This is a genomic window from Sporosarcina saromensis (assembly GCF_033253735.1).
GTDB lineage: Bacteria > Bacillota > Bacilli > Bacillales_A > Planococcaceae > Sporosarcina > Sporosarcina saromensis.
Map to the genome: position 1 here is coordinate 57,055 of NZ_JAUBDI010000004.1, position 57,671 is coordinate 114,725.

A 57,671-nucleotide genomic window follows, 5' to 3' on the forward strand; every position below is an offset into this window, starting at 1 on the left:
GTGTACGAGGTCAAATTGGAAGAGATGATTGAAGAAAGTGAGATCGGCAAAAGGTTAGGAGAAGTGGAGACGAAACCACATGAGATGACCGGTGATCATTACGGGAATGCTTCAAACTATTTTCCAATTGGAACGAACTATTATGAAATAAAAGGAATTTCTACATCCACAGCAATTGCTGTAGAGAATAATGAGCAATGGGTGGAGGCTGTTTATGCACATAAAGCTCCATTTCATATTAAAAATATCTTATCTAATGTGTTTTTGATCATCACTGTTGCTGCTCTCTTAATGATGGGAATGGTCTATTATGTTTATCGCAAGAATCGTTCTACTCGTCATGTATAGTGCCGTGTGAAGCCAAGAATCTCACCTTGGTTTTCACACGGCTTTTGTATTTGACCTTTACTAAACTACTTCACTCGAAAATTTACAATACTGTCTTCTTTCATTTCAAAAAATACTAGCTCCTTTCTTTGTGAGCTTTACACGATGAGAGCATCCTTTTTCTTCTGAGACCACGAATTTACTCATGTTTGTCCTCGAACTTGTATATGTTGGTATAAGAGAATTTTACGTACTGACTACACTGTGAAAGGGGAGAACGATGAAAGTTAAATTCAGTCTTGTGACGCAGATTTTTACTGCATTTGTTTTAGCGATTATTTTAGGTACATTTTTTGGCAGTTCCATCGATTTCTTAAAGCCTTTTGGCGAGCTGTTTTTACGATTAATTAAATTCATCATTGCACCGCTTATTTTATCGACGTTAGTCGTTGGAGTGGCAAGTACGACAGACCCGAAACAATTGGGAAGAATCGGGTTTAAAACAGTCGTTTACTATTTTGCGACGACTGCTGTGGCAATTGTCATCGGACTTGCAGTTGCATTTGCAATTTCACCAGGAGAAGGGGTATCAGTTTCTTCTGACGGTCTTGTTGCACCTGAAGCGGCAACGAAAGAACCACAGAGCCCAATAACCACACTGTTGCATATTGTCCCTGATAATCCATTCACTTCATTGGCAAATGGGAGTATCCTGCAGATTATTTTCTTTGCTTTATTTCTCGGAATTGGGATTACGTTAGTTGGTGAAAAAGCGCAGCCCGTGTTCAAGTTTTTTGAAGGGTTTGCAGAAGTGATGTATAAAATTACTGCGATTGTCATGAAAGTTGCGCCGATTGGCATTTTAGGCTTACTTGCTCCTGTTGTCGGTCAATATGGCCCATCTGTGTTATTGCCACTTCTAAAAGTGATTGTTGCAGTGTATGTAGCTTGTTTGTTGCATGCTGTCATTGTGTATTCAACAGCTGTGAAAACATTTGGCAAGATGAGTCCTAAAAAGTTCTTTAAAGGCATTTCACCTGCTGCATTAGTTGCATTTAGTACGGCAAGCAGCGCAGGTACCCTACCTGTTACGATTAAGAACACAAATGAAAACCTTGGCGTACCGAAAAAGATTTCGAGCTTCGTCTTGCCGTTAGGTGCAACCATAAATATGGATGGAACAGCCATCTATCAAGGGGTTGCAGTCATATTCATTGCACAGTTTTATAACTTAGAATTATCATTTCTGCAATTGTTGACGGTTGTCCTCATTACCATTTTAGCTTCCATTGGCACTGCAGGTGTTCCTGGCGCAGGGATGATTATGCTCGCGATGGTGCTCACTTCTGTCAATATGCCACTTGAAGGCATTGCGCTTATAGCAGGTATTGACCGGGTGCTGGATATGATGAGAACGTCTGTAAATGTTGTAGGGGATGCATCGGCAGCTGTTGTTGTAGCTGGTACTGAAACTGAAACTGAAACTGTGGAAGAAAAGCAAAGCGTAACGTCATAACGGTAGTATTTTGTTTAGAATTTCCTATGGATTAGTAATTTCATTTAAAAGAGTGTAGACAAAGCCATAAATCGACTTTGTCTACACGTTGACTGGAAGAAGATTACTTCATCCGCTAAAGAAGGAACTGTACATAATGAAAAACGTGTTCATTCCATATAAACGGGGGTTGTCCTATACAACATATGGTCGCATCTACAAATAGCCGAAAGAATGAGATGCTGAAAAGGGCAACGATGATTCTAATCGGCAGTTCATTTATTGCAATTGGTGTAAATGTATTCCTGCTCCCGAACAGTTTGATGGAAGGCGGAGCACTTGGCATTAGCTTATTACTTCATTATTTACAAGACGTAGAAGTGGGAAAGACTTTCTTGGCAATTAGCGTACCGATCTTCCTCGTCGCTTGGTTTTTGTATCGCCCTTTTTTCTACAATGGATTACATGGAATGCTTTGTTCTTCCTTATTCATCGATTTGTTTCATCCGTTGACAGTACTTGGAGGTTCAATATTTGTTGACCCAATTATTGAAGCTGCTATTGGTGGCTTCATTATAGGAACGGGTGTCGGTCTGATGTTATCAATGGATGTGAGCATTGGTGGCACTGATTTACTTGCGCAAATGATTGCGAATAAGATTTCCATCAATCCAGCGTTCATGATTTTTTTCTTCGACAGTTTTATTGTTGTGACAGGAAGTTATTTATTGAGCGGTATTTCCTTACTCCATTCAATCGTTACGGTACTCTGTGTCGGTTTAGCAGCAAGCTTTATTGCATCAAGGAAAGTTCGCGTTAAAAAATTTTAATCTTTTAGCTAAAGTACTGCTGAAGCAGGAACCTGATCAGCGAAGGATTCTAAAATGATATCGTATTTGTGTAATGAAACAATGCACCCTTGCTAGTCGAATAGTCCTGATTTGGTCATAACTGTGTGAATTCGATCGATAACTTCAAATTAAACTGACAGCTCACCCACAAATTGGAACATCCTCGACCAATTAGTGCGACGCATGAACAAACTAAGTTCTTTTACTGGAGCTTAGTTTTTTTGGTTTTGGACTGTTTAAAACCAGTAAAAGAATCGATTACGGTTGAAATGATGGATAGAAATCCAATGCCGAAAATAATCAGATTCACCTGATTTGATATATCTTCAGGGGATCGGCCAAAAACTTGCGACAACATGTCTGCTAAAAACGGATGAATGACCAATGGATTCAATAGTAGAATGATGATTAGTGCAATCCAGAAGACATTAATGACTAGATTGCCGAATGCAAGCTTTCGGGTCCAATGGATGGATGAAGCTTTGTAAGAGGAAAGGACAATTTCCAATGTCAATAAAAAAAGTGTGATGGGGAACAGAGTCATTACAGGAATTGAGTCAAAGAGCATCATAGCAATGTCCACCCTTTCGTAATCTGTACAATTGTTTTACCCGGAAATTTTGCGTCATAAAACGAAAACGATAAGAAAGCAAAATTTCTGAGATATCCCCATTGTGCCTACTAATTACGCTATACTATACATATTGTGAAATTTTATTGAAAAGCGTGGGGATTCAATTGGCGTTAACCAAAGAAAAACAAGGCTTTACCAATCCAGTCTATCCAATCATGTTTGCTATCGGTGGTTGTCATTTGCTAAATGATACACTTCAAGCCGTTATTCCTGCGATGTTTCCTGTTTTGGAGGCGGAAAGAGGGCTAACGTTTACGCAGCTTGGGTTCATCTTTTTTGCCTTAAATATGGTTGCTTCCGTTCTCCAGCCAGTCGTCGGTTACTTCAGTGATAAGCGTCCGATGCCCTATGCGTTGCCGATCGGAATGACTTTTTCACTTGTCGGTATGGCAGGTTTGGCGATTGCGCCAAGTTATTGGCTTATCTTACTTTCCGTCATCATTTTAGGGTTCGGGTCAGCCGTCTTCCATCCTGAGGGATCCCGGGTTTCATTTTTGGCTGCTGGCAATAAAAGAGGACTATCTCAGTCGATCTACCAAGTAGGAGGAAATACCGGACAAGCATTAGCTCCGTTAATAAGCGCATTTGTGCTTGTTCCTCTAGGGCAGAAAGGGGCTGCTGTCTTCATTATCGTTGCTGCAGTCGGAATTGTACTGTTATCTCGAATATCTGCCTGGTATAAACAACAGCTTGAACTGGAAAAGCAAAACAATCGAAAAAAAGTATTACTCTCTAGCATTGGAGAATTGACAAAAAGACAGATTACAATCGCATTGACACTGATCTTGACCATCATCTTTGCGCGTTCATTTTACGTTACAAACGTAACGAGCTTTTACATATTTTATTTGTTGGATGAATACGGATTGAAAATTGCACAAGGTCAATTATTAATCTTTTTATTTATGGCACTAGGAGCTGCAGGGACTTTTTTTGGTGGGCCAATGGCGGATCGGATTGGAAGGAAGAATGTAATCGTTCTATCGCTACTCGTTCCATTACCCCTATGCCTTCTCTTGCCGTATGTATCCCTATGGGCAGTCGGTCCGCTGTTAGCTGCAATTGGATTTTTTATTATGCTCAGTTTCTCCGTGACGGTTATCTACGCACAAGAACTTGTTCCAAGTAAAATTGGAACGATGGCCGGACTCACTGTCGGATTAGCTTTCGGTATGGGTGCGATAGGTGCTGTTGTTATAGGTAGACTGATGGACGTCATCGGGATCTTCCCGACAATGGTGATTGCTTCATTCCTTCCTTTCATTGGTCTCGTCGGACTCATGTTGCCGAAAGACCAAAAAATAACTGTCACCAAGCCATCATCATAAAATCGTTAGTTGGTAGAATGAAATGAATGAATCTAGCTCCGTTTTTATCTCAATCATAAGTTATTATTTCGACAAATCGTGTGAAATTAAGGCTCGTACAGCCTAGTTCACACGGTTTTTTTAGATAGATTGGCTTATGCACCTTTACAACAAAATCCAAACGGTGTACACTCTTTTAGTTACTTAAGTAAATAAAGGAGTGGGAAATGTTGAATCCGATCATTCATGAGCTATTTCAAAAGTATCGACTGTTAACGAAAGAAGTAAATAGTGTACTGAAGAAACATGACTTGTTCGCAGCACAGTGGAGTGTCATTTATTGCATTGATTTACATACTGAAATGACGTTGACGCAAATTTGGAAGTATTTAAATGTCGAAGCCCCGACGATTACACGAACTGTGAATCGATTGGAAGAGATGGGATGGTTAGTAACTCGAGAAGGGAAGGACCGCCGTGAGAAAATTGTACGTCTTTCCGAAGAAGCGATCCAAAAGCTTCCTCATATTAAGGAGACAATTATCCAATTCGAAAGTGATTGCTTAAATCGACTGACTCGGGAAGAGGAAAATCAGCTCATCTTGTTGTTGCGTAAAATAGACGGGAAAGAGGTCCTCGTTCGTGACAAGTAAACCACCAATTTGGACAAAAGCATTTCTTAGTCTATTTTTAACAAATCTTTCAGTTTTCATCGTATTTTATGGCCTCGTATCGGCGCTACCGTTATATGCAACAGGTGCCCTTCAACGCACTGATGAAGAAGCCGGGTTGCTCATGACAATTTTCCTGCTGTCCGCAATTATTGTACGTCCATTTACCGGAAAATTACTTGATATGGTTGGAAAAAGGAAATTGTTGTTGTGGGGTTTGTTCTTCTATTTAGTTAGTACGATCCTCTATGTTTTTATAACTCCATTTGAAGGATTACTCTTCTTGCGGTTTTTCCAAGGCATTTGGTTCAGTATTATTACAACGGCAGCTGTATCAATTACGTCATCTATCGTTCCGCCATCTAGACGAGGGGCTGGGCTTGGCTATTTTGTTATGTCTTCGAACTTAGCAGTTGTTGTTGGTCCTTTTATCGCGCTATACATTATACAAGCGTACTCTTTTCATATCCTCTTTGTCACAATGAGTGTGCTTATGGTACTTGGAAGTATTCTATCTTTATTTACACCTCAGACAGAAAAGGACTCATCGGGTGCGGCATTTAAACGTTTGACATGGAGTGATTTGTTTGAAAGAAAGGCACTGCCGATTGCAACTGTGGGCAGTATCGTTTCATTCGCCTATGCAAGTGTGTTGTCCTATTTATCGATCTATGCACAAGGCAAAGACTTGTTGCACCTTGCAAGCACATTTTTTGCTGTGTATGCTGCTGTTATGCTAGGTACAAGACCGTTTACCGGTAAATTATTTGATGAAAAAGGACCTAATTCGATTTTAATACCCGGGTTTCTATCGTTCGGTATTGGACTATTCATCCTTGCATTTGTCAACTCGCCAGGGGTATTTTTACTGGCTGGAGCATTTGTCGGTTTTGGATATGGAGCATTGGTGCCAAGTTTACAAACACTTGCGATTCAATCGACATCGGAACGAAGAAGCGGGTATGCAACGGCTACGTTTTTTACTTTCTTTGATACTGGTTTGGCGATTGGTTCCTATGTGTTAGGCGTTTTGGCGATCCACTTTGGCTACCAGAAGATGTATTTACTATCCTCACTGCTTATTTTTGTTGTGCTTATTTTTTATCGAGCAGTCAATAAAAAGAGCGATTCTTTATTGTAGAAATTATAAACTCCTTAGTAGTTTCTATTGTTTATATGTTATTCAATAAAAAAATAGGGTATAAGGGTGGTAACTTACTAATTAGGAGTCGATTACGTTTTGGATAGGACATTTTTAAGGAATCCGGTATTTTTAATTTCATCAATTGTCATCTTGCTATTAGTTGTGCTAGGAGCATCCATACCCGGGCCGTTTGGCAACGTTGCAGATCGTTTATACACATTTACAACGACCAACTTTGGTTGGTTCTATTTGCTCACGGTATTTGTCATTATTGCATTCCTTGTTGCACTTGCGATCAGTAAATATGGAGCGATCCGTTTAGGTGGAGATTCGGAGCGACCGGAATATCCCTTCTTCACGTGGATCGGTATGTTGTTTTCTGCAGGGTTTGGCGTAGGTCTTGTCTTCTGGGGTGTAGCCGAACCGATGAGTCATTATTTCGCTTCACCCATTAACGGAGTGGAAGCACAGTCAGAAGATGCGGCCCGTGTAGCGATGGGGTATTCATTCTTCCATTGGGGGGTATCCCAATGGGCCATCTTTGGCATTGTTGGTCTTGTGATCGCTTTTCTTCAGTTCAGAAAGAAGAGGGATGGCCTTGTGTCAACAGCTTTGGAGCCACTCGTTGGATCAAACCGAATTGTGAAAAATGGGATTGATTCTTTTGCTGTCATTGCGACTGTAATGGGAATTGCAACGTCACTCGGAATGGGTGTGTTGCAGATGAGTGGAGGACTTGAACAAGTGTTTAATATGAAAAGCACGTTCTTCGTCCAAATGATGATCATCGTAGTCCTTTTCTTTTCCTATATGCTATCTGCATCAACCGGCTTGAAGAAGGGAATTGCGTATTTAGGGAATTTCAATTTAGGCATGGCGATTGTGTTGCTTGTATTCTTTTTTATCGTGGGCCCTAAAGTATTTATTTTAGAAAGTTTTACACTTGCAATTGGCGATTACATTAATAATTTCATTAAATACAGCTTGCGTTTGCAACCGTACAAAGGTGGAAACTGGGTGCAAGATTGGACAATTTTCTATTGGGCTTGGACGATTGCCTGGTCTCCTTTTGTCGGAGCGTTCGTTGCTCGGGTGTCCAAAGGCCGTACAATGCGGGAGTTCATTGCGGGAGTTATGGTCATTCCACCCGTATTTTCGTGTATGTGGATTGCTACACTCGGTGGAACAGCATTGTATAGCGATATGAACAACGGAACAAAGATTGCAGAAGCGGTGGATGCGGATGTAACGTCAGCAATTTTTGAGACGTTCAAGCATTTGCCGTTAACAGGACTGATGTCTGTTTTAGCGATTATTTTAATCTTTACATTCTTAATCACATCTGCAGACTCTGCAACGTATATTTTAGCAAGTATGACAACGCGGGGAAGTTTATTCCCACCACTAATTGTTAAAATGACTTGGGGATTCCTCATGTCAGCGATAGCGGCGGTCCTTTTGTACGCCGGTGGATTGGAAGCTTTACAATCAGCCTCGCTCGTATCGGCATTGCCATTTACACTATTCATTATTCTAATCATGTTTTCTCTCGGGAAATTATTAAGCAAGGAACCGATTACCGTACGGCCAAGAGATATTCGAAGGTTTGAGAATATCGAGAAAGCAGTCAAAAAGAAAGCGAGTAGAAAGAAGAAAGACTTGTAATCTGTCTTGTTGCCTAAATTGGATCAGTGCCAATAGAGAATGTGAAATACCGCATGGAGCCGGAGTCTTTAAGACTTTCAGCGACATGCGGTTTTTATTGTTTTTTGAACCTACCAGTTATCGAGTTGTAATTAATTCCTCAGCGTTATTCTTTGCTTTAATAGAGAATGTACGGTTTTCAGGGTATTGAAGACAATTCAGCTGGCCACCATACACTGCAGCCCCGTCAATGCCAATAATCCGATTTTCACCATAATAGACACCATTATTGCATTTATCATTATGTAAATTCTTTGTAGGCGTGTGGCCGAAAATGACTGTCTTTTCTCCACAATATCCATTGTGAAAAACATCGCGAATCCAGACGAGTTCATGTGGGTCAGTTTCGTCTATCGGCTTAGATGGATGAACGCCTGCGTGGACAAAAATGGTATCATCCCACTCGAAATAATAATCCAATGACTGAATGAATTGAAGGTGTTCATTCAATGTAGACGATTGAAGTGTCGGTTTGACAAAGTCATCATCTTTCACGATGAATACATCTTCAGAAAATCCATAACTCTCTAGTGTTTGTTTACCGCCATTCCGATCTGTCCAATGTTTCCAAGCTTTCTCTTCGTCTGTCGTTAACGCTTTAATCATCATTTCTTCATGATTGCCGCGTAAAACAATCGCACCTTCCTTTTTTAGAGCAATTACTTTCTCAAGGACTCCTTTAGAATCAGGTCCTCTGTCAATATAGTCGCCCAATAAGATGAGTTGGTCTACTTTTGGATCATAACCTACTTCTATTAACAATTCTTCTAATAAATCTAACTCTCCATGAATGTCACTAATGACCAATGTTCTTTTCAACAATTTCATCCTCTCTGTTCATCTACCATGATTCTTTCGTACATTCATGATACCATTAACTAAATTGTCTTACAAAACAAAGGAGGATGTCTATGTGCGGTCGCTTTACATTGTTTGCTCCTTATCACGACATTATTGAGCGTTTTTCAATTGAATCGGCTTTCGAGGAAAGTGAGTACATGCCTAGTTATAATATTGCCCCTTCTCAACAAGTCGCTGCGATTATTAACGACGGCTCTAAAAATCGGCTAGGATATTTACGGTGGGGGTTAATTCCTCCATGGGCGAAAGATGAAAAGATCGGGTATAAGATGATCAACGCGCGGGCAGAAACGATTGCTGAGAAACCGAGTTTTAAACAAGCATTTACAAAGCGTCGTTGTATCATCCCCGCCGATTCATTTTACGAATGGCAACGAAAAGATGGAGAAAAAATTCCGATGCGCATCAAACTGAAGTCCAATAGCATGTTTGGCATCGCAGGTCTTTGGGAGTCTTGGCAATCTCCGGACGGGAAAACGATTTACACGTGTACCGCGATTACTACTGAACCAAATAACCTTGTGAAACCGATTCATAATCGGATGCCTGTTATTCTAAAGAAGGAAGAAGAAGCGAAATGGTTGGATCCATCTATTACGGATATTCATTTCCTGGGGAATATGTTGCAATCGTTTGATGAAGACCAAATGGAGGCATATGAAATATCACCTGCTGTCAATTCACCCAAATACAATGACCCATCCCTAATCAAACCTGTTTGTTAACTGCTGTAGAAACTCCATTTTCAAGGTGTGAATTTCGGTTTTTATTTTGAAACGAAATGACAGTCTACTTCGTCTACTCTGTAAATGGGGAGGTTTTAAAATGGGTGGTTGGAAGCGATTATTTATTGCGTTGTGTTTGGTAGTTGTCTTCATTGTAGGTGGAAATTCATTAGAAGTGTCCGCTTGTTCATGTGTTATGCCGCCACCTCCTGAAGAAGCTTTACATGACGCAGAAGCTGTATTTAGTGGCGAAGTGATTAAAATTGTTGATAACAAAAATCTGCTGAATGGGTATGGGTTTACCGTGTACTTTGCAGTGGATGAAAGCTGGAAAGGCGTAGAGCAGTCAGAAGTTAGTGTAACGACAGGCTATCATGATGGGGATTGCGGTTTTCCTTTTGAAGTTGGTCAATCGTATCTCGTTTACGCTTCGTTAGGAGATATGAATAATAAGAGTACACTTTCGACGAGTATTTGCCAACGAACGACAAATCTTTCAAATGCGACAGAAGATATGAATGAACTGGGTAAAGGTCAAAAAATTGAAGGAAGCAATGCTAAAAAAGACGAACACAACGATGGACTACTTAATGGGAGTGCAACGAAGATTATTCTCGCCGGTATGCTCATTCTTGCTGCAGCATTGTATGTTGTCTGGAGAATAAAGAAGAACGCGCGCAGTTAAGAACTGCGCGCTTTTTACGTGAAAGACATCATCGTTTCCAGCGGGCTACCTGGTTGAATGTAAGGAGCAAGATCTAAGATAGGGATTGGGAAGAAAGGAAAACCGGATGCATAAGGAGAAATCTCGTATAATTGGAAGTAGATCACTAGCGTTACATCTGCAATATAGAAATCTTGGTTACTGCGTATTTCAGTGGCAGGAGGATCTAATAATTGAATGTCCCAATCTTTAATACGTTGTTGAATAATCGTATTGATTGCCTTCTCATAGCCGCTATTTGGTTTAAACAGTTCGCTCAACTCATAGTTCTTGCCGGTTTTCGTATCAAATGTCAGCGAACGGATTACTGTCAACCCATGCGCTCCGCCGGTGTCCGAGTAAACAATTAAATTTAAGCTTAGAACCCCTCGCTCATTCGTCTTAATTTCATAGTAAGCAATCAATTCCACTAAGTAATCTTCATAAAAATATTGATCCACAAGCATCTTATTTAGTGTATGAATGATCGTATGGTTGATTTTTTGTTGAACTGTATGATTGTTCATTTGGGTAACGACAGGATAGTTGACACGTATATTTGATGAGGTATGAGGCAGTTTTTTTGTCTGAATGCAAACTGGAAACTCGCGCATTATACACACTCCTTCCAAAGTCAGTTTTACACTTTATGAGAGGGCGTTTAGAAGTAGTACTGGCGACATGAATGGTGGATAAGAAAATCATAACGCTGAACGGACATAAAGGGCTTATACATATGTCTTGGATTTCGCAAATTTGAGCAATCTATGGTAGGATGTAAGTTCACAAAAGAAGAGGACGTGAAGATATAATGATCTCAATTACAATTCCGCAACCGGATGTTACAATTGAACAACGACAACAAAAAAGTAATGTAGAAGTTCCTATTAAACCAATTAACGGTTTTGTAGATCTTCATGAAATTCCACGTGATAAAGGCGGTCTTATTTTATTTTATAATAAACGGGATGAACTTTTACTTGCTGGGAAGGCTCGTAAATTACGCCAGCGTGTTAAGAAACACCTAGAAGATAACGTTTCACCATTAAAAAACCATCGTGATGAAGTTGTGAAAATCTCAGTGATCATTGTAGAAGATGCAATGGAAAGAGAAATTTACGAAACGTATATTATCAATACGATGCGTGCGAAGTACAATACGGAAAAAGTATTTTTTGAAAACAATTGAACTTAAACGTTAAACCGCCTTTCGCCAGCTTTCATATTGGCAAAAGGCGGTTTTTGTTGTTGCGTGAGTTGTTCGTGATTCTTAACACGTGTTGTACAAATAGAATATGAAGGCAAGTAGTTGTTTTTACGTAATTTGCAGTTTAGTATACAAAAGTTTCCTTCGTGCAACTTATTGTGTTATACTCGATATAGAAATGAAAAGTAAAACTCCATGAACCTTATGCCTCTCCTCAATAGAGGATTGAGTATATCCTACAGCGAAAAGGACATCTGATACAGGTGTCCTTTTTGTGTTCGCTTTGTGTGTGGTGTATCACAACGTAAAGCGCTCGCATCACAACGCAAAGCCGTCGCATCACAACGTAGCTCGTTCGCATCGCAACACTCGCGCCGTATCACAACATAAAGCGCTCGCATCACAACGTAAAGCCGTCGCATCGCAACGTAGCTCGTTCGCATCACAACACTCTCGCCGTATCACAACATAAAGCGCTCGCATCACAACGTAAAGCCGTCGCATCGCAACGTACCACGTTCGCATCACAATACTCGCGCCGTATCACAACATAAAGCGCTCGCATCCCAACACTCGCGCCGTATCACAAGCGCCATCTCCCAAAAACTACATATCCATACGCGCGAATCAAGCGCTATCAATTCTACACAATTGCTGTAAAATAAAAGGTAGAACAGTAACAGGGGGAGAGGCAGTTGAAATTTTTCCATACGGCTGATTGGCATTTAGGAAAGCTCGTACAAGGTATTTATATGACTGAAGAACAGCGACATGTGTTGCAGCAGTTTATTGAAGCAGTAAAAGAGGAGAAGCCTGATGTCGTCGTCATTGCAGGTGATTTGTATGATCGGGCGGTGCCGCCAACGGATGCAGTGAACTTACTGGATGATGTATTGAAGGAAATTGTCGTAGATTTAGAGACACCTGTTATAGCGGTTGCTGGAAATCATGATAGTCCTAGTCGGTTGGATTTTGGTAGTGAATTGATGCGAAAAAATGGTTATTACATTGAAGGGCGCATTAAACGTCCAATAAAGCCAATCGTGTTAAAAGATGCGCATGGCGAAGTACATTTCCATCTCGTTCCTTATGCTGACCCTTCAATCTGCAGGCAAATCTATGAAGATGACACGATTGTAGATTTTACGACTGCTATGCAACGAGTGATTGGTGAAATGACGTTCGATCAAGATGCCCGCCATGTATTTGTTGGACATGCGTTTGTAACGCCACATGGTGAAGAGGAAGAGAACACGAGTGATTCAGAACGTCCGTTGGCAATCGGGGGTGCGGAGTATGTATCTGCACATCTTTTTAAGCCGTTCCATTACACAGCTTTAGGGCATTTACACCAAGCGCATTATGTGTTGAATGAACAAATACGCTATGCTGGTTCACCCATGAAATATTCGATATCGGAAGAACATCATAAAAAAGGATTTTACATCGTTGAAATGGATGCGGATGGTAAAGTTTCAGTGGAGAAACGAGAGCTTTATCCATTGCACGACATGCGTACAGTGGAAGGACATATGGAAGAAATCTTAACGCTTCCTCCTAGTGATGACTTTGTTTTTGTAAAATTGCGAGATGAATCACCTGTTTTATTTCCAATGGAAAAAGTGAAGTCGATATTTCCTAATGCGATGCATATCGAACGGAAACTGATGCGCACAACGGCTGCGACTTTGCAACAACACGAACGTGGGATACAAGAAAAGCCGAATGACCAGACGTTATTCCGTTATTTTTATACACAAATGAACGATGTAGAACCTGATGAAGAAACTGAACGGATTTTCGCCGAAGTACTCCAAGAAGTGAAAGGTGGGAATGACGTATGAAGCCAATTCGATTGACAATGACCGCTTTTGGACCATACAAGGGGACAGAAACAATCGATTTTAGACAACTAGAAAACCATCGATTGTTTGTCGTGTCTGGGGCGACAGGTGCAGGTAAGACAACGATTTTTGACGGGATTTGTTTTGCACTTTATGGACAAGCAAGTGGGGAAGACCGGACAGATATCCGGTCGTTGCGTAGTGACTTTGCGGATGATGCCATTCAAACGGCAGTCGAATTAGTATTTACGATTCATCGACGTACCTATCGAATCATGCGTCAAATCCCATACATCAAAAAAGGAAACAAATCCGAGACATCCGCCAAATGTGAATTGTTTGAACTGACAGCAGAAGGTGAAACACCGATTGTGGATCGCCAAATCGTTTCAGAAATTAATCGGAAAGTTGAAGAACTACTTGGATTAACACAAATCCAATTTAGTCAAATTGTCATGCTGCCTCAAGGGGAATTTCGTAAGTTTCTAACGTCAGATACAGAAAACAAAGAAACGATTTTACGGAAAATCTTTAAGACTGACGATTATCGAGGCATAGTGGAAGTGTTGAAAAAAAGGAAAGATACGGCTACGTTGCAGTTGACAAATGAAAAAGCGAAAGCTGATCACTTTATTCAACAAATCACTGCAATCGTACCAACGAGAGAATCATTGCTATTTGAAGTGCTACGGAATGAATATATGCTAACGTCTCAAGTGCTTGCAGGGCTGGACGAAGAGATCTTGTATTATACAGAAAAAGCTGTGGAAGATGAAAAGCTATACACAGAGGCACACAATAAGCATGGAGCTTTGCTCGAAACGTATCATTCAGCAAAAAACACGAATGAACAGTTTGCTTTGCTCGAACAACGAAAGACGACGCTTGAAACATTAGAACAACAACAACCACACATTCAACTGAAAGAGAAACAACTTGCCGATGCAGACCGTGCGGCAATCATTCACGAAATCGAATCCTATTATATACAACAAGAGCAAGAAGTTTTGGCTAAGAGGCAAGAATTTGAAAAAACTACTGAACAAGTAGATGTTGCAATGGCACAATTAGCGGAAATCGAAAGAGTGTACAGTGAGGTTGAGCGTCAAGAACCTGAACGGAATGAGGCTTCAGAAAAGCTTATTCGACTGCGTCATCACTTGCCAGCCGTCACGCAATTAGCGGCAAAACAAGCACATGTCCACCAATTGCTTGGACATTTACGTGAGCTTCATTCAGATCATCATTATATTGCGGAAAAGGCCTCTACTTATCAAGAACAGCAAACACTTTTGAAAAAGCAAATTGCCGATGTTGAAGAAGCGATTGTGCCTTTCGATATGCTTGTCGAGCAACTGAACAAGTATGTAACAGACGTCAAAATTGTTGAAAAGCATGAACAATTACAAGCAGAATTAGCAAGTTGTACACAGACTGCAATGAATGCTTCAAGTGCTTTTCGTAAAGCGAAAGAAGAGTTTGAAGGGTTACAAAACAATTGGTTGAGCAATCAAGCTGCGCATCTAGCTCATGCTTTGCAAGAGGGGCAACCTTGTCCTGTATGTGGCAGTGTGGACCATCCTGAAAAACATGCACAGAGAGAAGGAGAAGCAGTTTCGCGAGAACAGCTCGAGAACAAGCGGGCACACTTAACAGAAGTAGAACGATCATTACGTGTGGCAGAGGCTAGACTGGAAACAATAAAAGAACAATCCACCGCACTGGAACAGGAAATGGCGGAAGAAAAAATTACTGACTCTGCAGAAGTAGTGAAAAGGAAGCAAGAGGAAATAGCTACAAAAGTACAAGTGTTAAAAGAGAAAAAAAGTGCCTGTACGCTCATGAAAGTACAGTTGTCTTCCTTTGAGAAGGAAGTGGCAGATTGGACAACAAAATTACATGCTATCGAAAAGCAATTAGCTGAACGGAAGTTGGAGTATGAACGAGAATCCGCTTTGTTGCAACGTGAAATAACGTCTATACCCGAAGAGGTCAGAAGCTTGCCTGCATTGGAAGCGGAAATTCAAAAAGTAGCCATGCATAAAGATAAATTGGAAGCTTCGTGGATAGCTATTCAGAAGAAAAAGGAAGAAGCGAAGGAAAAACTTGCGACGTCAAAAAATACTCAACAGTACGTTGAAAGAGCGGTCCATGAGTATGTACAAAAGAAGCAGCAAGCTGAAGCACGTTATAAAGACGCTTTACACCAATCGGATTTTAATTCTGAAGAGGCATACCGAAACGCAAAGTTGACGGAAGCGGAAAAGCGCATGTACAAAGAGGAAGTAAAACGGTTTAATGAGGACCTTCATGCAACAAAAACTGCAATTGTGGAGCTGGAAACGAGTCTCAAAGGCAAAGAGAAAATGGACACGTCCATACTGGCCGAACAAGTAGACCGCTTAAAAGATGCTTACGAACAAGCATTGACAGAGTGGAAGGGTTCAATAGAATATGGAAAAGCGCTCAATCAATTAAGAAGCAACTTGCATAACGCGTCTGAAGGGATTGAAGAATTAGAGCGTAAAGTGAGTAAACTGACGAGTCTCCATGATGTTATCAGGGGGCATAATCACTTGAAACTATCCTTTGAACGGTTTATTCAAATCGATTATTTGGAGCGAATCATCCAGTCCGCAAATAGTAGACTGCATAACCTGTCAAATGGCCAATTTGAGTTGATGCGTAGCGAAAGACAAGAAATACGAGGGAAACAAAGTGGCCTAGGGTTGGATGTATATGACGCATATACAGGGCAAAATCGAGACGTAAAGACAATGTCAGGGGGAGAAAAATTCAATGCCTCGCTTAGTCTTGCGTTAGGAATGGCGGATGTTATACAAAGTTTCCAAGGTGGAGTATCAATCGAAACAATGTTCATCGACGAGGGATTTGGAACGTTAGACGAAGAATCGCTTCACAAGGCAGTGGATACGTTGATCGATTTACAAAAATCAGGTCGGATGATCGGTGTCATCTCCCATGTTGAGGAATTGAAGAAGGCGTTGCCGGCAATACTAGAGGTTCGTAAATCGAACGAAGGACATAGTGAAACAAAATTTATATTAAAATGATGCGCTGATAGTCAGTTGATACGTTTTTTTAGTTATAAATCAGTCGCGTAAGACGAATCGTAGTTTACTCCGTCTTACGCGTCTGTTTCTTTTTTATACGGTGTGTGTCTTAATGGTTTATTTTGGTTAAAATTAAATAGATGAATAAATAAACGGTATATTGTATAGGAATGAACGGATAAGGCATCCAAAAGTCCATTTGTTAGTCATCTTTCGTTTGGATTTTTTATAAACTTGTATTTTATGAATTGATAATATATTTAAATAATAATTTGCTGTTGCAATTAGTGGTTTGTCCACGTATGATAAATGCCAGCGATATATTGCATATGCATCAAGATAAACTTACAAGAAGAAAGGATTCTATCATTCTATGCAAAATAAACTGTCTTTTTCATCTTTTCTTTTAATTGGCGTCATGTTATTTGCTCTGTTCTTTGGAGCAGGTAACTTAATCTTTCCGGCACAATTAGGACAATACGCAGGAACGAACCTTTGGCCGGCGGTTATTGGGTTTCTTATTACCGGTGTGGGTTTACCGTTCTTAGGTATTCTAGCTATGGGCTTTTCAGGTAGCCGCAACTTGCAGGATTTGGCGAGCAGGGTGCATCCTGTATACGCTGTGTTATTCACATCGTTGCTCTACTTGACGATTGGACCGTTTTTTGCGGCACCTCGTACAGGAGCGGTCGCGTTTGATATTGGAATTGCAACATTTATTCCTGAAAGTGCACAAGGAACGGCTCTTTTCATTTTTACACTTGTATTTTTTGGTGTAACCTTGTGGCTTTCATTAAATCCGGCTAAAATTGTTGATCGGGTCGGGAAAGTGATGTCTCCTGCAATCATAGTATTACTGCTTGTTTTATTAGTGATGGCATTTGTGAATCCGATTGGTTCATTCCAATCTCCAGAAGATGCGTATGCTTCCGGAGCATTCATGAAAGGTTTTACAGAAGGCTATAATACAATGGATGCCCTGGCTTCACTTGTATTTGGAATCATCGTCATAAATGCAATCCGAGCGCTGGGCGTGACGGACAAAGTACAGATTTTATCAGCAACAGCTAAAACGGGTGTTATTGCTGCTGGGTTCCTTGGCTTGTTGTATGTTGGTATCGCTTATTTAGGCGCGACAACGACTGAGAAGTTTGGATTGTTTGATACGGGTGGTCCTGTATTAAGTGGCGCAGCTGCCCATTACTTCGGTACGTTTGGTTCAATCATGTTGGCAATTATCATTATCTTGGCTTGTTTAACGACAAGTATTGGTTTAATGACAGCTTGTGGAGAGTATTTCACAACGATCATTCCTTCAATCAGTTATAAAATGTTTGTCACGATTTTCACGACATTCTGTTTCATCGTTGCGAATTTCGGATTGTCAAACATTATTACGTATTCGATTCCAGTATTAATGTTCCTTTATCCATTAGCAGTCGTTCTTATGTTATTGACGTTCACGTCACCGTTATTTAAGCATGCTCGACTTGTGTATATCAGTGCAACAGTTGTTGCTCTTGCAATTAGTACAATTGATGGTGTAAAGACATTATACGGAACGCTTGGCTATACAGTGGAGCAATGGCCGAACTGGTTAACGTCAATTGTATCGTTTTATACAAATGTATTACCTTATTATAGCGAAGGGCTAGGTTGGTTATTGCCCGTACTCGCTGTCATGGTTGTAACAGGGGTTATCGCAAGAGTCATGAAGTTAACGTAAGAAATAAAAAAATGCATGAAGGACAATGAGCCTTCATGCATTTTTTATCTTTACAGCTTCGAATTCAGGAAGTGCTCGATTGATTTTGTATTGTGGCATACTCCATAAAATTTTTAATCACTCTGTTTCCAATGAGCGAAATTCATCAATCGCTCTGAGCCAATTCTCGCGCATGACAGATGAAACCAAATCCGCCTTTCCTTCTTTCAAGAGCTCAATGATCTTTGAATGCTCATCAATCGATTTTTCCGTTAAGATGATGGAGTTCAAGAAGAAGAGCCGTCGCACATGTGTCTGCAACGAAGAGATGATTTGGTGTATATATGGATTGCATGCAATATCGACAATTATCTGATGAAACTCCTCGTCAATTTTTAAGGCAGAATAATAGTCTTTTGATCGAACAGCTTGCGCAAATCGTTCGTTTGTTTGGACAAGTTCTCGTAACGATTCTTCCTGTAAATGGGGAATTGCTAATTCTGCTGCTAGAGCCTGTAATACAGCTAATGGAGGCAGAAGATCATTAATGGAGTCTTTATTCACTTCCGTAACTTGTGTTGCTTTCCCAGGATACATTTTAACGAAACCTTGTACTTCCAATAATTGAAGCGATTCGCGAATGGGTGTCCTACTTACACCGAGTGCGTCTGCCAATTCTACATCATTCAGCTTTTCACCAGGTTGTAAGGTCCCATCAATAATCCATTGTTGAAGTTGATTGAATGCGCTTTCTTTTGCTGTTTTACGTGTGGTTTTTTGATGTTCCGAAGGTATCGGCATATACAGTCACCTTCCTGCTGCAATTTGTAGTTTAAGTATACAGGAAATAACTGTTTATGGAAAGTGGAGATATGCAATATATTGCATTTAAATTTTTCGTTTATAAATTAACGATATGTCATGCTCTTCTTCGGAGGCACCATAAGCAAGATCTTCGTGTGAAAATGTAAATCCTCTTGATTCATAAAAAGGGATGCCATACTTGTTCCCTTTGGCCACTGCAACTTTCTGTTCACTTGCACCATACAGATGCTTTTGAAGTTTTGTATAGAAATTCAACAGCCTTGTGCCCACACCTAAGCCTCTCTCCTTAGGATCTACATAGAAGACGTAAATTTCTCCTGTAGTTTCATCAATCATTCCTCCACCAATTGCACCAACGATTTTCCCGCGACTTTCAGCAATGACGTAGCCATGCCAGCTTCTGTCGGTTGTTGTAATTTCCTGTTTTATCCGTTCGACATTGTAATATTTCAATATGAGACGTTCAATATAAGCGCTTGAATAAAGATCCTCATAAGTGAACCATTGACACATTGAAAGCAAGTGGGATAAGTGTTTTGCTTCATGTATTTCTGCCTTTCTTATTGAAAGTTCCGTCAAATTAAAGCGCCTCCTCTTGTAATAATTGGCTAGGATTTGTAATGCGAATGGATATATTTTGTAACGTCGCTGTAATATAAGGCTGATAATCTATGGATAGACTAAAAAGTAAGGAGTAGAAAACTTGAAAAAACATATTGTGACGTTCATTTTTACAGTAGTTTTATTGATCGGTGGAACGACCGAAAGTTTTGCCGCTTCTTCATCGTACACAGTCAAAAAAGGTGACACCCTTTACAGCATCGCCAAAGCTTACAACATTTCGATAACAGACCTAAAAGCGTGGAACGGATTAACATCAAACACGATTTATCCAAAGCAAGCTCTAAAACTCACAAATGGTGGAACACAAGCTGCAAGTAAAACACCATCGAGATCCAATGAAAGTAATGTGGTAAAAGAATTAACGGTATCAGCAAGTGCATATACTGCCAATTGTAACGGTTGTTCTGGAATTACTGCAACTGGCATTAATCTAAAACGCAATCCAGATGCGAAAGTCATCGCGGTCGATCCATCAATAATTCCATTAGGGACAAAAGTTTACGTGGAAGGATATGGGTATGCGGTAGCAGGAGATATCGGCGGCGCGATTAAAGGAAATAAAATTGACGTCTTTTTCCCAACAAAAAGCGAAGCGTTCAAGTGGGGACGTAAAGACGTGAAAATAAAGATTCTAAAATAAGAACTGTTTAGCCAATCCCTTTAATGACAGAGGGGTTGGCTTTTACTATTTTTTCAACTTATCAACTATTCGTGGTAAACTAGTAGGAAACGGGTAAGTGGGGGAATGGCAATGGATAAACGCAGAATGATTATCGGTCTACTTATATTGCTTGTTGTACCAATATACATATGGATTGCTTACTTTGAAATTCCAGACAAGGCTAAAGTCGGTGAGGAGAAGCTTCAGCAAGATCCTTTAACACATGATTACGAAAAAATGCTGTCTTTTCGAACTACCCATATGGGAGATGCATCAAATACGAATGCATTCTTTGAAGCTTTGCCGTTGAACGAACATAAAGGGACGATTGAAATGGATTCGAATCGCTTTTATCTCCTCGTTCATTATCCGATAGCTACTTCTGATCTGGATGGTATTGCTGAACAGGCGGTAATTTATAATACAACTGCTGCATTTGTGTTAATTGGTAACCTTCAAGAAATAGAATTGAAATTCCAAGATCAATCATTTAAGGTGAGTCGGGATCGAGTGGAGAAGTGGTTTGGAGACGATTTTACAACGTTGAGCGAACCGTCGAACTTCAAAGAGAAGGTGCAACAACGATTAGATGATTCGTCGCTGAATGAGTGGCTAGCCGCTTATACGGAAGGAGAATGATAATGGATATTTATATTGTAACGGGTGCTTCAAAAGGGCTTGGGTTTGAATTGTGCCAGCAGTTAACAGAACGAGGACATGAAGTAATTGGCGTTGCTCGTACGAAAACATCGGGGATTGAGAAATTCATTGAGGCTGATTTAACCCAAACCGACAACTTAGAAGACACGATTCATCGAATTATTGAAGAATATGAACAGAAAGCGACCTCATTTACCTTGATTAATAACGCTGGAACTGTAGAGCCGATTGGTCTAATTGGAACGGTAACTGCTAGGCAGATGGAGCAAGCTATCGCGTTGAATTTGACAGCTCCGATGGTATTGTCAAATGCTTTCATTTCAAAGTTGAAGAGCTTCCGTGGTCAAAAGCGTATTGTTTCTATCTCGTCTGGAGCGGGAAGGAATGCGTATGAAGGTTGGGGTGTTTATTGTACGACTAAAGCAGGATTAGACCATTTCACAAGAGTCGCTGCAATCGAACAGCAATCTGCAACCTATCCTGTCGATGTGATGTCCATTGCTCCAGGTATTATCGACACCGGGATGCAAGAAACAATTCGTTCGAGTGATGCCTCGGATTTTCCATTGCTTGACCGCTTTGTTGATTATAAGGAACAAGGTAAGTTGAGTAGTGCAGAAGAGGTCGCGGGTAAATTGATTGCTTTGCTAGATCGCAAGGACTTCCGTTCTTTTTGTCCGATTGCGGATATTCGAGAAATCTAACGTAACCGAATCAGTATGTACTAAAACCGCGTGGAGACAAAATCTACATTGTCCCTACGCGGTTACTTAATTTTCCATTAGAATTACTTCATCAAATTCCCTGACTTTTTCTATGGCAATCAAGAATGGTGGGTTATTTCGTTGATTCAACAATTCGTATCGAATAACATGGACGTCCGCCTGCCGTAACGTTTTTACGTACTGGAGTAACGCATCTCGCTCTTGTGGTCCGCCTTCGTGTCCGTCATAGACAGATACAGTGATGATTCCACCTTTTTTTAACAGTGCAAGGAGTTTATGAATCGCTTCAATAGTGGATTCGGGTTTTGTAATGATGGTTGGATCGTCACTGTAAGGGAGGTACCCTAAGTTGAACATCGCTCCGCCGATAGGCTTTTGCACGTATCGGTCCACATGTGCATGGCTATCTAACACCAAATCCACTCGATTAGCCAAGCCAGCTAATCTTTCTTTCGTTGCGCGTAGAGCGGCTTGTTGGATGTCGAATGCAAATACCTTTCCTTCTTCACCAATTAACTCCGCTAAGAAAACGGTATCGTTTCCATTACCGGCCGTTGCATCGACAACGGTTTCTCCTGCAACTACGGTTTCGGCTAGCAACCTTTTCGCGAATGGTAAAACTCTATGTAATCGGATTTGACGCATGTATATGAACCTCTTTCTGTTTTTTTACTGATCAAATGAGCAACTTCATTGTAACATGCGGCAATGGGATGGCATCATCTGAATTGTGAAACTTATTCTGATTATCTTGTGAATGCGGGAAAAAAGGCATACACTCAAAATATTGACTGTAAATGGATTTTCCTCATTGTCTATTCATGAGACATAATGAAGAATCCCGAAGTCATAACGAAGATGATCGGAATGGAGGCGATTGCGATTGCCTAAAAAAGTTTGGCTGCTCGTCATAGGGATGTTAGTGAATGTTATTGGTAACTCATTTCTATGGCCGTTAAATACAATTTATATGCATGAATACCTTGATAAGTCATTGGCGGTTGCCGGTCTTGTCCTCATGGCGAATGCCGGGGCAGGCGTTGTCGGAAATCTGCTCGGTGGTTTTTTATTTGACAAAATAGGCGGATTTAAATCCATTATGGCAGGAATTGTACTGTCCATCATAGCTCTTGTTTATCTTGTCTATGATCATAGTTGGTATCCATACATCATCTTTTTGACGATTTTAGGATTTAGTGGCGGCATTATTTTTCCAAGTATGTTTGCCATGGTCGGTTCTGTTTGGCCGGAAGGTGGAAGAAAAGCATTCAATGCCATTTACCTTGCTCAAAATGTAGGTGTCGCCATTGGACCTGCACTAGCGGGATTAGTAGCATCTGTTCATATCGATTATATATTTTTTGCGAATCTGGTATTTTATATCGTGTTTTTAGCGATTGCGTATTTCGGCTATAAAAACCTTGATATTGCACCGGACCGTCATACGGATGTTATTCGGGAAGCGGGTCGAATCTAACATAAAGCGCCCTTTTACGCTTTGCTCATCCTTGTGTCAGGGTATTTGATTACATGGCTTGTGTATTCACAATGGGCCACAACTATTTCAACACATGCGTTGTCTCTTGGCATTTCACTAAGGGAATATAGTTTCATTTGGACGATAAACGGATTGCTGATTGTTTTAGGTCAGCCGCTGATTAAACCCCTTATTAAGCGGTTGGAGCACCAGTTGAAAATGCAAATGTTCATTGGCACAAGCATTTTTACCCTCTCTTTTATTGTTGTCAGTTTTGCGGAGACGTTTGAAATGTTCATCGTGTCAATGGTTATTCTGACATTTGGTGAAATGATTGTATGGCCAACGATTCCAACGCTTGCTAGCCAATTTGCCCCGAAAGGCAGAGACGGTTTTTATCAAGGAATTGTTAACTCGGCAGCCACAATTGGGCGGATGATTGGTCCGTGGGCAGGTGGTGTGCTTGTTGCAATGTATGACATGAAAATTATGCTACTCATACTGACGAGCTTCATGGCGTTTACCTTGCTGACAACCGTGTTGTATGATCGTCCATTGCGAAATTTCGAGCAGAAAGAGTAGCTAGAATAGGAGTTATCAAACCGGGAAATCGATATTGATTTCCCGGTTTTCAGTTTAGAAGATTGCGTCTTACGAAATAGTTTGATTAAATGAAGAGAGAACCATTTACTGAATTGAAGGGGGAACGCGAAATGAAACCGATCTATTCGACAGCGATGGAAGCGATTTCACAAATTGAAGACGGGGCAACATTAATGGTGGGGGGATTTGGTCTCGTCGGAATCCCTGAACAGCTCATCTTGGCGCTTGTTGAAAAAGGAGTAAAGGATTTAACAATCATTTCGAATAACTGTGGCGTAGATGACTGGGGATTAGGTCTTTTATTAAAAGAAAAACAGATTAAGAAAATGATAGGGTCTTATGTTGGTGAGAATAAAGAATTTGAACGCCAAGTGTTAGCTGGAGAAATTGAAGTAGAGCTGACGCCACAAGGAACGTTAGCGGAGAAAATCCGAGCAGGTGGTGCAGGAATTCCAGCATTTTACACGCCAGCAGGGGTTGGAACGACTGTAGCTGAAGGCAAAGAGATTCGTACATTCAACGGCAAGGAATATGTTCTCGAAGAAGCGTTAGTAGCAGACTTCTCTCTCGTTCGAGCGGCTAAAGCGGATAAAATCGGAAATCTCATTTATAACAAAACGGCTCAAAACTTTAATCCGATGATGGCAGCGGCAGGTCGTGTGACGATAGCAGAAGTGGAAGAACTTGTAGAAATCGGAGAACTTGATCCTGCAATGATCCATACACCAAGCATTTATGTACAAGGTCTGTTGCAGGCTAAACAAGAAAAGCGGATTGAGAGATTGACAACTCGATAAGGAAGGGGAATGTTCACGATGACGAAAATCAATTTCAGGGAACGGATTGCAAGACGTGCAGAAAAGGAAATTAAAGATGGCGATTATGTCAATCTTGGAATTGGGATGCCGACACTCGTTGCTAATTACATTTCAGACAACAAGACGGTTGTTCTGCAATCAGAGAACGGGTTACTTGGGATTGGGCCGTATCCGACGGAAGAAGAAGTCGATCCAGATTTAATTAATGCGGGGAAAGAAACCGTGACAACGATTCCGGGTTCCTCCTTTTTCAATAGTGCAGAGTCATTTGCAATGATTCGTGGAGGCCATGTAGACGTGGCAATTCTCGGAGGTATGGAAGTTTCTGAACAAGGTGACTTGGCGAATTGGATGATTCCAGGCAAGATGATTAAAGGGATGGGCGGTGCAATGGATCTCGTGCATGGCGCAAAGAAAATCATTGTCATCATGGATCATACAGCAAAAGACGGATCTCCAAAGATTAAGAAGGCGTGTACACTACCATTAACGGGTAAAGGTGTCGTGCATAAAATTATTACCGAGCGTGCGTTAATAGAAGTGACACCGGACGGCTTGGAATTGAAAGAAGTATTTGAAGGCTTTACGGTTCAAGATGTTATTGATTCTACCGAAGCGGAATTGATTGTCAAAGAATTAGCGTAATCCCTTGAAATGATTAGTTGTAATTCGGAACTTTATCGGGTACACTACAATAAAATGATATGAAATAGCGTTGGCGTTGAAGAGGAATAGTAATCGGCTTTAGTCATTCAAGAGAGCAGGCGGAAGGTGCAAGCCTGTATGACGCGACGATGAACTCGCCTATGAGCCTGTATCGGTGAAAGATCAGTAGCTGGTGCCGTTTTCCGCGTTAAGGAATCAAGTTGGGCGACATCGTCGTCAATTTGGGTGGCACCGCGGGAGTAACAATACCTCTCGTCCCTTATTTTTTTAAGGGACGGGAGTTTTTTTATTCCCAAAATGCCGTGCGCAAATCGTGTCAATGGGAAGGAATGAATTGAATGAGTTATAAACATGTACAGATTGAGAAGAAGTGGCAGGACTATTGGAAAGACCATAAAACGTATAAATTGGTCGATGATGAAACAAAACCGAAGTTTTATGCACTTGATATGTTCCCTTATCCTTCCGGTGCGGGATTGCACGTCGGTCATCCACTCGGGTATATTGCAACGGATATTCTAAGTTCATTTAAGCGAAAGCAAGGCTACAATGTGTTGCATCCAATGGGTTGGGATGCGTTTGGTTTGCCGGCTGAGCAGTATGCAATTGATACAGGGAATGATCCTGCTGAATTTACAGCGAAAAACATTGCAACATTCAAACGTCAAATGAATGATCTTGGCTTTTCCTATGATTGGGACCGTGAAGTGAACACGACGGATCCAAAATATTATAAATGGACACAGTGGATCTTCATCCAATTGTACAAAAAAGGCTTGGCGTACATCGACGAAGTGCCTGTTAACTGGTGCCCGGCGTTAGGAACAGTCCTAGCAAACGAAGAAGTGATTGACGGTGTTTCTGAACGTGGCGGACACCCGGTTGAACGTCGTCCGATGCGTCAATGGGTATTGCGTATAACGGAATATGCAGATCGCTTGCTAGAAGATTTGGATGACCTAGATTGGTCAGAAAGCTTGAAAGACATGCAACGCAATTGGATTGGCCGTTCCGAAGGTGCACAATTGACGTTTGCAATTGACGGAACAGATTTGTCATTTGAAGCATTTACAACGCGTCCCGATACGATTTTCGGTGCGACTTATGCAGTCTTAGCACCGGAGCATAAGCTTGTTGATAAAATTACGACGGCTGAACAGAAGGAAGCGGTCGCAGCGTATTTGGATAAAGTCAAAACGAAAAGCGATTTAGAACGAACAGATTTAGCAAAAGAGAAGACGGGTGTATTCACGGGCGCGTATGCCATTAATCCTGCGAGCGGTGAAAAAATGCCAATCTGGATTGCGGATTATGTCCTTGCTTCATACGGCACAGGTGCAATCATGGCGGTACCTGCGCATGACGAGAGGGACTATGAATTCGCGACTGAGTTCAACTTACCGATTGTTGAAGTTGTGGCGGGTGGCGACGTTTCCAAAGAACCGTATACAGGCGATGGGAAGCATATTAACTCTGAATTCCTTGACGGTCTGGATAAAGAAGAAGCAATTGCAAAAGCGATTGCATGGTTTGAAGAGCAAGGCAAAGGCGAAAAGAAAATCACGTACCGTCTACGTGATTGGTTGTTCTCGAGACAACGTTATTGGGGTGAACCAATTCCAATCATCCATTGGGAAGATGGTACAATGACACCTGTTGACGAGTCTGAATTGCCATTGATGTTACCGAAAACGGACAATATCAAACCGAGCGGAACAGGCGAATCACCACTTGCTAATATCGAAGAGTGGGTAAATGTCGTTGATCCGAAGACAGGAATGAAAGGGCGCCGTGAAACAAATACGATGCCGCAATGGGCAGGAAGCTGCTGGTATTACTTACGTTACATCGATCCGGATAACGAGGAAATGCTAATCGATCCGAAGCTTGCTGAACGTTGGCTACCGGTTGATATTTACGTCGGTGGTGCAGAACATGCGGTACTTCATTTGTTGTATGCACGTTTCTGGCATAAAGTGCTTTACGATATCGGTGTTGTGCCAACGAAAGAGCCATTCCAAAAACTCTTCAACCAAGGAATGATTTTAGGAGAAGGGCATGTGAAAATGTCCAAATCACTCGGCAATGTCATTAACCCTGATGATATCGTTCATTCACACGGTGCGGACACACTACGTCTGTACGAAATGTTCATGGGACCACTTGATGCGTCCAAAGAATGGTCGACAAACGGTCTTGAAGGTTCACGCAGATTCCTTGATCGGATCTGGCGTTTGTTCGTGAATGAAGATGGCACACTTAGCGCGAAAATCGGTGGCGAACCAGGTGGATCACTTGAAAAAATCTATCACCAAACCGTCAAGAAAGTAACGGAAGACTTTGAAGGAATGCGCAATAACACAGCGATTTCTCAAATGATGGTGTTTATTAATGAAGGCTATAAAGCTGATTCAATTCCGAAAGAATTTGTCGAAGGCTTCCTCATTATGATTTCGCCAATCACTCCGCATCTAGCAGAAGAACTTTGGGAGAAGTTAGGCCATACGGAATCAATTGCGTATGTCGCTTGGCCGACTTACGATGAATCAAAACTGACAGACGATACTGTGGAAATTGCCGTTCAAATCAATGGGAAAGTCCGTGCGAAAATTGAGGTTGCAAAAGATATTACAAAAGAGGATCTCGAAAAAGTTGCATTGGAAGATGAGCAAGTGAAGCAATGGATTGAAGGGAAAGAGCTGAAGAAAGTCATTGCGATTCCTGGAAGATTAGTGAACATTGTTGCTGTAGGATGAAATTGAATCCGTGGAAAGGGTATATGCCTTTTCCGCGGATTTTTTTGCTTGTGGAATTTGTTGGAGTAGTGTTAGAGAGTGTGTGATCGCGAAGTTTAGGAGAAGGGGTAGGTGTTGAGGTGTTGGATTGTCCATTTTTCAAGTGATAATGTTCCATTAACTGGATAAGTGGTGATAAAACGGTGATAAGCGGTGATAAATGGCCGACAAGCGGTGATAAATTGTCGCTGAGCGGTGATAACGGTCAGTCAAGCGGTGATAAAACACGTGTAAGCGGTGATAACGCATATTAAGATCGAGGATGAGCGTTTGATTTCACTTGGAAATGGAGTATCGGTGGTAAAGTTGCTTGAATCGGTGGTAAACGGTCTAGAGACGGTGGTAAATGGGTGAGAACCGGTGGTAAACTCGCCTGAATCGGTGGTAACGTGAAATGCCCTCTTTTTAGATTACTTCTTCCACTGAAAAATGGCGAATCGGTGATAAACTGGTCCGAATCGGTGATAACTGCCTGAGAATCGGTGATAAACGTTCGAGAACCGGTGATAACGGTCCAAGAATCGGTGGTAACCACCTTCGAACCGGTGATAACGCAAAATACCGTTCCGGTGAGTAATTGATTCCACTGAAAAATGATGAATCGGTGGTAAACTCATCTGAATCGGTGGTAACGTGAAATGCCCTCTCCTTAGATTGCTTCTTCCACTGAAAAATGACGAATCGGTGATAAACTGGTCCGAATCGGTGATAACTGCCTGAGAATCGGTGATAAACGTTCGAGAAACGGTGATAACGGTCCGAGAATCGGTGATAACCACCTTCAAATCGGTGATAACGATTTCCGTGAATAATAGAATGCCGGTTTATTCGTCTAAGCATCTCATAAAAACTCATTTATCAATTAACCATAAGTCGCATACAAGAGAAGGCAACTTTCATGCTAGAAAGCCGTTTAATACATAACAACAAAAAACACCAGGGCGCTTATTCCCTGGTGTTAACGTATGTGCACTTACTGTTTTTCGGCAAATGCGCCTGCATTCATTCCGGCAATTCTTCCTGTAACAAGTGCTGATGTAATATTATAGCCACCCGTGTAGCCGTGAATATCTAAAATTTCTCCACAGAAGTAAAGCCCGGCTTTTTTACGGGACGCCATCGTTTTTGGTTCAATCTCTTTTGTGGAAACTCCTCCACCGGTTACAAACGCTTTTTCGATGGGTTGTGTGCCGTTGACGGTCATTGGAAATTCTTTTAGTAAGCTAGCAAGTTTCCGTATTTTTTCATTGGAAAGACCTGCTCCTACGTCTGAATGATCAATGCCTGCTTGGTCGAAAAGGAAGAGGAGCCATCGTTCAGGCACAATGCCTTTTAGGCTGTTTTTGATTGCTTTTTTAGGATCTTCCTTTAACATCGCGTGAATTGTCTGGAATGTCTCTTCTTTATTCAAAGAAGGAAGAGAGTCGATTCGCATGTCAACGGGTTGTTTGCCGTTTTTCATCTGTTCTTTTACGACAAACTGACTGCAACGTAAAATGGCTGGGCCGCTTAATCCGAAGTGGGTGAAAAGCATGTCCATCTGGTGGGTAACAAGTGTTTTGCCTTTTGCATTTAACACGGAAACCGCGACGTCACGGAGTGCGAGTCCTTGTAACTCGTTCGTTTCAATGAATGGTTCATTGGAAAGTAATGGAACTTCCGTCGGGTAAAGTGTCGTTACGGTATGTCCTGCTTTTTCAGCCCATGGATAGCCATCTCCTGTACTGCCTGTTTGCGGCACTGCTTTTCCGCCTACAGCCACAACGACTGCGTTTGCTCGGATCTCTTCACCGGTTTCAAGACGGACGCCCAATATCCGCTCATCATCCATTAAAAGTTTTTTCACGCGTGTGGACAATTGTACGTCAACGTGAAGGCGGTCCATTTCTTGTAAGAGGGCATTTACAACATCTTTTGCTTTATTCGAAACAGGAAACATCCGTCCGTGATCTTCTTCCTTTAACGGTACGCCAAGTCCTTCGAAAAATGCAATGATGTCTTCATTGTTAAAAACAGAGAACGGACCGTATAGAAAGCGGCCATTTCCTGGTATATTTTTCACAATTTCTTCGAGTGGAAGACGGTTCGTCACGTTGCAACGCCCACCACCTGAAATTGATAATTTATTGCCGAGTTTTTTTCCTTTGTCGAGCAACAGCACTTTATTGCCATGCTCTGCCGCAGCGATGGACGCCATCAAGCCTGATGGACCCCCGCCGACGATAATGACGTCATACATAGTTGGAACCACACTTTCGGTTTTTTCTTCATTATACATGATGTGTCAATTCAACACGTACATACGTACAGTATAAGTGTCTGTGAGCAATGTCTTTCGTAATGAATCGTTTTTCTTATATAAAATTAGGGTAAACACTTGTATTCTGTTAGTCCTAGTTAATCATTGTGTAATGAGCGAGCTGGAGGTAAACTGTTAAGTAGCTTAAATGGAAAAGTTCTATAGATTGGAAGGATCTTACATGTCATCAAATCTTGTCAAAGGTACGGCCATTTTAACAATTGGTCTTTTTTTATCAAAAGCGTTGGGCTTATTATACGTCATCCCGTTTTATGCAATTGTTGGAGAAGAAAATATCGGCTTATACCAATATGCTTACATACCTTATAATTTGGCGTTAGCAGTTGCTATCTCAGGTGCACCGCTGGCCATCTCGAAGTTTGTTTCGAAATATAATGCAGTCGGAGATTATGCAACCGGACGGAAGTTAATGAAATCAGGGATGCTTGTCATGGTGATGACTGGCATTTTGTCGTTTTTAGTATTGTTCTTTTTGGCAGAACCGATTGCACATCTAGTTATCACAAATGATGAAAAAGACTTTTCAATTGCCGAAGTTACATCTGTCATTCGTTGGGTAAGTTACGCGTTGCTTGTCGTGCCGCTGATGAGTATTGTCCGTGGGTATTTACAAGGAAATCAAAAGTTTGAACCGACATCCGTTTCGCAGCTTATTGAACAAATCGTCAGAATCATTGTCGTACTTCTTGGTGCGTTTATCGTCGTAAATGTTTTAGATCTTTCCCCACGGATTGCTGTTAAATTTGCAGTTTTTGCAGCCTTCATCGGTGCTTTGGCTGGTCTGGTAGTTTTATACAAATACTGGTTGAAATACAAACCGGAATTTAACCAACTGTATGAGAGTAGGCCGCCAGCAAGCGATGTTACGTTCATTGATATGTATAAAGAAGTCATTGGTTATACAATCCCATTTGTGCTTGTCGGCGTCGTCAATCCACTTTACCAATTTGTCGATATGATTACATTCAACTCGACAATGGAGTCGATTGGCCGAGAAGAAGTTGCGAAGACGTATTTTACGATGCTCAACTTTTTAACACATAAAATTGTTATGATTCCTGTTATGGTCGCGACTGGGTTCTCGATGGCATTGATTCCGGTTATTACAAGATTTTACACAAAAAATGACCAAAAAGGTATTACGCGATCGCTCGATCAAACTTATCAAATTATGCTGTTTCTCACTGCTCCCATGGTTCTTGGGCTCATCGTTCTTTCAAATCAAGTTTATACATTTTTCTATAGTGATAACCCGGTTGGCGCAGATGTCCTTGCAACATATGCTCCGGTTGCGATTCTATTCGGACTATTCACTGTTACCGCAGCCATCCTACAGGGTATTGATAAGCATAAGTGGATAGTATTCACTTCGCTCGCTGGATTGCTCGTAAAAATGATTTTGAATATCCCGCTCATCAAGCTTTTCGAAGTGAACGGTGCAATCGCTGCAACGGCAATTGGGTACACAGTTGCAGTGGGGATTAATATTTATGTGATCTCGAGAGTTCTGCACTATCAATTCAAAATGGTGTTTAGAAGGCTAATACTGATCGGAATTTTCAATGTAATCATGTTTATAGCTGTTCACTTTACGTTAAAGGGACTACTTGCATTCAGTCCCGTAGATGGTAAAATGCAGGCCTTACTTTATGTATTAATTTGTGCTTTCGTTGGTGTTGTCATCTATGGTGCATTGTCGCTGAAGTCGGGACTTGCACAAAAGTTATTTGGCGATCGTTTGACGAGAATCACAAGAAAGCTTGGTTTAGGAGGATAATAAATGCGTTTAGATAAATTAGTATCAAATATGGGATTTGGATCTCGTAAAGAAGTGAAAGGACTACTGAAAAAAGGTGCCATACAAGTGAATGGTGTACCTGTCAAAGATCCAGCGCTACATGTTCATCCTGAACAAGATGAGGTGTCCATATTAGGTGAGCGTATCATCTACCGGGAATTTATTTACTTGATGATGCACAAACCACAAGGTGTCATTTCTGCCACGGAAGACAATCGGGACCGGACTGTTATCGATTTATTGGATGATGAATACCGACATTTTGAACCGTTCCCAGTTGGGCGGCTTGACAAAGATACGGAAGGGTTATTGTTGCTGACGAACAACGGCAAGTTGGCTCATGAGTTGTTATCCCCTAAAAAGGAAGTGCCGAAGACGTATTACGCACATATTGAAGGGGTTGTCGGCCAAGAGGATGTTGAACGTTTCGCAGAAGGCGTTACATTGGAAGATGGTTATTTCACGAAGCCTGGAATGCTGAAAATCTTAAAGTCGGCTCCTATCTCAGAAATCGAATTGACGATTACTGAAGGGAAATTCCATCAAGTGAAGCGAATGTTTGAGGCGGTCGGAAAGAAAGTGATTTATCTCAAGCGAATGACAATGGGTGAGTTGACGTTGGATGAATCACTTGCATTAGGAGAGTATCGTGAACTAACGGATGAGGAAATAAACTTGTTGCTATAAAAATGACAGGTGTAGTACTAGTAGTGTCTGTGAAACTTTTGATTCGCTAAACGGCAAAAAGCAAGGGTGTTAGAACTCTTGCTTTTTTGCTTTTGTCTTATTAGCTTTAATGAGCAAATAAATATCCTTAACATTAAGTACGAGCAACCCTACTAAAAGCAACCAAACAAAATAGATTTGGATACCAAAATTGTCTGCTATAAATTCCCGCTGTCTAAACGTGAAAAAGTAAACAACTATTGTTAATAGCAGGTCGCAAACTGTAGTCACGATTTCTTTTTTGTTTTCAAGTATTCCAGATAAGATAATCCTTGCAAAAATAATGAGTAGATTTATACTGAAAAAATTCACCATATCCGTAGTGAAGTCAGGGGTCATTTATATCCTCCTGTCGGATTTATTTAGTATAAAAAACTGTTTTATCACTACTATAGAAGTAGTGCGTGATCGGCCTTCCAGCGCTTGTCGAGCCTGAGCAAGCACCCTCCGCTTTCTAGATAATCCAGCTGCGGGCGCTAGAGGCTCGGGGTCATAAGTCGAAGCCGCTTTGTGGCAAAGGGCGCCACGCCGCATCTTCGCCTTATGCCTGTCGCCTCTGTGCGAGCGCCCTCCGCTTTTTGATAATCCAGCTGCGGGCGCTAGGCTCTCGAGTCGCTTCAGGCCGAGCAAAAAGGCAAATGGCGCCTTTCCGCTCGGCCTTCCAGCGCTTGTCGAGCCTAAGCAAGCGCCCTTCGCTTTTTGTGATTGTCAGGAGGTTAATTTCACTTTTTTCTTTGTTGTAGTCCATTTACCGCGAGCGGGGCTTGTGATGAGATCGTTATATTCGAGGACATTCAGGTCCCTTTGTGCTGTGCGGTTGGTGATGCCGAATTCCTCGACAACGTTTTCTGTAGTGACGACTCCTCGATCAAGGATATATAAATAAACGTCCTTGATGCGAGTGAGCATACGATCAGTAGCTGGATTCAACTGGGAAACCACTCCTTCATCTTCATTTTCCAAAACAATGGGCATGAGACTGTTGAATGTTACCTTTATGAGTTGAAATCGCCTCCGACAATGCACTCCCTTCATCAGAACGTTGCGTCAGATGCAATGTTCTGACAATATAAGTATACATCATTTTTGTTAATCGTACATGAATTTTTTGTGAATACTTTGTATGAAAAGTTTTGTCCTTTATTTTCTAAGCGGAACGTGTAAAAATAGGTTATTAAGAAAGAAGGTGCTTGCATTGACGAAGTGGGACGAAAAAGCATTGAATCACCAAGATCATCTGATACATGATTTGAAAACCTTACTCGCCATTCCATCGGTTTTGGATGAAGAACAAGCAACGAGTGATGCGCCGTTCGGACCAGAACCAAAGCGTGCTTTAGAGTGGCTGTTGGAAGAAGGTCGGCGAGCAGGCTTTACCGTAAAAAATATTGATAACATGGCAGGTCATATTGAAATGGGAGAAGGGGATGAGTTACTCGGTATCCTCTGTCACGTAGATGTCGTCCCAGCAGGTGAGAATTGGACCTATGAACCGTATGCAGGAACCATTGCAGATGGTAAGTTGTTCGGTCGAGGGGCAATCGATGACAAAGGCCCGACGATGGCAGCTTGGCATGCGATGAAACTCGTGAAAGAAGCAGGCATACCACTCGGTAAACGGGTGAGGCTCATTATCGGAACCGATGAAGAAAGTGGTTTTAGATGTGTTGACCGGTACTTTGAGAAAGAGGAAATGCCGACAATCGGTTTTGCACCTGATGCTGATTTCCCTATTATTCACGCAGAAAAAGGAATTGCGAGCCTCGAGTTTACACAAAACGTGGAAAACGCAGATGGACAACTTCTGGCATTTACATCTGGTGATCGGACAAATATGGTACCTGATCTTGCACATGCGAAGTTTAAAGCGGATTTGTCTGCCATTGAGGGTAAAATTGAAAGCTACATGAATCTTCAGGATTTCGCTTTTTCACTAGTTGAACATAACGGAATCATTGATATAACCGTCCATGGGAAATCTGCTCATGCAATGGAACCTGACAACGGCGTGAATGCAGCAGTGTTGTTAGCTGCGTTTTTGAATAAAATCTTTACAGAAGGTCCGTCCAAAGACTTTACCCAATTCATGGTGGATGCGTTTGGCAATGAAACAAGAGGTCGTTATTTAGGATTGGCTTTCAATGATGAAATATCAGGCGATACGACGTTGAACGCAGGAATTGTATCGTTTACACCTGAAGAAGGCGCTAAGATTGAAGTGAGTATGCGCTATTCAGTGACCTATCCTTTCGATGAGAAAATTAAGACTTGTATCGATCGCTTAAAGGACTCTACATTCCGTTTAAACGTGCAATCAAATTCAACACCGCACCATGTAGATGCAAATGATCCATTTATCCAAACACTACAAGCGATCTATACCGAACATACCGGTAAAGAAGCCGAGCTGTTAGCAATTGGTGGAGGGACGTATGCACGTGTGCTTGAAAAAGGTGTCGCATTCGGAATGCTTTTCCCTGGAAGAGAGGATGTCGCACATCAAGCAGATGAATATGTATATATTGAGGACTTAATCAAAGCGACAGCCATTTACGCAGCGGCGATCAGCCGTCTAGCATCAAAAGAAGAGGATGGGGAATAGCATGACGACGTATTTTATTGATGGACAGTTCTTGAGCAAGGAAGACGTGAACATTTCTATAGATGACCGAGGGTATTACTTTGGTGATGGCGTCTATGAAGTGATAAAAGTGTATAATGGATCGTTGTTTACAGCAGCTGAACATATTGCACGTCTGTTCCAAAGTGCACAGAAAATAAAAATGACAATCCCTTATTCAGAGCAACAGTTGATTGATGTGGCGAAAGAGTTAGTAAAGGCGAATGAAATTAGCACTGGCCATATCTATTTACAAGTGACCCGTGGAGCAGCCCCACGTGTTCACCAGTTCCCTGATTTTAGTGTGCCTGTTGTTGTAACAGGTTATGGTCTTGTGAATCCAAGACCGACGACGAACTTGGAAAAGGGGGTTGCGGTCAAGTTAGTTGAAGATGTTCGATGGTTACGTTGTGATATTAAAAGTTTAAATCTCCTTGGAAATGTATTGGCGAAACAAGAAGCGTACGAAGAAGGCTGTGCAGAAGCAATTTTTGTTCGTGACGGAATTATTACAGAAGGATCGTCATCAAACCTATTCGGTATGAAAGATGGTATTGTCTATACACACCCTGCGACGAACCTTATTTTAAATGGCATTACCCGACAAGTTGTTTTGCAGTTATGTGAAGAAAACGGAATACCTGTAGTTGAAAAGCCGTTTACTCCACAAGAAGCATTTGAGATGGATGAATTAATCATTACGTCTACAACTGCGGAAGTGACACCTGTTATTCAGTTGGATGATAAGGAAATAGGAACCGGGATACCAGGTCCAATTACGAAAAAATTGCAAGCTGCATTTGCATTACGCATTCCTGCTTTTGTAACAGGAAACTAATGAAGATTACCGGCTGATCGGAGTGATTGAATTTGGCGCAGCTCGTTAAACTGCTTGATTATGTTTCTCGCTATGAAAATGATCTATCTCGTTATCCGACGCAGTATATTCGTTTGAAAACTACCCATTGGGAGCGCATGAAAATGCGTTGGTTGAATGAAGAGGATTTAACGATGTGGCAACAAGAAGCAGTAATGGAGCCTGAACAACAACCGGGAGAAGGGAAATGGTTTTCCCCCTTCTTCCGGCTCCTGAAAAGGAGAGATCAACAGGACGAGGAAATTGAAGTCGACATTGAAACAGAAGAACAAGATGAAAAAGAGTTGTTTGACTTTAATCCTTCCATCATTTATAAACCTGAGAACCTTGAACAATTAAAAAAACTCTATATGGACCAATTGTTCCATTTCCAATTAAAATGGGCGAGCTCTACGATGTTAGAGCACTCACGATTAGATGCAAAGTTCCTGCGTGACTCTCTATTAAAGAGTTTCACACAACAACTCCCTGATAGTTATTTGCTGTTTTACTACCCAGTCTTGAAAGTTAAAAAAGCACCTGTCGAACTGGATATTTTATTGATCACTCCGCTTGAATGTTTGTGCATAACTGTACTAGAAGGTGAAGATGCATCTGCATTCATCGGGACTGGAGACCGTTTTTGGACGAAAAAAATAGGTGATCGAGAAACAAAACTCGTTAACCCTTTAATCGGACTAAATCGTATGGAAAAAATTGTCTCAAGCATTTTCGCAGAGCAGAACATCCAATTTCCTGTGAAGAAATTCATCGTTTCGAAGAATGGCTATATTGATTACCCAGCAGTTCCTTTTGACACGAAAATTGTCGATAGACGCTCGTTTGCAGACTGGTTCGGTGCATTACAGAGGTCAACGATTCCGATGAAGTTTAATCAATTCAAAGCGGCACAAGTATTATTGGATACAACACAAACAACTGCTTCAAGTAGATTGTTTGACGAGCAAGAAGAACAGATGGATATTAATGAATAGAAATGAGTGCTAACAACTATGCGACTTAGAAATAAACCATGGGCGAAAGATTTTATGGGTGAACACCCGGATGTCTTGATCCTTGAAGAAGAAGGAAAGAACATTAATTGGAAAGAAACCTTCGGCAATGAACAACCGATTCATGTTGAAGTAGGAACGGGTAAAGGTCAGTTTGTTATCGGCATGGCGCTTGCTAACCCGGATATTAACTATATTGGGGTCGAGCACTTTGATAACGTCATTGTATCAGCGTTAGAGAAAGTGATAGAAGCTGACAAGCCGTCGAACTTACGACTTATTAGAGGAAATGGTGCAAACCTAGAACAATTATTTGGAGCGGGTGAATTGGACAGGGTCTATTTGAATTTCTCTGATCCTTGGCCAAAAACTCGCCATGCCAAAAGAAGGTTGACGCACGAGTCATTTTTGGCACGCTATGAAAACGTGTTGAAAGCCAAAGGGGAAATCCACTTTAAGACCGACAACCGTAAGCTGTTTGAGTATTCTCTTGTTTCAATGTCAACATACGGGATGCAACTGCTTGATGTATCACTTGATTTGCATGCTGAAATGCCGGAGGATAATATTATGACCGAATACGAGGAGAAGTTCTCAGCGAAAGGGCAACCGATCTATCGTTTAGAGGCGGTCTATAACAACTGAAATAGGGAATGAGAAAGGGGCGTATGATGATGGATTCATATGTATTTCATGATATGAAACTTGTTTGGCTCGATGGGGGAGTCAACTATCTCGATGGAGGCACAATGTTTGGTGTTGTACCGAAAGCGTTGTGGTCACGAAAATATGCAGTCGATGAACAAAACTTAATTGAATTACGAACCGATCCAATTTACATTGCCTATGAAGGTAAGCATATCTTAATAGATACAGGCATTGGAAAAGGGAAACTATCCGATAAAATGAAACGCAATCTAGGTGTTCGTGCGGAGACCAAAGTAGAAGAAAGTTTAGCCGAGCTTGGTTTGAAGCCGAATGATATCGACATCATTCTCATGTCTCATTTACATAATGACCATGCAGCCGGTTTAACAGGTTGGGAAAATGGTGAACTTGTGTCCATCTTTCCGAATGCTGATATCTTTGTCTCACAAGTGGAGTGGGATGAAATGCGGAATCCAAACATTCGCTCACGAAACACGTACTGGAAAGAGAATTGGGAGCCGATTCAACAACAAGTGAAAACATTTGAAGGACAAGTGACGGTTTTACCCGGTGTTGAGATGATTCATACGGGTGGTCATAGTGACGGCCATAGTATTATCAAACTAACGCAAAACGGAGAAACGATTGTCCATATGGCTGATATCATGCCTACACATGCGCACAGCAATCCATTGTGGGTATTAGCTTACGATGATTACCCAATGACATCGATTTTTGCAAAAGAAAAAATCATGAAAGAAGCATTAGCAAACGGCTATAAATTTATCTTTTATCATGACGCTGTGTATCGGCTTGTTCAGTGGGGTGAAAGCGGTAAAGAAATCGTTGCGTCACTTGAACGAACGAAGTAAACATAAAAAGTAGAGAGGGCGAGCGCTTCTCTCTACTTTTTTCATACAACCATTCACTTTTGAATTAACTCGACGACTGTGCCTGTTTGCGCGTTTGCGGCGAATTCGTATTGTTCAAGCTCTCCATTCTTTATACGTGAAATGCCGCCACGGTAGACGTCCATCGTTAAGACATTGTTCGTGAAAGGTTCAGGCTTCATAACAATCCACGAGCCATCAATAGGACCTTCCTTTTTAAAAGCCTCTTTTACAGCATGTAAGACATCCTCTGCCGGTGTGTTCGGGTTCATCTTCTGAAACGCTTGATTGACAATTATTCCAGCTGCAACACCTGTTAATATGCCTGCCGCGAAATCTTTTATTTTCATGTGTGAAACCCCCTCAACTAATCTTCTTCAAGTGTACCATAATTCCTTTTTATTTTTAACTTTCGTGAAATCTGAATGGGAGAACCCGTAGAAAAATTAATTCGCCAACCTAAATATTCTTATTGGAAAGTTTCTGACTACTGCTCTATACTAGACATAGTACATATCAAATTGGGGGCTTATTACTATGAACAATGAAACGCTTACAATGTTTAAAACTTTGACGGAGTTACCAGCTGCACCTGGAAATGAGCATATGCTCCGTGCCTATATGCGAGAGGAACTTGGGAAGTATTCAGATGAAATTATCCAGGACAATTTAGGTGGCATCTTTGGTGTGCGCAAAGGAGCAGAGGACAGTCCGAGAATTATGGTTGCAGGTCATATGGATGAAGTCGGATTCATGGTAACGGCCATAACGGACAACGGAATGCTTCGTTTTCAACCATTGGGAGGATGGTGGAATCAAGTATTACTTGCACAACGCGTTCAAGTAATTACGGATGCAGGTCCAGTCGTAGGTGTTATCGGCTCAATCCCTCCACATCTGTTAAGCGATGAAGTCCGCAATAAACCAATGGACATTAAAAACATGTTAATTGATATTGGTGCTGATGATAAAGAAGATGCAAAGAAAATCGGTATCCGCCCCGGTCAACAAATTGTTCCGATTTGCCCATTCACACCAATGGCAAATGACAAAAAGATTATGGCGAAAGCTTGGGATAACCGATATGGCTGCGGATTAGCCATTGAACTATTGAAAGAAGTGCATGGAGCAGAGTTGCCAAACACACTTTATTCTGGAGCGAATGTAATGGAAGAAGTTGGACTACGAGGAGCGCAAACTGCAGCACGGATGATCAATCCAGATCTATTCTTCGCGTTAGATGCAAGTCCTGCAAATGACGCATCTGGCAATAAATCCGAATTTGGTCAACTAGGTAAAGGTACATTACTCCGGATTTTAGACCGCTCAATGGTAACGCATCGGGGGATGAGAGAGTTCATTCTCGATATGGCTGAAACGCATAATATCCCTTATCAATACTTCATCTCACAAGGTGGTACAGATGCCGGGCAAGTACATGTTTCCAATGAAGGCGTGCCAAGCGCAGTTATCGGAATATGCTCTCGCTATATCCATACGGCTGCATCCATTATCCATACAGACGATTATGCAGCGGCAAAAGAACTGCTTGTGAAATTGGTCAAAGCATGTGATAAGACAACTGTGGAAACAATCAAAAAGAACGTGTAACGAATGGGACCATCCTTTCTGTGTGATGAAGGATGGTCTTTATTCATCTACGAGGAGTGGTCAAATGGAGTTTGTCATTGGGTCAAAGAATCCAGCAAAAGTGAAGGCGGTAAAAGCTATCATCGTTGAACATTTTCCGTCAAGCAATTTTGTTACTGCAGATGTACCCTCAGAAGTCAGCAATCAACCGATGGGAGATGAGGAGACGAGGAGAGGCGCAGTGAACAGAGCAAAAAATGCCGCAGCTACAAAACAATGGGCAATCGGAATTGGACTTGAAGGTGGCGTTCGTACGTTGGAGGATGAACTTTATCTTTGTAATTGGGGAGCACTCGTTTTGCCTACAGGTCAAACGTTTACAGCTGGAGGCGCGCAAATCCTTTTGCCAAGAGAGATTGCATCAGAGATTTTGGCAGGCAAAGAATTGGGCGAAGTCGTAGATGCGTATTTTCATGCAAAAGGAATTTCCCACAGTGAAGGGGCAGTTGGCATGTTTACCGCAAATGTCCTCACAAGGGACACAATGTTTCAACATGTCATGCGCTTGATCATTGGGCAATATAAATATGGAAGAGCATCTCACTAAAACTCGATATTTGCATATGTTGCTTAGAAACTTTAAAATGGTAATGATATTTAGTATAAAATTAACATGTAATGATGGGAGGATCTTGAATGTTCCGCTTTTGGAAATTATTATTCCTACTAAGTATAGCAATTGGTGTATTAGCTGCATGCGGGAAAAATGTCGACGAAATGGCGGATGATGGATTACTTGCTGCCAAAGAGGCCTTCCAGTTGCATGATAAACAAAGAAATGATGAAATTCAAGGCGTCTCTCTATATAAACCTACAGGATTTACAATTGAAGAGTCATCTGATGCGCAAAACATCGTCATGAAAAAAGGGGATGAAACGTTCATACTGTTCATTAATCCCAATGAAACGAGACAAAGTCGTCTATTTTACGACCTTCTCGACACATCAGAAGAGAATGAGCGTTTTGAAGCGATTTTTACGGATGAAGGGTACTTCGGTTTCGCATCGATCGTCCAATTAGCAGAAGACCAAGTCGAGCTGATTGCAAGTGTCGGTGGTGTTAAAATGACGACCATTTCTAAGTTGAAAGATATCGAAACGAACATGGCGCGCATGATGGAAATTGTCCGGTCTATTGAACAAGACGCATAATTAAAGCGGTCACCGTTGATACATTCGACGAGCGGCCGTTTATTTTTGACAGAAAGGATGAGGTGAATGAAATCTGCTCAACTGGTTGAAATCTTAAAAGAAAAATTGCCATCACACGAATTTAAATGGAACTTTGATCGGAAAAACGACAAAGTCCGCTTAGAGCATACTGTGTTAAAAAAAGGAATGGATATTTCGCTTCCTGAAATTCTGGCTAAATATGAAACGGATGGTGAAGCATCTATCCGTGAAGTAGTTTATACAATCAATGAAACATTTACGGCAATGGAAAAGGAGTTAGCAGAAGGATTCCTACAAAACACAGTCATTTATCCAGTTATTCGATCGACTTCTTTTCCATTGACATCAAAAGCGGGCGATCCATTTATTTATAAAGATCACACAGCTGAAACGAGAATTTTCTATGCACTCGATCTTGGGACGACTTATCGATTAATCGATGAAACGATGATTGCTTCATTAGGTGTGAGTGAGCAAGAAATTATAGAATCAGCACTTTTTAAAGTGCGCTCACTACCGACAGAGGTGAAACGAGATGAAGTCGCAGGAAATGTATTTTATTTTGTTAACAACAAAGATGGGTATGATGCAAGTCGGATTTTGAATGTTGCTTTTTTGAGAGAGATGGAACAAAAAATCGATGGTCACATGACCGTTTCCGTACCTCATCAAGACGTCCTAATTATCGGAGATATTCGAAACGACACGGGTTATGATATCCTTGCTCAAATGACGATGCAATTTTTCACAGTCGGAACGGTCCCGATTACATCCTTGTCATTTATATATGAAAATGGCAAAATGGAACCGATCTTTATAATGGCGAAAAACAGGGTAACACGAAAGGAAGAAAACAAATGAATATATTTTACAATCAAACAGGTGTCGGCGATGTCCTCATGATTCAATTGACAACAAATCGGCCGGCAGAAGTTGAAACTGAAAAAGTAAATGACGTAGCACTCATAAAAGATGCTGAAACGAAAGAAGTAGTTGCTCTTAACGTGTTCAATGCTTCCGAATTCCTGAAAGTTGAAGTGGACGGGCAAGTTGAATTGACAGAGGAAGTTGTTAAGCAAGTCCAAGATGCGTTGGACAAGAACGGAGTAAGTTTGGAGCTAGAAGTGGATCTCTCACCAAAATTCGTAATTGGGTATGTCGAACAGAAAGAAAAACACCCAAATGCAGATAAGTTAAGCATCTGTACTGTAGATGTCGGATCAGAAAAACTGCAAATTGTTTGTGGAGCCCCAAATGTAGATGCTGGTCAAAAAGTTGTTGTTGCAAAAGTGGGTGCTGTTATGCCATCGGGTATGATTATTAAAGATGCGGAGTTAAGAGGAGTTCCATCCTCTGGTATGATTTGTTCAGCTAAAGAACTTAATTTACCAAATGCACCTGAAGAAAAAGGGATATTAGTCCTTCCAGCAGACTCAGAAACAGGGAATGCTTTTACATTTTAATTGTTCCGTGCGTACTGCCTCACGCAGTACGTTTTTCTTATTTTAGGCATCTAATTGATTTAACGAGCAAAAACCTGTTAAAATAAACTGATCGTCGTGAAAAGAGTGATAGTATTGATATGGATTAAAAAATTGATGAACCGTGTTTTTGAAACGGAAAATGAGCAAGAATATCGTATGGAAGATCATGAGAATCAGAATGAGAGAGAACTAGAGACAACAGAACAAACAAGCAATGAACGTCCTGCCTTCCGCTTTCCAATCATTACGGATGCAGAAATTTATGGTTGGGGACCTGATGATCAAAATGAAGAACGAGAAAAAAAATCCAAGGAACAGCTCGTAACCCAGTTGGATGACGATGATTTCGAGCCCGTACCGTTGTATAAAAATGAAAGATGGCCAGGAGAACGGAAACAAGGGGTCATCCATCGAGCAAATGCACCTGCTAAATACAAGACTGAAAAAAAGCAACCGCAAACTGTTGAACACCCTAAACCTAAGCCTTCCTCTGGAGAAGAGGCGGTGCGGACATCCATCATCCAAAAACGGAGTAATCGTCCTTTCACGCCAACTGAGGTGCCCTCTCCAGTGTATGGCTACATGAAACCTTCTGACAGGGTTGCAAAGACGGATACCTCTTATCAAGGTGATGTGCCAAAAAATGATTCAGATGCACATAACTCGCCTGTAACGAGGGAGTCGGAAAAGGACGTTAGGTATGACGCAATCCGCCATGATGAGTTGAATCAAGAACGAATAGACGAATTGCCAGCTAACATGGATGTTGAAAACGAGCTTCAGCCAGCTTACGATGATTCCATTGTAGATGGACATGAAGAACAAATAAGCGAAACAGCATCAAGTGTAGAGCACGGACAAACCGCTCTTGTTCATGAATCGACAATTCCGGAAGAAGAGCTTGTTGAGCCTGAACCATTTGACGCGCTTTCTGAAACTAATAATGAAGACGAACAAACGTCGTATGAGGTGGAACGCGAGGACTTGGAAAGTACGAGTTCAGTAGTAGGAAAAGAGTTTATCGCAACTGATGAAGAGGCTCCAACAATCGAAAGTTCTATCGAATTAAGGACTTCAAACGATTCTACACATATGCATACTTCAACAGAGCGGAAAAAAGAGAAGACTGTTCCGTTTAATGTTTTGATGTTGAAGAATGACAAAATGAAATACGAAAGTCAACAGCAAATGAAACAAACAGCTAGTAAGAATCTAAATGGATGGCAAGTTTCAAGCGAACAAGACGAGGATTTGGAAGTAGAAAGCCTAAACGGGATTGATGAACAACCAAGTTCAATGCACGCAGAGGAAGAACAACCTTTTTACGCTTTCCCACCGAAAGATTTCCTTGTCCATCCTGAAGCGCATATTGAGGATACGGAATGGTTACAGACGCAATCTGTGAAATTGGAAGAAGCGCTTTCCTACTTTGCGATTCAAGCAACTGTCATTGAGGCTGTACAAGGTCCGACGGTAACGAGGTTTGAATTGACAGTCGGACATGGTACAAAAGTGAGTAAAGTGAGGAACTTGACGGATGATTTAAAACTGGCACTCGCTGCAGAAGATATTCGAATCCAAGCGCCGATACCTGGAACAAGTTCAATCGGTATTGAAATTCCGAATCGCAAACCGCGTGCAGTAAGAATATCTGAAGTCATTGAAACGAAACGATTCCAAGAATCTGATTCTCCATTGGAAGCAGTACTTGGTTTAAGCCTGACGGGAGAACCGGTAACACTTGATTTGCGCAAAATGCCACATGGAATGATCGCCGGAGCTACCGGATCAGGGAAATCGGTTTGTATTAACTCGATTCTTATTAGTCTTTTGTATAAATCTTCGCCAACAGATTTAAAAATGTTGCTCATAGACCCTAAAATGGTTGAGTTGGCACCTTATAATGGCATTCCACATTTATTAAGTCCGGTCATCACGGATGTTAAGGCGGCAACTGCAGCATTGAAATGGGCAGTCGGTGAAATGGAACGTCGCTATGAGTTATTTGCTCATGCGGGTGCAAGGAATATTGAACGTTACAACGAAATGGCGGAGAAAGATCGTAAGTTTTCGGTGAAATTACCTTATTTACTCATTGTCATTGATGAGCTAGCTGACTTGATGATGATGGCTCCTGCAGATGTAGAAGTGTCGATTAGCCGCATTACGCAAAAAGCAAGGGCATGCGGTATTCATTTAATTATCGCAACCCAAAGACCTTCAGTAGATGTCATTACAGGAACGATTAAAGCGAACGTACCGACGCGAATTGCATTTTCGGTCTCTTCTCAAATTGATTCGAGAACAATTATTGATACACCAGGTGCGGAAAGACTTCTTGGTAAAGGAGATATGCTATACTTGGGGAACGGTCAATCATCTGCTGTTAGGCTACAAGGTACATTTGTCACGGATGGCGAAATTGAACGTATAATAGAACACGTTCAAAACGAAGCGGAACCTGATTATTTATTTGGTCAAGAAGATTTATTGGCAAACGCAGTTGAAGAAGAAGAGTCCGATCCGTTGTTTGCGGATGCATGTCTGTTCATTATTGAACAGCAAAGTGCTTCTACTTCGTTGTTGCAGCGGAATTTCAGCATTGGTTACAATCGAGCTGCGAAATTAATGGATCGGATGGAAAAGCTAGGTTTTATATCCGAACAACGGGGTAGTAAAGCTAGAGAAGTTTTCGTAACTGAAAGCAGTTTTGATAACTACTTGAACGGAACTGAAAGAACATAATTTAAATGATTACTAGAATCCATTAGAGAATGGGAATAGAGCTTATAAGGAATGAATATTGGCGTATAATGAAGGAGAGGTTCCTACAGATGTCCTTCAAGTTATGACCGGTTTTCAGAATGTGGGAGCAGAAATGATCCCGGGAGGTTGCAATATGACATTGTTTCATTTTACAGGCATTAAAGGTTCAGGGATGAGTTCGCTCGCACAGATCCTACACGATTCCAATTTTAACGTACAAGGTTCTGACGTTGAAAAGTACTTCTTTACAGAAGATCCGTTGCATGAAAGAAACATTACGATTTATCCTTTTGATGAAAAGAATATTACGGAAGGGATGACGGTAATCGCTGGAAATGCATTTCCCGATAGTCATCCAGAAATAGCAAAAGCAAAAGAACTAGGCGTGGATGTTGTCCGCTACCATGAGTTTTTAGGGCAATATATGAAAGCATTCGTCTCTGTTGCCATTACAGGCAGCCATGGCAAGACCTCTACTACAGGTTTGTTGGCACACGTGCTTTCGGGCGATTCTCCTACATCCTATTTAATTGGAGATGGCACAGGGAGTGGTGTGCAAGATAGTAAATATTTCGTTTTTGAAGCTTGTGAATACAAACGTCATTTCCTTGCGTATGATCCCGATTATGCCATCATGACCAATATTGACTTTGATCACCCTGATTACTTCAAGGATTTGGAGGATGTCATGGAAGCGTTCGGTCAAATGGCTGTACAGGTGAAGAAAGCAATCATTGCATGCGGGGATGATTTGCATCTTCAACAAATCCAAGCGAATGTACCCGTGGTATACTATGGGTTTGATGAAGGAAATGATTTTGCCGCTAAAAACATTACGAAATCGGCCAACGGATCGAATTTCGACGTGTATGTGAGAAATGAATTTTACCACAATTTCACAATTCCTTTGCCAGGTGATCATGCCATTTTAAATGCACTAGGTGTCATTTCACTTTGCCATTACGAAGGCATTCCAGTATCGACGATCGAAATGCGATTAGCATCATTTGCTGGAGTAAAAAGGCGGTTTTCAATTAAAGAGGCTCAAGGCAAAGTCATTGTAGATGATTACGCTCATCATCCGACTGAAATCAAAGCAACGATCCAGTCAGCCCGTCAAAAATATCCTGACAAGGAAGTCATTGCGATCTTCCAACCGCATACGTTTACCCGGACAGCAGCTCTTCTTTCTCAATTTGCGGAAAGCTTGGAAGCAGCTGACCATGTGTACTTGTGCGATATATTCAGTTCAGCTCGAGAAGTGGCAGGCAATTTGACGATTAAAGATCTAATCGCCAAAATCCAACAAGCGAAACATCTTGAACTTGATCATATTGACGTATTAGATGCTCACGGGAATGCAGTATACCTATTCATGGGCGCTGGTGATATCCAAAAGTATATGAATGTCTTTACAGACCATACTGAAAAGGAAGAAACAGCTTGATCCATAAGGGTCTGCTGTTTTTTCTTCTGACATTCAAAAAACACATCTAATCCCCTAACGATACGATAAAAAAGGAAATTTCCTATTTTATTTCGGAAAAATAAAGGGGATTGAAGAAAGATGTCGAAAAAGGTAATAGAGGCAGGCGTTTAGTTCGTTCGTCGACAGGGTACAAATGATGTATAGATGTAGCAAGGAAGGAGGAAACGCCATGGAAGTATTATTGTATATTGCAGCGATTATTGCAGCTATTGCATTTTTGATTTTATGTATTAGCCTAGCGATGACATTAGGTTCATTGAAAACTACTTTGCGGAGTGTTTCTGAAACGATGGACAATGTTTCAAATCAACTTGAAGGGATTACGACTGAAACGACTGAACTTCTTCATAAGACGAATGCCCTTGCAGTTGACATTCAGCAGAAATCAGAAAAACTGAACACTGTCGTGGACGCTGTGAAAGGGGTTGGAGACTCTGTTAGCAATCTAAACAGCTCTGTGCGTAGAGTATCTAATTCCATCACTGTGGAAGCAGAACGAAACAGTGACAAAATAGCCCAAGTTGTGCAATGGAGCAATGTCGCATTCGGTATTATCGGGAAAGTGAAGGATATGAAAGCTGAAAAGTCTACAGGATGGACAGTTTATCAACCTGATCCGAACCAGAAGAGATTACCGAATCCGAACAGACACTAACGCCTCAAAACTAAACCTATAGGAGGAATTACGATGTCAGAAAACAAGAAACCGAATTATAAGGATGTACAGTATGATCACACATACTATGGGAAAAACGAGTACGAAAACACATTTGGCGAGCCTTCTCATCTACCCGTGAACTATCCATATAGCTATAATACCGATGATTTTTATGATGAGCATAATTCTGGAACTGGTAGCTTCTTGCTAGGTGCACTAGTAGGTGGTGTCATTGGTGCAGCAGCTGCATTGTTCCTCGCACCAAAATCTGGTCGAGAAATGCGTGATGACTTTTCCGAGCAAGCCGTTCAGTTAAAAAACAAAAGTATTGAGTTGAGTGCAGTTGCAAAGGACAAGGCAACTGAATTTTCATCTGTCGCAAAAGAAAAGACAGATGGCCTTACAAAGTCCTTACAAGAACAATCAGGGCAGCTTGTGGATAAAGTGAAGTCAATGAAAAATAAAACGACCGTTCCAATGGATGATGGTACAGTCTCATCTGAAGGAGAAGAAGCTACTGATTATGTAGACAATTCAACTGTCCAAGATAAAAAGGCTGCAGACGACCAGACGACGAAGAACAGTGAAGTATCCTACGATAACAGTGACAATGTAGGAGAAGAAAAAAACATGAACCAAAATTACGTCTCTGACGAACAAAAGAAATGACCAAAGAGCCAGGCAACCCATAATGGATGCCTGGCTCAGCCTGTTGACAAACGCTCGCATCCGTTGTTGCTCGTCTCGCTCGTCCGCTCATGAACTTTCGTTCTATTCGCGTCTTCGCTCGACTTCGCGCGGGCCTGCATGAAGCAGGTCATGCAGTCGTTGGGACAGGACGTCCCGAACTTAGACTGCCTCCCACCTGACAAGCGTTTTCAATCAGGCTGAAGAACTTTCTATACAAATCTCATAAAATAAGTGTAGACAAAGTAAAAATCAACTTTGTCTACACTCTGAGCCAGGCAACCCGTAATGGATGTCTGGCTTTTCCTATTAAGGGGTATAAATGATTGCTAATTCGTCACCGTCAGTAATTGTATCGTTGAACCCTATCATCTGGCCATTACATAGCAGCTGATAAGAACTTGCACTACTCGGCAATGTATACTCAATGAACTTAAACACATCACTGAATACAGGCGCATGTTGTGGTAGTTGCGTAATAGTGAGCTCATCGTGACGACGGATCTTAGTTGCAAGAGAGACTTTTTGTCCATTTACTAAGACTGAAGCGTTTGTGTGAATGATTGTGACTGGGTCTCCATTAAATGTAATTTTTGTGATCGATTGATGTTTTTCACCTATTGTCTGAAGTAAATCATTGACAGTTGGCGGTTGCGGACAAACTGTATGAATACAATCACCATGACTGAGTTTGTAGTTGCCGTCAATTTGCTTTTCACCAATGAAAATCTTTGGTGTATAGGCATCTACGACTACTTTTTGGTCATTGATAAAGACCTCAAAAGGTTCATATAGAACTTCTTCCTGTTGTGATAAGAAGTCCTTAACGGTTGTCAGTGGGTGATAAATGATCTCATCGCTATCATGAATCTGTTGTGAAAGGGAAGCTTGTTTACCATTCACAAGAACGTGAGGAGTTATCGTATGTAGGCGCCCATTCAGTTGCACTTCCAAGGATGACAGATCGCCAATAATCTTTTCTAACGTTACTGAAGCATCTTCACCGTCTTTCCCAGGTTGTAATGAAAGTACATCTCCATTGGATATAGGATCTTTCGTACTAGCAGGTTGACCGTTCTGTAAAATGACGGATGGCTTCCCGTGTTCCCCTGGAATGATGAGTCGATTGCCATTTACAGTGATGGATATCCCCAATCCAGGTTTACCATACAATTGTTTAGCTTTAATATTTGCTGCTAGTAAGGCATCCCCGACAGTCATTTCTTTCAGCTCAAAAAGCCGAATTGTCCTTTCGTTCACTATGACAGTCATATAGTGAATCGGCGCACGTTTAGCAGCGATTGCAATTCCGATTGGCGTAACGAGTGCAGGTGAGGAAGGGATCGCTTCTCCTAAACTGACAGAAGCAAGAGCATCCAAACCTCTTATGCCGACTCGATTTTCCGGTAAGTCCAAGTGCATACTAAGTTCCTTTGTGAGTTGTGGGGTTAAACTTCCACCACCTACTAACATGATTGCTTGGGGAGGTTTACCATTGTTCAGTTTTTTAATTTCTGTTCCAATCGAATCCGCCAATTTTTCAATAGAAGGCTTAATCTTTAAGATTACTTCTGAGGCAGCAATTTGTTGTTCAAACCCTAATATGTCGTTGAAAGTGACGAATTCTCCCGTAGTTAATGCACGTTTTGCAAGTTCAGCGACAGGGAAGTCGAGTAAGTACTCATTGCTAAGCGCTTCAGTTATTTCGTCACCAGCGATTGGTACCATCCCGTATGCTACCACAGTATTATTATCTGTTAGGGCAATATCCGATGTACCTGCCCCTATGTCCACAAGAGCGACATTCAGTCTTCGCATGGAAGGGGGGATGAGTACATTAATGGCAGCAATTGGTTCCAATGTTAAGGCTTCCATTTCCAAGTCAGCCCGTTTTAATGCCGATAAGAGGGACTCGACTACGACGCGCGGTAGAAATGTGGCGATAACATGTGCTGAGGCAGTTCGTCCAGACTGATCAATTAAGCTACCGATTCTCTCGCCGTCAAGTTCATAATGTAATACAGAATAGCCGACACAGTAATAATAATCGTCAGTTGTTGATGCAGAACTTAACAATTTTTGTTGAGCTTGTTGTACAGCCGCCAATTCCAATCGGTTAATATCTTCAATGGAAAACAGCGCTTGATTGGAAATATCTATTGCCATTGAACCGTTTTCAGTCTTCAGTGCACGGCCTGCGGCAGCGACACTCACTCGCTCTAGTTTGCCATGGCGTTCTTCGAGTTGCTCTTTAATGTCTGTGATCACTTTTGCAACGCTTACAATATTATGTATTTGACCATCAATCATCGAGCGTTCTTTATGTTCAATTATGAGGAGATCTTCCACATGAAAACAATCTTCCATTTCCGTGAGGATAATTCCGACAACTGAGCGCGTACCGATGTCCAGTGCAAAAAGTTTGTTAGACAGAATCATACACCCTTTCATCGTCAAATAATGCGAATCTTTGACAATTTGCAGAAATGACGTGACTTTTTAAATGGTATTCATTATACTTGGACTATTATATAAAAATGTATCATAGATTTCCCACTTCGAAAAGGGAATGACATGTGCGGGGAAGGAGTCATATTGATGAGACAAAATGAGCTAGATGAGCTAAGAGTTCAAGTGGATGCGTTAAATACGAAAATCTTGGACTTGATTAATGAACGTACTGCGGTTGTACAAGAAATCGGGAAAGTAAAAGAAAAGCAAGGTGTAAATAGATATGATCCGATCCGCGAGCGGGAAATGCTGAATGCGTTAGTGGAATCCAATAACGGTCCAATTCCAAATAAAATTTTGGAACAAATCTTTAAAGGTATTTTCATGTCTGCCCTTGAAATTCAAGAAGATGAACAACGGAATGCTTTACTCGTTTCCCGTACACGGAAGCCTGAAGATACAATTGTAGATGTGAACGGTGAAAAAATCGGGGATGGAACGCCGACATTTGTGTTCGGTCCATGTGCTGTAGAATCTTATGAACAAGTTTTGGCTGTTGCGCAATCCATTAAAGCAAAAGGGTTGACGATGATGAGAGGCGGGGCATACAAACCTCGTACATCGCCATACGATTTCCAAGGACTAGGTCTTGAAGGTTTGAAAATTTTGAAGCGTGTTTCAGAAGAAACGGGCCTGTCGATTGTTACTGAAATCATTACCCCTTCGCATTTGGAAGAAGCATTGGATTACATTGACGTCATCCAGATTGGTGCTCGGAACATGCAAAACTTCGAATTATTAAAAGAAGCTGGTATGGTAAACAAACCTGTCCTCTTAAAACGTGGTTTAGCTGCAACGATTGATGAGTTCATCAATGCTGCAGAGTACATCATTTCTAAAGGGAATAGCCAGATCATGCTATGTGAACGTGGTATCCGTACATACGAGCGTGCGACACGTAATACATTAGACATTTCTGCTGTTCCGATTTTAAAACAAGAAACACATTTACCGGTATTTGTCGATGTAACACATTCTACTGGCCGAAAAGATCTGTTACTTCCGACAGCAAAAGCTGCGATTGCAGTAGGAGCGGACGGCGTGATGGCTGAAGTACATCCTGATCCAGCAGTGGCATTATCAGACTCTGCTCAACAAATGGATATTCAGCAATTTGATGATTTCTATAAAGAAATCCAACGTTTCATGAAAACACATCAAACCGTTTGATGAATAGGTTATACAAAACTCATTCGATTTATTGAATGAACGTTTGTCTGCATGAAAAGATACAGGACATTTGTATGAAGCTACATGTCCCATTACAATGGTTTAAAGGGGGTAGCTCTTTCGTTACCTTCTCGTAAATTGACATAGGCGTAATTAAATTGTTCTGTAAATAACGCCGGACCTTTTAAGGTTCCGGTGTTTTGTTTATACTAAGAGTAAACGATTACATACGTAGGGAAGGAGATTCGACAATGTCAGTAACAATTTATGATGTTGCTAGAGAAGCGAATGTTTCAATGGCTACTGTTTCACGTGTCGTCAATGGCAATCAAAATGTCAAACCTGCAACACGGAAAAAAGTATTGGAATGCATTGAGCGATTAGGCTATCGACCAAATGCCGTCGCTAGAGGACTTGCAAGTAAAAAAACGACAACTGTCGGTGTCATCGTTCCTGATATTTCAAAAAGCTATTATGCGGAACTGTCTAGAGGGATAGCAGATATTGCTACCATGTATGAGTACAATATCATCTTATCGAATTCCGATAAACGACCAATCCGTGAAGTCGAGCTACTGGAAGATCATTTAGGGAAACAAGTAGATGGAATTATTTTTATGAGTGATTCCCTAACGGACGAAATCAAAAAAGAAATGGGAACGGCCAATGTACCAATCGTATTAGCTGGAACGTTGGACGCTAATACAAATTTACCGACCGTCAACATCGACCATGAACAAGCAGCATATGAAGCTGTGAAAAAGTTGATTGATAACGGACATAAACGGATTGCACATGTAGCTGGTCCAATGTCCAGAGATATTAATAAGTTTTGCAAAAAAGTAGGTTATGAGCGAGCACTCCAAGAAGCTGGCATTCCACTTCGCGAAGAATACTTCATCGAAACGGACAATACGTACGATGATGCGTATGATAAGTGGAAAAAATTAGCGAGCTTAGATGAAATGCCGACGAGTATTTTCGCTGGCAACGATGAGATCGCTGTCGGCATTATGAATGGAATTCGAGATGATGGCTACTCAATTCCGGACGATTTTGAAGTAATTTGCTTCCAGCATACATTACTGTCACGCGTCGTTCGTCCACAATTGACAACGATTGTCGTACCGCTATATGACTTAGGTGCAGTTTCCATGCGCCTGTTAACAAAATTAATGAACGGTGAAGAAGTCGACGATACGAATGTCGTCCTTCCTTATCGAATGGAAGAACGTCAGTCTACGAAGTAATCCTTTGCATTCGGGCAATTAGAATACTTGCCTCAAAAGATAAATTGTCATTGCTGACTTTTTCAAAAGGAAAATGGCGTTACGTCGTATTGACTGAACAGAGTAAAGACGAAGGGAGAGCGTGTATCCTTCGTCTTTTTTCGTTCATGTAACTTTTGAATGAGCGTAACAGGATGAGTACGAACTACTGTTGGTTTCGGATGAAATGCAAAGCACGTTCTAACATGTGTGCATTCTTTTCCGTGATTTCTTCCTTTCGCGGAATAGGCTCATATAAGGGATTTGGATCCGACCACGTTTCAATGAATGGCACAGGTGCTTCTAATTGCCATGCTTGAAGCCATTCAACAGGCAGTTTCCCAGTCGGAGAGGGAAGTTGTTTCATTGCAAGCCAGATATGAGCCCAAGCTCGAGGCACAACCCTCCATATATCATAGCCGCCGCCTCCTACGGCAATCCAACGACCCTCACAATATTGTTCAGCAATGTCTCGTGCAAGACGAGGAATGTGCTCGTAAATTTTCATCGTTCCGTACAAATGCGTGAGTGGATCGAAATAATGCGCATCGGCACCATTTTGAGTCAAAATGACATCAGGTTTAAAGAACGCGGCAACTTCATGTAGAGCTGTCTCGTAAACTTCTAAAAATGATTCGTCTTCTGTGAAAGCGTCGATTGGAAAATTAAAAGAAGTGCCATATCCTTTTCCGTTGCCTCTCTCCGTAACATTTCCTGTTCCGGGGAATAAATATCGTCCTGTTTCGTGAATTGAAAATGTGCAAACATTTGGATCGTCGTAAAATGTCCATTGCACGCCATCGCCATGATGTGCATCCGTATCAACGTATAACACTCTTGCATTGTATTTCTTTTGCATATATTTAATCGCAACAGAACTATCGTTATACACACAAAAGCCAGATGCCTTTCCTTGGAAGCCGTGATGAAGGCCACCGCCTAAATTCAACGCGTATTTTGCTCGTCCTTCCATCACTTCATCTACTGCTGTGAGTGTACCTCCAACCAACATAGCACTCGCCTCGTGCATATTTGGGAAAATTGGTGTATCTTCTGTACCGATACCATACACCGCTCCTACCTCTTCAGTCACTAGTCCTTTTCCTGCCCGTTTGACGATGTCAATGAATGTGGAATCGTGGACAAGTAATAGCTCTTCATCCGTGGCAGTCCTTGGTGCAATGATGTCCTCGTTGCTTAATGCCCCATATTTCTTTAGAAGGTCCATCGTCAAAACAATCCTTTTTTGGTTAAAAGGATGCTTATCTGAAAACGAATAGCCAAGTTGTTTATCCGAATAAATGAATACTGCTTCTTGTTTCATTGGTCAATTCCTGGGACATTCGGCCATAAGACTTCGAATCCGGATGTCCGCAATCCTTTGATCACATTTAGCGGGTTCATCGTTTTAACGCGAATGACAAGTATTTTATTGTCTTCATGTTCCTTGTCGGGGTAGACAAGTACACTTAATATATTCATTTTGTGTTCATGGAACACTTTGGACACTTCAAATAAAATACCGGGGATATTAGGCACACGTACTTCAATTTGAGAGCCAGGTTGGTGTGCTCCTGTCAGTTCAATATATTTATAAAGTAAATCCGTTTCCGTTATGATGCCAACCAATTGTTTGTTTGAAACAATGGGTAGACATCCAATTTGATTGTCATAAAAGATGACAGCAGCTTCCTCTACAAAATCCATAGGGTGGGCATGGATTGGATTTTTTGTCATAATTGCGGATAGCGGTTGATTGTAAACGTTTTCATTAGATGCGTCGTTAAAAAGGGATGGGATGACTTCTTTAAGATCCCTATCGGAAACAATTCCAACGAGCTCACCCGCCACAGATAAGATTGGCAAATGCCTGATTTTCTCTTCTTTCATGCGCGTGATTGCATCTGAAATAGTGTGTTCTTCAGTGAGTGTAATAACTTTTCTCTTCATAATTTCTTCAATTAGCATACATGAATCCCCCCTGTTAATACATGAATCGGTTCATGAAACGTAACTGGTCGAACTGTTGAATGGATTCTTGGTCGACCCTTTTACCGATTCTCGCCATTAGGCAGTTTGCTGGATGTGAACTAATTTCCGGTTCATCGGTTGCGTAATATTCCAAGCCGCCAGCGTTCATCATTTTCTCCATCACTTTTCGGTATTCCCAAACATTCAGTTTTGTTCCTTTTAAATCCCAATGCCAATAGTATTCTGTTGTGAGAATAATATAGTCTTCCATCGCATCGTCCATCATGGAAACTTCGAGCAACGCTTTACCGACTCCTCCGCCACGAAACTTTGGAATCACTTCAATTGCTCCGAGCTCAATGAGATTCTCCATATTGCCTTGTGACCATCTTTCAAGAGGATCAGGATATAAATACGTGACATAGCCTACGATTTCATTAAGATGACGGACAATGAGAATTCTGCCTTCTGGAAGATTTGCGATCTCAATTAGGGCTTTGTGTTGTTGATTTGGTGGTCTAAATGATGTGAGATCTTCATGAAAATCAAATGTGGCTAAATCTGTGCTCGAAACCGGTCCTTCGATAAAGAGATTGCCGTTCTTATGCTTGATCTCCATTGCATTATACGTTTTCTTATGTTCCACTTTTATCACCGCCTACAAGTAAGTCAACTTCCTCTAAGTATACAACAATTCATCTTCAAGTTGCGAAAATATTAGCGACAATTTACAGTTGTATTTTATGGTTGTTGTAAGAATGGATGTAAGTATGAGGGTTACCATTCCTTTGATCATCATGTGATGGAAGATTTATATTGTGATTACGGCTTATGGTATCTTAAGCAAAATCAATGGGTAAAACATGTCGAATTAAGTTGAATGATAATACGAAAGATAGTAATTTGTTAGCAAACACTGAAAAAATCATGTAAAATAGTAAGGGTTAATTGCTAGATGAAAGGATGATAGGAATGGAGACGAAAACGTTATCTGTAATTCAAGGTGATTACCAATTACAAGATTATGAGCAGACGGCAAAGAATTTCAACTGGTCGGATGTTGAGAAGGAATTCAGTTGGCATGAAACAGGACTCATTAACATCGCACACGAAGCGGTCGATCGTCATGCGAATTCCTATCGGAAAAACAAAGTGGCGTTATTTTATCAAGATGCCAATCGAAAAGAAGCGTACACGTATAATGATATGAAGAGAATGACCAATAAAGCGGCGAATGTATTGTCAAATCGTTCTACAGTTGAAAAAGGAGATCGTATTTTTATCTTCATGCCGCGCTCTCCTGAATTGTACTTTGCTCTATTGGGCGCTTTAAAAATGGGTGCAATTGTCGGACCATTGTTTGAAGCATTTATGGAAGGGGCTGTGTATGATCGATTAGCAGACAGTGAAGCAAAAGCGATCGTGACTACACCAGAATTGCTTGAACGGGTTCCAGTTGACAAGTTACCGCATTTGGAGACAGTCTTTTTAGTTGGCGAAAACATTCAAGAAACTGATAAGTATGTTGACTTTTTAAAGCATCTTAAAGAAGCATCTTTTCACTATGAAGTGGAATGGTTGGAACGTGAATCGCCAACCTTATTGCATTACACGTCCGGTTCCACAGGGAAACCAAAGGGAGTCTTACATGTACAAGAAGCGATGGTGCAACAGTTACAGACGACTCGTTGGGTTTTAGACTTGAAAGATGAAGATGTGTTCTGGTGTACGGCTGATCCAGGATGGGTAACAGGAACTGCTTATGGTGTCTTCGGACCGATGTTAGCCGGTGCAACTTCCTTGATTGTCGGTGGGCGATTCTCAACAGATAGCTGGTATGAAGCGATACAAAATTATGGCGTTACGG

53 protein-coding genes, 1 pseudogene and 1 other annotated feature (2 of these 55 only partly in view) are annotated in these 57,671 nt (G+C 41.3%); of the genes and pseudogenes, 39 read left to right on the forward strand and 15 right to left on the reverse strand.

Annotated features, from left to right (window positions below):
* The 3 genes from QT711_RS06330 to QT711_RS06340 form a co-directional block, all read left to right on the forward strand.
* Positions 1-348: the 3' portion of a hypothetical protein gene (locus QT711_RS06330; RefSeq protein WP_317942719.1), read on the forward strand. 99 nt of this gene lie to the left of the window's left edge; the window shows 348 of its 447 coding nt (coding positions 100-447); its start codon lies off the left edge, out of view; its stop codon occupies positions 346-348.
* Positions 349-607: 259 nt separating this feature from the next.
* Positions 608-1,843, forward strand: a complete 1,236-nt coding sequence (locus QT711_RS06335; protein WP_317942721.1) for a dicarboxylate/amino acid:cation symporter — start codon at positions 608-610, stop codon at positions 1,841-1,843.
* A gap of 185 nt (positions 1,844-2,028) precedes the next feature.
* A complete protein-coding gene (locus tag QT711_RS06340) occupies positions 2,029-2,652 on the forward strand; it encodes a YitT family protein (protein ID WP_317942722.1) in 624 nt (207 codons plus the stop codon).
* Between the two features lie 223 nt (positions 2,653-2,875).
* Here the strand turns inward: QT711_RS06340 and QT711_RS06345 are convergent, their stop codons facing one another.
* A complete protein-coding gene (locus tag QT711_RS06345; protein WP_317942723.1) occupies positions 2,876-3,244 on the reverse strand; it encodes a hypothetical protein in 369 nt (122 codons plus the stop codon).
* A gap of 218 nt (positions 3,245-3,462) precedes the next feature.
* Here QT711_RS06345 and QT711_RS06350 point away from each other — a divergent pair, with 218 nt between their 5' ends.
* The 4 genes from QT711_RS06350 (at position 3,463) to QT711_RS06365 (ending at position 8,094) form a co-directional block, all read left to right on the forward strand.
* The gene (locus tag QT711_RS06350; RefSeq protein ID WP_317943010.1) at positions 3,463-4,635 is read left to right on the forward strand and encodes an MFS transporter; all 1,173 of its coding nucleotides are present in this window, start codon (positions 3,463-3,465) and stop codon (positions 4,633-4,635) included.
* Positions 4,636-4,841: 206 nt separating this feature from the next.
* The gene (locus QT711_RS06355; RefSeq protein WP_317942724.1) at positions 4,842-5,267 is read left to right on the forward strand and encodes a MarR family winged helix-turn-helix transcriptional regulator; all 426 of its coding nucleotides are present in this window, start codon (positions 4,842-4,844) and stop codon (positions 5,265-5,267) included.
* Positions 5,257-6,426, forward strand: coding sequence for an MFS transporter (locus tag QT711_RS06360; protein ID WP_317942725.1), 1,170 nt, complete (start codon positions 5,257-5,259; stop codon positions 6,424-6,426). Before QT711_RS06355 ends, QT711_RS06360 begins: the two co-directional genes overlap by 11 nt.
* 99 nt (positions 6,427-6,525) lie before the next feature.
* A complete protein-coding gene (locus QT711_RS06365) occupies positions 6,526-8,094 on the forward strand; it encodes a BCCT family transporter (protein ID WP_317942727.1) in 1,569 nt (522 codons plus the stop codon).
* A 117-nt stretch (positions 8,095-8,211) separates the two neighbouring features.
* Here QT711_RS06365 and QT711_RS06370 read toward each other — a convergent pair whose 3' ends face one another.
* Positions 8,212-8,952 carry a metallophosphoesterase family protein gene (locus QT711_RS06370; protein ID WP_317942728.1) on the reverse strand — a complete coding sequence of 247 codons (741 nt, stop codon included), beginning with the start codon at positions 8,950-8,952 and terminating at the stop codon, positions 8,212-8,214.
* A 92-nt stretch (positions 8,953-9,044) separates the two neighbouring features.
* On the opposite strand from QT711_RS06370, the gene QT711_RS06375 reads away from it, so the two are divergent.
* Both QT711_RS06375 and QT711_RS06380 read left to right on the forward strand, forming a co-directional pair.
* Positions 9,045-9,719 (forward strand): SOS response-associated peptidase, encoded by a 675-nt coding sequence (locus QT711_RS06375; protein WP_317942730.1) that lies wholly within the window; start codon positions 9,045-9,047, stop codon positions 9,717-9,719.
* A gap of 100 nt (positions 9,720-9,819) precedes the next feature.
* Positions 9,820-10,404, forward strand: a complete 585-nt coding sequence (locus QT711_RS06380; protein WP_317942732.1) for a hypothetical protein — start codon at positions 9,820-9,822, stop codon at positions 10,402-10,404.
* A 14-nt stretch (positions 10,405-10,418) separates the two neighbouring features.
* On the opposite strand, the gene QT711_RS06385 is transcribed toward QT711_RS06380, so the two are convergent.
* A complete protein-coding gene (locus tag QT711_RS06385) occupies positions 10,419-11,036 on the reverse strand; it encodes a DUF3298 and DUF4163 domain-containing protein (protein ID WP_317942734.1) in 618 nt (205 codons plus the stop codon).
* A gap of 197 nt (positions 11,037-11,233) precedes the next feature.
* Between QT711_RS06385 and QT711_RS06390 the strand changes: the two genes are divergently transcribed.
* The 4 genes from QT711_RS06390 (at position 11,234) to brnQ (ending at position 18,273) form a co-directional block, all read left to right on the forward strand.
* The gene (locus QT711_RS06390) at positions 11,234-11,611 is read left to right on the forward strand and encodes a nucleotide excision repair endonuclease (RefSeq protein ID WP_317942735.1); all 378 of its coding nucleotides are present in this window, start codon (positions 11,234-11,236) and stop codon (positions 11,609-11,611) included.
* 713 nt (positions 11,612-12,324) lie between these two features.
* On the forward strand, positions 12,325-13,473 hold the full coding sequence (locus QT711_RS06395) for an exonuclease SbcCD subunit D (RefSeq protein WP_317942737.1): 1,149 nt from the start codon (positions 12,325-12,327) through the stop codon (positions 13,471-13,473).
* On the forward strand, positions 13,470-16,547 hold the full coding sequence (locus QT711_RS06400) for an SMC family ATPase (RefSeq protein WP_317942739.1): 3,078 nt from the start codon (positions 13,470-13,472) through the stop codon (positions 16,545-16,547). Before QT711_RS06395 ends, QT711_RS06400 begins: the two co-directional genes overlap by 4 nt.
* A gap of 373 nt (positions 16,548-16,920) precedes the next feature.
* Complete coding sequence (gene brnQ / locus QT711_RS06405) at positions 16,921-18,273, forward strand: branched-chain amino acid transport system II carrier protein (RefSeq protein WP_317942740.1); 1,353 nt, start codon at positions 16,921-16,923, stop codon at positions 18,271-18,273.
* Positions 18,274-18,390: 117 nt separating this feature from the next.
* Here the strand turns inward: brnQ and QT711_RS06410 are convergent, their stop codons facing one another.
* A complete protein-coding gene (locus QT711_RS06410) occupies positions 18,391-19,053 on the reverse strand; it encodes a GntR family transcriptional regulator (protein ID WP_317942742.1) in 663 nt (220 codons plus the stop codon).
* Between the two features lie 87 nt (positions 19,054-19,140).
* Positions 19,141-19,656, reverse strand: coding sequence for a GNAT family N-acetyltransferase (locus QT711_RS06415; RefSeq protein WP_317942744.1), 516 nt, complete (start codon positions 19,654-19,656; stop codon positions 19,141-19,143).
* Between the two features lie 124 nt (positions 19,657-19,780).
* On the opposite strand from QT711_RS06415, the gene QT711_RS06420 reads away from it, so the two are divergent.
* From QT711_RS06420 to QT711_RS06430, 3 genes are all read left to right on the forward strand, one after another.
* Positions 19,781-20,341: a 3D domain-containing protein gene (locus QT711_RS06420; RefSeq protein ID WP_317942746.1), complete on the forward strand. Its 561-nt coding sequence runs from the start codon at positions 19,781-19,783 to the stop codon at positions 20,339-20,341.
* A 111-nt stretch (positions 20,342-20,452) separates the two neighbouring features.
* Entirely contained in the window at positions 20,453-21,001 is a 549-nt protein-coding gene (locus QT711_RS06425; protein ID WP_317942748.1) for a DUF4825 domain-containing protein, read from the forward strand.
* Between the two features lie 2 nt (positions 21,002-21,003).
* Entirely contained in the window at positions 21,004-21,726 is a 723-nt protein-coding gene (locus QT711_RS06430) for an SDR family NAD(P)-dependent oxidoreductase (RefSeq protein ID WP_317942750.1), read from the forward strand.
* 66 nt (positions 21,727-21,792) lie between these two features.
* Here QT711_RS06430 and QT711_RS06435 read toward each other — a convergent pair whose 3' ends face one another.
* Positions 21,793-22,383 (reverse strand): class I SAM-dependent methyltransferase, encoded by a 591-nt coding sequence (locus tag QT711_RS06435; protein WP_398295742.1) that lies wholly within the window; start codon positions 22,381-22,383, stop codon positions 21,793-21,795.
* 247 nt (positions 22,384-22,630) lie between these two features.
* Between QT711_RS06435 and QT711_RS06440 the strand changes: the two are divergent.
* From QT711_RS06440 to leuS, 4 genes and pseudogenes are all read left to right on the forward strand, one after another.
* A pseudogene (locus tag QT711_RS06440) lies at positions 22,631-23,806 on the forward strand (MDR family MFS transporter).
* 131 nt (positions 23,807-23,937) lie between these two features.
* Positions 23,938-24,624, forward strand: a complete 687-nt coding sequence (locus QT711_RS06445) for a CoA transferase subunit A (RefSeq protein WP_317942754.1) — start codon at positions 23,938-23,940, stop codon at positions 24,622-24,624.
* 18 nt (positions 24,625-24,642) lie between these two features.
* Positions 24,643-25,290 (forward strand): CoA transferase subunit B, encoded by a 648-nt coding sequence (locus QT711_RS06450; RefSeq protein WP_317942756.1) that lies wholly within the window; start codon positions 24,643-24,645, stop codon positions 25,288-25,290.
* A 67-nt stretch (positions 25,291-25,357) separates the two neighbouring features.
* Positions 25,358-25,574: a binding site (T-box leader), on the forward strand.
* Positions 25,575-25,649: 75 nt separating this feature from the next.
* Positions 25,650-28,067, forward strand: a complete 2,418-nt coding sequence (leuS, locus tag QT711_RS06455; RefSeq protein WP_317942757.1) for a leucine--tRNA ligase — start codon at positions 25,650-25,652, stop codon at positions 28,065-28,067.
* 444 nt (positions 28,068-28,511) lie between these two features.
* Here the strand turns inward: leuS and QT711_RS06460 are convergent, their stop codons facing one another.
* Both QT711_RS06460 and QT711_RS06465 read right to left on the reverse strand, forming a co-directional pair.
* Positions 28,512-28,946, reverse strand: coding sequence for a hypothetical protein (locus tag QT711_RS06460; protein WP_317942759.1), 435 nt, complete (start codon positions 28,944-28,946; stop codon positions 28,512-28,514).
* Between the two features lie 133 nt (positions 28,947-29,079).
* Complete coding sequence (locus tag QT711_RS06465; protein WP_317943011.1) at positions 29,080-30,345, reverse strand: BaiN/RdsA family NAD(P)/FAD-dependent oxidoreductase; 1,266 nt, start codon at positions 30,343-30,345, stop codon at positions 29,080-29,082.
* A 241-nt stretch (positions 30,346-30,586) separates the two neighbouring features.
* On the opposite strand from QT711_RS06465, the gene QT711_RS06470 reads away from it, so the two are divergent.
* On the forward strand, positions 30,587-32,203 hold the full coding sequence (locus tag QT711_RS06470; RefSeq protein ID WP_317942760.1) for a putative polysaccharide biosynthesis protein: 1,617 nt from the start codon (positions 30,587-30,589) through the stop codon (positions 32,201-32,203).
* A 3-nt stretch (positions 32,204-32,206) separates the two neighbouring features.
* A complete protein-coding gene (locus QT711_RS06475; RefSeq protein ID WP_317942761.1) occupies positions 32,207-32,911 on the forward strand; it encodes a pseudouridine synthase in 705 nt (234 codons plus the stop codon).
* 69 nt (positions 32,912-32,980) lie between these two features.
* Here the strand turns inward: QT711_RS06475 and QT711_RS06480 are convergent, their stop codons facing one another.
* The gene (locus QT711_RS06480; RefSeq protein WP_317942762.1) at positions 32,981-33,289 is read right to left on the reverse strand and encodes a hypothetical protein; all 309 of its coding nucleotides are present in this window, start codon (positions 33,287-33,289) and stop codon (positions 32,981-32,983) included.
* A 369-nt stretch (positions 33,290-33,658) separates the two neighbouring features.
* Positions 33,659-33,880 carry a DeoR family transcriptional regulator gene (locus tag QT711_RS06485; protein ID WP_317943012.1) on the reverse strand — a complete coding sequence of 74 codons (222 nt, stop codon included), beginning with the start codon at positions 33,878-33,880 and terminating at the stop codon, positions 33,659-33,661.
* A gap of 265 nt (positions 33,881-34,145) precedes the next feature.
* Here QT711_RS06485 and pepV point away from each other — a divergent pair, with 265 nt between their 5' ends.
* From pepV to QT711_RS06510, 5 genes are read left to right on the forward strand one after another with little or no spacing between them, the layout of a single operon-like run.
* Positions 34,146-35,552: a dipeptidase PepV gene (gene pepV, locus QT711_RS06490; protein ID WP_317942763.1), complete on the forward strand. Its 1,407-nt coding sequence runs from the start codon at positions 34,146-34,148 to the stop codon at positions 35,550-35,552.
* A gap of 1 nt (position 35,553) precedes the next feature.
* Positions 35,554-36,408 carry a D-amino-acid transaminase gene (gene dat / locus QT711_RS06495; protein ID WP_317942764.1) on the forward strand — a complete coding sequence of 285 codons (855 nt, stop codon included), beginning with the start codon at positions 35,554-35,556 and terminating at the stop codon, positions 36,406-36,408.
* A gap of 32 nt (positions 36,409-36,440) precedes the next feature.
* A complete protein-coding gene (locus QT711_RS06500; RefSeq protein ID WP_317942765.1) occupies positions 36,441-37,421 on the forward strand; it encodes a nuclease-related domain-containing protein in 981 nt (326 codons plus the stop codon).
* Positions 37,422-37,439: 18 nt separating this feature from the next.
* Positions 37,440-38,084, forward strand: coding sequence for a tRNA (guanosine(46)-N7)-methyltransferase TrmB (gene trmB / locus QT711_RS06505; RefSeq protein WP_317942766.1), 645 nt, complete (start codon positions 37,440-37,442; stop codon positions 38,082-38,084).
* Positions 38,085-38,113: 29 nt separating this feature from the next.
* Positions 38,114-38,959, forward strand: coding sequence for a YtnP family quorum-quenching lactonase (locus QT711_RS06510; protein WP_317942767.1), 846 nt, complete (start codon positions 38,114-38,116; stop codon positions 38,957-38,959).
* A 53-nt stretch (positions 38,960-39,012) separates the two neighbouring features.
* On the opposite strand, the gene QT711_RS06515 is transcribed toward QT711_RS06510, so the two are convergent.
* Positions 39,013-39,327 carry a hypothetical protein gene (locus QT711_RS06515; protein WP_317942768.1) on the reverse strand — a complete coding sequence of 105 codons (315 nt, stop codon included), beginning with the start codon at positions 39,325-39,327 and terminating at the stop codon, positions 39,013-39,015.
* A 187-nt stretch (positions 39,328-39,514) separates the two neighbouring features.
* Between QT711_RS06515 and QT711_RS06520 the strand changes: the two genes are divergently transcribed.
* The 9 genes from QT711_RS06520 (at position 39,515) to QT711_RS06560 (ending at position 48,866) form a co-directional block, all read left to right on the forward strand.
* On the forward strand, positions 39,515-40,588 hold the full coding sequence (locus QT711_RS06520; protein WP_317942769.1) for a M42 family metallopeptidase: 1,074 nt from the start codon (positions 39,515-39,517) through the stop codon (positions 40,586-40,588).
* 64 nt (positions 40,589-40,652) lie between these two features.
* On the forward strand, positions 40,653-41,174 hold the full coding sequence (locus QT711_RS06525; RefSeq protein ID WP_317942770.1) for a DUF84 family protein: 522 nt from the start codon (positions 40,653-40,655) through the stop codon (positions 41,172-41,174).
* Between the two features lie 89 nt (positions 41,175-41,263).
* Positions 41,264-41,779, forward strand: coding sequence for a hypothetical protein (locus QT711_RS06530; RefSeq protein WP_317942771.1), 516 nt, complete (start codon positions 41,264-41,266; stop codon positions 41,777-41,779).
* Between the two features lie 66 nt (positions 41,780-41,845).
* The gene (locus tag QT711_RS06535) at positions 41,846-42,661 is read left to right on the forward strand and encodes a DUF1444 domain-containing protein (RefSeq protein ID WP_317942773.1); all 816 of its coding nucleotides are present in this window, start codon (positions 41,846-41,848) and stop codon (positions 42,659-42,661) included.
* Positions 42,658-43,263, forward strand: a complete 606-nt coding sequence (ytpR, locus tag QT711_RS06540) for a YtpR family tRNA-binding protein (protein ID WP_317942774.1) — start codon at positions 42,658-42,660, stop codon at positions 43,261-43,263. Before QT711_RS06535 ends, ytpR begins: the two co-directional genes overlap by 4 nt.
* Before the next feature lie 114 nt (positions 43,264-43,377).
* Entirely contained in the window at positions 43,378-46,029 is a 2,652-nt protein-coding gene (locus QT711_RS06545; RefSeq protein ID WP_317942775.1) for a DNA translocase FtsK, read from the forward strand.
* A gap of 154 nt (positions 46,030-46,183) precedes the next feature.
* Positions 46,184-47,497, forward strand: a complete 1,314-nt coding sequence (murC, locus tag QT711_RS06550) for a UDP-N-acetylmuramate--L-alanine ligase (RefSeq protein ID WP_317942776.1) — start codon at positions 46,184-46,186, stop codon at positions 47,495-47,497.
* Between the two features lie 211 nt (positions 47,498-47,708).
* Complete coding sequence (locus QT711_RS06555; RefSeq protein WP_317942777.1) at positions 47,709-48,194, forward strand: DUF948 domain-containing protein; 486 nt, start codon at positions 47,709-47,711, stop codon at positions 48,192-48,194.
* A gap of 33 nt (positions 48,195-48,227) precedes the next feature.
* Positions 48,228-48,866 carry a YtxH domain-containing protein gene (locus tag QT711_RS06560; RefSeq protein WP_317942778.1) on the forward strand — a complete coding sequence of 213 codons (639 nt, stop codon included), beginning with the start codon at positions 48,228-48,230 and terminating at the stop codon, positions 48,864-48,866.
* Between the two features lie 327 nt (positions 48,867-49,193).
* Here the strand turns inward: QT711_RS06560 and QT711_RS06565 are convergent, their stop codons facing one another.
* A complete protein-coding gene (locus QT711_RS06565) occupies positions 49,194-51,335 on the reverse strand; it encodes a cell division protein FtsA (protein ID WP_317942779.1) in 2,142 nt (713 codons plus the stop codon).
* Between the two features lie 147 nt (positions 51,336-51,482).
* Between QT711_RS06565 and QT711_RS06570 the strand changes: the two genes are divergently transcribed.
* Positions 51,483-52,565, forward strand: a complete 1,083-nt coding sequence (locus tag QT711_RS06570) for a bifunctional 3-deoxy-7-phosphoheptulonate synthase/chorismate mutase (protein ID WP_317942781.1) — start codon at positions 51,483-51,485, stop codon at positions 52,563-52,565.
* 251 nt (positions 52,566-52,816) lie between these two features.
* The gene (ccpA, locus tag QT711_RS06575) at positions 52,817-53,815 is read left to right on the forward strand and encodes a catabolite control protein A (protein ID WP_317942783.1); all 999 of its coding nucleotides are present in this window, start codon (positions 52,817-52,819) and stop codon (positions 53,813-53,815) included.
* Between the two features lie 184 nt (positions 53,816-53,999).
* Here ccpA and QT711_RS06580 read toward each other — a convergent pair whose 3' ends face one another.
* Genes QT711_RS06580 through QT711_RS06590 form a run of 3 tightly spaced genes read right to left on the reverse strand, consistent with a single transcriptional unit; the run spans position 54,000 to position 56,450 of the window.
* Positions 54,000-55,157, reverse strand: coding sequence for an acetoin utilization protein AcuC (locus QT711_RS06580; protein WP_317942784.1), 1,158 nt, complete (start codon positions 55,155-55,157; stop codon positions 54,000-54,002).
* Entirely contained in the window at positions 55,154-55,801 is a 648-nt protein-coding gene (locus QT711_RS06585) for an acetoin utilization AcuB family protein (protein WP_317942786.1), read from the reverse strand. Before QT711_RS06585 ends, QT711_RS06580 begins: the two co-directional genes overlap by 4 nt.
* A 16-nt stretch (positions 55,802-55,817) precedes the next feature.
* Entirely contained in the window at positions 55,818-56,450 is a 633-nt protein-coding gene (locus tag QT711_RS06590) for a GNAT family N-acetyltransferase (protein WP_317942788.1), read from the reverse strand.
* A 326-nt stretch (positions 56,451-56,776) separates the two neighbouring features.
* Between QT711_RS06590 and acsA the strand changes: the two genes are divergently transcribed.
* Positions 56,777-57,671, forward strand: partial view of an acetate--CoA ligase gene (gene acsA / locus QT711_RS06595; protein WP_317942790.1) — the 5' portion only. It continues 824 nt past the right edge of the window; only the first 895 of its 1,719 coding nucleotides appear in the window; it begins with the start codon at positions 56,777-56,779; its stop codon lies beyond the right edge, outside the window.

Coding starts and splice junctions, on each gene's coding strand:
- QT711_RS06335 (WP_317942721.1), top strand. CDS start 608: ATGAAAGTTAAATTCAGTCTTGTGACGCAGATTTTTACTGCATTTGTT.
- QT711_RS06340 (WP_317942722.1), top strand. CDS start 2,029: ATGGTCGCATCTACAAATAGCCGAAAGAATGAGATGCTGAAAAGGGCA.
- QT711_RS06345 (WP_317942723.1), bottom strand. CDS start 3,244: ATGATGCTCTTTGACTCAATTCCTGTAATGACTCTGTTCCCCATCACA.
- QT711_RS06350 (WP_317943010.1), top strand. CDS start 3,463: ATGTTTGCTATCGGTGGTTGTCATTTGCTAAATGATACACTTCAAGCC.
- QT711_RS06355 (WP_317942724.1), top strand. CDS start 4,842: ATGTTGAATCCGATCATTCATGAGCTATTTCAAAAGTATCGACTGTTA.
- QT711_RS06375 (WP_317942730.1), top strand. CDS start 9,045: ATGTGCGGTCGCTTTACATTGTTTGCTCCTTATCACGACATTATTGAG.
- QT711_RS06380 (WP_317942732.1), top strand. CDS start 9,820: ATGGGTGGTTGGAAGCGATTATTTATTGCGTTGTGTTTGGTAGTTGTC.
- QT711_RS06385 (WP_317942734.1), bottom strand. CDS start 11,036: ATGCGCGAGTTTCCAGTTTGCATTCAGACAAAAAAACTGCCTCATACC.
- QT711_RS06390 (WP_317942735.1), top strand. CDS start 11,234: ATGATCTCAATTACAATTCCGCAACCGGATGTTACAATTGAACAACGA.
- QT711_RS06400 (WP_317942739.1), top strand. CDS start 13,470: ATGAAGCCAATTCGATTGACAATGACCGCTTTTGGACCATACAAGGGG.
- brnQ (WP_317942740.1), top strand. CDS start 16,921: ATGCAAAATAAACTGTCTTTTTCATCTTTTCTTTTAATTGGCGTCATG.
- QT711_RS06410 (WP_317942742.1), bottom strand. CDS start 19,053: ATGCCGATACCTTCGGAACATCAAAAAACCACACGTAAAACAGCAAAA.
- QT711_RS06425 (WP_317942748.1), top strand. CDS start 20,453: ATGGATAAACGCAGAATGATTATCGGTCTACTTATATTGCTTGTTGTA.
- QT711_RS06430 (WP_317942750.1), top strand. CDS start 21,004: ATGGATATTTATATTGTAACGGGTGCTTCAAAAGGGCTTGGGTTTGAA.
- QT711_RS06445 (WP_317942754.1), top strand. CDS start 23,938: ATGAAACCGATCTATTCGACAGCGATGGAAGCGATTTCACAAATTGAA.
- QT711_RS06450 (WP_317942756.1), top strand. CDS start 24,643: ATGACGAAAATCAATTTCAGGGAACGGATTGCAAGACGTGCAGAAAAG.
- leuS (WP_317942757.1), top strand. CDS start 25,650: ATGAGTTATAAACATGTACAGATTGAGAAGAAGTGGCAGGACTATTGG.
- QT711_RS06460 (WP_317942759.1), bottom strand. CDS start 28,946: ATGCTTAGACGAATAAACCGGCATTCTATTATTCACGGAAATCGTTAT.
- QT711_RS06465 (WP_317943011.1), bottom strand. CDS start 30,345: ATGTATGACGTCATTATCGTCGGCGGGGGTCCATCAGGCTTGATGGCG.
- QT711_RS06470 (WP_317942760.1), top strand. CDS start 30,587: ATGTCATCAAATCTTGTCAAAGGTACGGCCATTTTAACAATTGGTCTT.
- QT711_RS06475 (WP_317942761.1), top strand. CDS start 32,207: ATGCGTTTAGATAAATTAGTATCAAATATGGGATTTGGATCTCGTAAA.
- QT711_RS06480 (WP_317942762.1), bottom strand. CDS start 33,289: ATGACCCCTGACTTCACTACGGATATGGTGAATTTTTTCAGTATAAAT.
- dat (WP_317942764.1), top strand. CDS start 35,554: ATGACGACGTATTTTATTGATGGACAGTTCTTGAGCAAGGAAGACGTG.
- trmB (WP_317942766.1), top strand. CDS start 37,440: ATGCGACTTAGAAATAAACCATGGGCGAAAGATTTTATGGGTGAACAC.
- QT711_RS06510 (WP_317942767.1), top strand. CDS start 38,114: ATGGATTCATATGTATTTCATGATATGAAACTTGTTTGGCTCGATGGG.
- QT711_RS06515 (WP_317942768.1), bottom strand. CDS start 39,327: ATGAAAATAAAAGATTTCGCGGCAGGCATATTAACAGGTGTTGCAGCT.
- QT711_RS06520 (WP_317942769.1), top strand. CDS start 39,515: ATGAACAATGAAACGCTTACAATGTTTAAAACTTTGACGGAGTTACCA.
- QT711_RS06525 (WP_317942770.1), top strand. CDS start 40,653: ATGGAGTTTGTCATTGGGTCAAAGAATCCAGCAAAAGTGAAGGCGGTA.
- QT711_RS06530 (WP_317942771.1), top strand. CDS start 41,264: ATGTTCCGCTTTTGGAAATTATTATTCCTACTAAGTATAGCAATTGGT.
- QT711_RS06535 (WP_317942773.1), top strand. CDS start 41,846: ATGAAATCTGCTCAACTGGTTGAAATCTTAAAAGAAAAATTGCCATCA.
- ytpR (WP_317942774.1), top strand. CDS start 42,658: ATGAATATATTTTACAATCAAACAGGTGTCGGCGATGTCCTCATGATT.
- murC (WP_317942776.1), top strand. CDS start 46,184: ATGACATTGTTTCATTTTACAGGCATTAAAGGTTCAGGGATGAGTTCG.
- QT711_RS06555 (WP_317942777.1), top strand. CDS start 47,709: ATGGAAGTATTATTGTATATTGCAGCGATTATTGCAGCTATTGCATTT.
- QT711_RS06560 (WP_317942778.1), top strand. CDS start 48,228: ATGTCAGAAAACAAGAAACCGAATTATAAGGATGTACAGTATGATCAC.
- QT711_RS06565 (WP_317942779.1), bottom strand. CDS start 51,335: ATGAAAGGGTGTATGATTCTGTCTAACAAACTTTTTGCACTGGACATC.
- QT711_RS06570 (WP_317942781.1), top strand. CDS start 51,483: ATGAGACAAAATGAGCTAGATGAGCTAAGAGTTCAAGTGGATGCGTTA.
- ccpA (WP_317942783.1), top strand. CDS start 52,817: ATGTCAGTAACAATTTATGATGTTGCTAGAGAAGCGAATGTTTCAATG.
- QT711_RS06580 (WP_317942784.1), bottom strand. CDS start 55,157: ATGAAACAAGAAGCAGTATTCATTTATTCGGATAAACAACTTGGCTAT.
- QT711_RS06585 (WP_317942786.1), bottom strand. CDS start 55,801: ATGCTAATTGAAGAAATTATGAAGAGAAAAGTTATTACACTCACTGAA.